The 46,349-nt window shown below is 64.1% G+C and carries 35 protein-coding genes and 1 other RNA gene (1 of these 36 only partly in view); 13 read left to right on the top strand and 23 right to left on the bottom strand.

All coding sequences use genetic code 11. The features are described 5' to 3' along the window. Window positions 1-183: 183 nt before the first annotated feature. The 3 genes from ACXAF3_RS06955 (at window position 184) to ACXAF3_RS06945 (ending at window position 3,107) form a co-directional block, all read left to right on the top strand. Window positions 184-630 (top strand): T6SS effector amidase Tae4 family protein, encoded by a 447-nt coding sequence (locus ACXAF3_RS06955; RefSeq protein WP_475111568.1) that lies wholly within the window; start codon window positions 184-186, stop codon window positions 628-630. Then, window positions 627-1,070: a hypothetical protein gene (locus ACXAF3_RS06950; protein ID WP_475111567.1), complete on the top strand. Its 444-nt coding sequence runs from the start codon at window positions 627-629 to the stop codon at window positions 1,068-1,070. Before ACXAF3_RS06955 ends, ACXAF3_RS06950 begins: the two co-directional genes overlap by 4 nt. 378 nt (window positions 1,071-1,448) lie before the next feature. Further along, window positions 1,449-3,107 carry an acyl-CoA dehydrogenase family protein gene (locus ACXAF3_RS06945; protein ID WP_475111566.1) on the top strand — a complete coding sequence of 553 codons (1,659 nt, stop codon included), beginning with the start codon at window positions 1,449-1,451 and terminating at the stop codon, window positions 3,105-3,107. Window positions 3,108-3,170: 63 nt separating this feature from the next. Here the strand turns inward: ACXAF3_RS06945 and ACXAF3_RS06940 are convergent, their stop codons facing one another. The 9 genes from ACXAF3_RS06940 to ACXAF3_RS06900 form a co-directional block, all read right to left on the bottom strand. Continuing rightward, window positions 3,171-5,213 (bottom strand): aminotransferase class I/II-fold pyridoxal phosphate-dependent enzyme, encoded by a 2,043-nt coding sequence (locus tag ACXAF3_RS06940; RefSeq protein ID WP_475111565.1) that lies wholly within the window; start codon window positions 5,211-5,213, stop codon window positions 3,171-3,173. A 234-nt stretch (window positions 5,214-5,447) separates the two neighbouring features. Then, entirely contained in the window at window positions 5,448-5,852 is a 405-nt protein-coding gene (locus ACXAF3_RS06935) for an NUDIX hydrolase (protein WP_475111564.1), read from the bottom strand. 47 nt (window positions 5,853-5,899) lie between these two features. Then, window positions 5,900-7,003 carry a phospholipase A gene (locus ACXAF3_RS06930; protein ID WP_475111563.1) on the bottom strand — a complete coding sequence of 368 codons (1,104 nt, stop codon included), beginning with the start codon at window positions 7,001-7,003 and terminating at the stop codon, window positions 5,900-5,902. A gap of 73 nt (window positions 7,004-7,076) precedes the next feature. After that, window positions 7,077-8,018: a phospholipase A gene (locus ACXAF3_RS06925; protein ID WP_475111562.1), complete on the bottom strand. Its 942-nt coding sequence runs from the start codon at window positions 8,016-8,018 to the stop codon at window positions 7,077-7,079. A gap of 82 nt (window positions 8,019-8,100) precedes the next feature. Continuing rightward, complete coding sequence (locus ACXAF3_RS06920) at window positions 8,101-8,826, bottom strand: hypothetical protein (RefSeq protein WP_475111561.1); 726 nt, start codon at window positions 8,824-8,826, stop codon at window positions 8,101-8,103. A gap of 214 nt (window positions 8,827-9,040) precedes the next feature. Then, window positions 9,041-10,351: a lysine N(6)-hydroxylase/L-ornithine N(5)-oxygenase family protein gene (locus ACXAF3_RS06915; RefSeq protein ID WP_475111560.1), complete on the bottom strand. Its 1,311-nt coding sequence runs from the start codon at window positions 10,349-10,351 to the stop codon at window positions 9,041-9,043. Continuing rightward, the gene (locus tag ACXAF3_RS06910) at window positions 10,348-12,198 is read right to left on the bottom strand and encodes an IucA/IucC family protein (RefSeq protein WP_475111559.1); all 1,851 of its coding nucleotides are present in this window, start codon (window positions 12,196-12,198) and stop codon (window positions 10,348-10,350) included. The genes ACXAF3_RS06915 and ACXAF3_RS06910 overlap by 4 nt, the downstream gene beginning before the upstream one ends. After that, on the bottom strand, window positions 12,195-13,073 hold the full coding sequence (locus ACXAF3_RS06905) for a GNAT family N-acetyltransferase (protein ID WP_475111558.1): 879 nt from the start codon (window positions 13,071-13,073) through the stop codon (window positions 12,195-12,197). The genes ACXAF3_RS06910 and ACXAF3_RS06905 overlap by 4 nt, the downstream gene beginning before the upstream one ends. Continuing rightward, window positions 13,070-14,893 (bottom strand): IucA/IucC family protein, encoded by a 1,824-nt coding sequence (locus ACXAF3_RS06900; protein ID WP_475111557.1) that lies wholly within the window; start codon window positions 14,891-14,893, stop codon window positions 13,070-13,072. Before ACXAF3_RS06900 ends, ACXAF3_RS06905 begins: the two co-directional genes overlap by 4 nt. Window positions 14,894-15,087: 194 nt before the next feature. Here ACXAF3_RS06900 and ACXAF3_RS06895 point away from each other — a divergent pair, with 194 nt between their 5' ends. Beyond that, window positions 15,088-16,284 carry an MFS transporter gene (locus ACXAF3_RS06895; RefSeq protein ID WP_475111556.1) on the top strand — a complete coding sequence of 399 codons (1,197 nt, stop codon included), beginning with the start codon at window positions 15,088-15,090 and terminating at the stop codon, window positions 16,282-16,284. A gap of 235 nt (window positions 16,285-16,519) precedes the next feature. Here ACXAF3_RS06895 and ACXAF3_RS06890 read toward each other — a convergent pair whose 3' ends face one another. After that, window positions 16,520-17,017, bottom strand: coding sequence for a GNAT family N-acetyltransferase (locus tag ACXAF3_RS06890; RefSeq protein WP_475111555.1), 498 nt, complete (start codon window positions 17,015-17,017; stop codon window positions 16,520-16,522). A gap of 41 nt (window positions 17,018-17,058) precedes the next feature. Continuing rightward, window positions 17,059-17,232: a hypothetical protein gene (locus ACXAF3_RS06885; RefSeq protein ID WP_475111554.1), complete on the bottom strand. Its 174-nt coding sequence runs from the start codon at window positions 17,230-17,232 to the stop codon at window positions 17,059-17,061. A 393-nt stretch (window positions 17,233-17,625) separates the two neighbouring features. Here ACXAF3_RS06885 and can point away from each other — a divergent pair, with 393 nt between their 5' ends. From can to ACXAF3_RS06865, 4 genes are all read left to right on the top strand, one after another. Further along, entirely contained in the window at window positions 17,626-18,282 is a 657-nt protein-coding gene (can, locus tag ACXAF3_RS06880; protein ID WP_475111553.1) for a carbonate dehydratase, read from the top strand. 92 nt (window positions 18,283-18,374) lie between these two features. Next, a complete protein-coding gene (locus ACXAF3_RS06875; protein WP_475111552.1) occupies window positions 18,375-20,024 on the top strand; it encodes an FAD-dependent oxidoreductase in 1,650 nt (549 codons plus the stop codon). 139 nt (window positions 20,025-20,163) lie between these two features. Then, window positions 20,164-20,718 (top strand): flavin reductase family protein, encoded by a 555-nt coding sequence (locus ACXAF3_RS06870; protein WP_475111551.1) that lies wholly within the window; start codon window positions 20,164-20,166, stop codon window positions 20,716-20,718. 237 nt (window positions 20,719-20,955) lie between these two features. Beyond that, window positions 20,956-21,732, top strand: coding sequence for a glycerophosphodiester phosphodiesterase (locus ACXAF3_RS06865; protein ID WP_475111550.1), 777 nt, complete (start codon window positions 20,956-20,958; stop codon window positions 21,730-21,732). A 134-nt stretch (window positions 21,733-21,866) separates the two neighbouring features. Here the strand turns inward: ACXAF3_RS06865 and ACXAF3_RS06860 are convergent, their stop codons facing one another. The 5 genes from ACXAF3_RS06860 to ACXAF3_RS06840 form a co-directional block, all read right to left on the bottom strand. Further along, window positions 21,867-24,479, bottom strand: coding sequence for a TonB-dependent receptor plug domain-containing protein (locus tag ACXAF3_RS06860; protein ID WP_475111549.1), 2,613 nt, complete (start codon window positions 24,477-24,479; stop codon window positions 21,867-21,869). A gap of 348 nt (window positions 24,480-24,827) precedes the next feature. Next, window positions 24,828-24,905: non-coding RNA, sX9 sRNA (locus tag ACXAF3_RS06855), on the bottom strand. A gap of 269 nt (window positions 24,906-25,174) precedes the next feature. Then, window positions 25,175-26,116 carry a DUF4340 domain-containing protein gene (locus ACXAF3_RS06850; RefSeq protein ID WP_475111548.1) on the bottom strand — a complete coding sequence of 314 codons (942 nt, stop codon included), beginning with the start codon at window positions 26,114-26,116 and terminating at the stop codon, window positions 25,175-25,177. A gap of 13 nt (window positions 26,117-26,129) precedes the next feature. Next, entirely contained in the window at window positions 26,130-29,042 is a 2,913-nt protein-coding gene (locus ACXAF3_RS06845; RefSeq protein ID WP_475111547.1) for a Gldg family protein, read from the bottom strand. Beyond that, entirely contained in the window at window positions 29,032-29,979 is a 948-nt protein-coding gene (locus tag ACXAF3_RS06840; RefSeq protein WP_475111546.1) for an ABC transporter ATP-binding protein, read from the bottom strand. Before ACXAF3_RS06840 ends, ACXAF3_RS06845 begins: the two co-directional genes overlap by 11 nt. Before the next feature lie 614 nt (window positions 29,980-30,593). Between ACXAF3_RS06840 and ACXAF3_RS06835 the strand changes: the two genes are divergently transcribed. Further along, on the top strand, window positions 30,594-31,583 hold the full coding sequence (locus ACXAF3_RS06835; protein ID WP_475111545.1) for a transposase: 990 nt from the start codon (window positions 30,594-30,596) through the stop codon (window positions 31,581-31,583). Between the two features lie 511 nt (window positions 31,584-32,094). Here the strand turns inward: ACXAF3_RS06835 and ACXAF3_RS06830 are convergent. The 3 genes from ACXAF3_RS06830 to ACXAF3_RS06820 all read right to left on the bottom strand — a co-directional run bounded on the left by ACXAF3_RS06830 (window position 32,095) and on the right by ACXAF3_RS06820 (window position 37,292). Next, the gene (locus tag ACXAF3_RS06830) at window positions 32,095-34,584 is read right to left on the bottom strand and encodes a Lon protease family protein (RefSeq protein ID WP_475111544.1); all 2,490 of its coding nucleotides are present in this window, start codon (window positions 34,582-34,584) and stop codon (window positions 32,095-32,097) included. Between the two features lie 75 nt (window positions 34,585-34,659). Then, window positions 34,660-35,859 carry a pyridoxal phosphate-dependent aminotransferase gene (locus tag ACXAF3_RS06825; protein ID WP_475111543.1) on the bottom strand — a complete coding sequence of 400 codons (1,200 nt, stop codon included), beginning with the start codon at window positions 35,857-35,859 and terminating at the stop codon, window positions 34,660-34,662. Next, window positions 35,856-37,292, bottom strand: coding sequence for an amidase (locus ACXAF3_RS06820; protein ID WP_475111542.1), 1,437 nt, complete (start codon window positions 37,290-37,292; stop codon window positions 35,856-35,858). The genes ACXAF3_RS06825 and ACXAF3_RS06820 overlap by 4 nt, the downstream gene beginning before the upstream one ends. A gap of 222 nt (window positions 37,293-37,514) precedes the next feature. On the opposite strand from ACXAF3_RS06820, the gene ACXAF3_RS06815 reads away from it, so the two are divergent. Beyond that, window positions 37,515-38,141: a DUF2799 domain-containing protein gene (locus ACXAF3_RS06815; RefSeq protein WP_475111541.1), complete on the top strand. Its 627-nt coding sequence runs from the start codon at window positions 37,515-37,517 to the stop codon at window positions 38,139-38,141. A gap of 121 nt (window positions 38,142-38,262) precedes the next feature. Here ACXAF3_RS06815 and ACXAF3_RS06810 read toward each other — a convergent pair whose 3' ends face one another. The 3 genes from ACXAF3_RS06810 to arfB all read right to left on the bottom strand — a co-directional run bounded on the left by ACXAF3_RS06810 (window position 38,263) and on the right by arfB (window position 40,532). Next, window positions 38,263-38,841, bottom strand: coding sequence for an HD domain-containing protein (locus ACXAF3_RS06810; RefSeq protein WP_475111540.1), 579 nt, complete (start codon window positions 38,839-38,841; stop codon window positions 38,263-38,265). Window positions 38,842-38,942: 101 nt separating this feature from the next. Beyond that, the gene (locus ACXAF3_RS06805; protein WP_475111539.1) at window positions 38,943-40,013 is read right to left on the bottom strand and encodes an Ldh family oxidoreductase; all 1,071 of its coding nucleotides are present in this window, start codon (window positions 40,011-40,013) and stop codon (window positions 38,943-38,945) included. A 105-nt stretch (window positions 40,014-40,118) separates the two neighbouring features. After that, window positions 40,119-40,532: an alternative ribosome rescue aminoacyl-tRNA hydrolase ArfB gene (gene arfB / locus ACXAF3_RS06800; RefSeq protein WP_475111538.1), complete on the bottom strand. Its 414-nt coding sequence runs from the start codon at window positions 40,530-40,532 to the stop codon at window positions 40,119-40,121. 122 nt (window positions 40,533-40,654) lie between these two features. On the opposite strand from arfB, the gene ACXAF3_RS06795 reads away from it, so the two are divergent. From ACXAF3_RS06795 to ACXAF3_RS06785, 3 genes are all read left to right on the top strand, one after another. Next, on the top strand, window positions 40,655-42,637 hold the full coding sequence (locus ACXAF3_RS06795) for a BCCT family transporter (RefSeq protein ID WP_475111537.1): 1,983 nt from the start codon (window positions 40,655-40,657) through the stop codon (window positions 42,635-42,637). Between the two features lie 281 nt (window positions 42,638-42,918). Continuing rightward, entirely contained in the window at window positions 42,919-45,282 is a 2,364-nt protein-coding gene (locus tag ACXAF3_RS06790) for an autotransporter outer membrane beta-barrel domain-containing protein (protein ID WP_475111536.1), read from the top strand. A 118-nt stretch (window positions 45,283-45,400) separates the two neighbouring features. Continuing rightward, a complete protein-coding gene (locus ACXAF3_RS06785) occupies window positions 45,401-45,928 on the top strand; it encodes a GNAT family N-acetyltransferase (protein ID WP_475111535.1) in 528 nt (175 codons plus the stop codon). A 107-nt stretch (window positions 45,929-46,035) separates the two neighbouring features. Here ACXAF3_RS06785 and ACXAF3_RS06780 read toward each other — a convergent pair whose 3' ends face one another. Then, on the bottom strand, window positions 46,036-46,349 hold the end of the coding sequence (locus tag ACXAF3_RS06780; RefSeq protein WP_475111534.1) for a sodium:solute symporter family protein. It continues 1,393 nt past the right edge of the window; only the last 314 of its 1,707 coding nucleotides appear in the window; its start codon lies beyond the right edge, outside the window; its stop codon occupies window positions 46,036-46,038.

The raw sequence follows: 46,349 nt of genomic DNA, 5'->3' as shown, positions 1-46,349 counted from the left end.
CCCCCTGACGGATGGTCTCGTGGAGCGGGTCCAGGCCCTTTGACTCTGGTTGTGAAAGAACATGCAAGGTAGACTTGTTCATGGCGTACTCCTTTTGTTGGTTGTGATCGTGGTGGTGATCAACCAACAGGGTACGCCATCTTTTTAGCCTACTGCCATACACCAGAAATCAGCATAACTCAGATGGCGATAACGAATTTCCAAACACTGTGGGATAACCACCCCGGGCCGAACAGCTATCCCTGCGACGAAAGCGCCTTTAGAAACCAGTGCGCGATCAGAATGGGGGTGGCGCTGGAGGTGTCAGACTACGATACATCCTCATTCGATCTTCTGTATAAAAACCGGCGCTGCTGGTTTCACCGCAACTCTCCACACATCCTCGCCGCACATGAATTAGCCTCTTGGATGAAGGCGAACAAGCATATTTTTGGCAATCCAGTGATATTCCAAAGCACTAATATTGCCGAAAGATATGCAATTAAAGGGAAAAAAGGCATTGTATATATCAACAACGGCTGGGGCCCAACCGATCATATAGACCTTTGGAATGGGAAGAAGATGAAAGCGGGTTCCGTCAGTTATCTGGACCGGGGAAATCAATTATGGTTTTGGGAGGCAACAAGATGACAAACTATTTCAAGGCCTCTGCATTACTCCTGACACTTCCCGCAGCAGCATGCGGAACCACAGTGGAAGACGATCTGGCAATTGATAATGACGGGGATCACTGCGTGATCAAATATGCCGGAGAAACTGTCCAGACCAAACTGGCAACCCCGTGCCAGTTTGTCAAAGATCGGCATGGAAAAATTCGTTCCCACACCTATCACAACGCCAGAGCAACAGTTTTTATTATCATGGGCAGGCCCAGTGACTCCAATCCGGACTGTTCCGAACAGTCTCAGTGGTTTGTGCTAGGAGATGATTTATTGGTCCCGGATCATATCCGGGACATAGAAGTATGCTCCACCAGCGGCGGAGATGAAATCGCATATCGAGATGCATTTCACTATATCCCCAATGGGAAAGCGCTATTGGAATCAATTCCGGCGGGAGAGTACGACTGAAATCATTCATCAGCGCAGCTACATAGCCGGGCGATACCGCCGATGTCGCCCCGCCCATCCCGGTAGAATAGGCGCCGGGACACCCGCTGAGAGCAGCCAGGGGAAATGGCGTCACAGTATTCATTCCTTTTACGCCCCCTATGTTCGGTCACCAGCAATGTCCGGCCGGCACAGTGCGATAACGCTGTCACAACTGACCGCCATTCACAGCACGCCAAACTACCCCCCCCCCCCACGCCGCTGAACGACGCGGCAAATAAAGCCGTCACAAATGGACAAGACCCGCGACATCTATGCCACTAGGATGGTCGGCAGAACCGGCGCAGCGAACTAACCTTTCCACACCGGAGCCGCGTGAAGAAGCCAGAGACAAGATCTATGAATAAACCACCCTACCCGTCCGAATTGTCCAGCACCCACGAAGTCTTCAACCAGGTACCGCCGCTTACCGGCCACAACCTATACGCCGGCGATGCGGCGCTGCGCGAGGCGGTGGCCCGCAACGGCGGCCATTGGGCCGAGGATGACCTGCAGCGCTACGGCGAGGTCTGCGGCCGCCCGGAGATGATCCAGCGCGGTTTCGACGCCAATGAGTTCAAACCCATCTTCGAAAGTCACGACCGCACCGGCAACCGCATCGATCTGGTGCGCTACCACCCGGCCTACCACCAGCTGATGCAGTTGGCGCTGTCCGAGGGCCTGCACAGCAGCCCCTGGACGGATCCGAAACCCGGCGCCCATGTGGTGCGTGCCGCCAAGTACTACCTGCACAGCCAGTTGGAAGCGGGCCACGGCTGCCCGATTACCATGACCTTCGCCTCGGTGCCCTCCATTCGCCTCAATCCGAAACTGGCCGGGGAGTGGCTGCCGAAGGTCACCGCGCTCGGCTACGATGCGAGCAACCGCCCCTATACGCAGAAATCTGCCCTGACCATCGGTATGGGCATGACCGAAAAACAGGGCGGTTCCGATGTGCGTGCCAATACCAGCACCGCCACGCCGATCGGCGACGGCGCCTACGAGCTGGTGGGTCACAAGTGGTTTATGTCCGCACCCATGTGCGACGCCTTCCTGATGCTGGCGCAAACCGACGCCGGCCTGTCCTGCTTCCTGGTACCGCGCTGGCGCCCCGACGGCAGCAAGAATCCTATCCAGGTACAGCGCCTGAAAAACAAATCCGGCAATGTCTCCAACGCGTCTTCCGAGGTGGAGATGCGCGGCGCGCTGGGCTGGCTGATCGGCGAAGAGGGCCGCGGCGTCAACGCGATTATCGAGATGGTGTCCACCACCCGCTTCGACTGCATGATCGGCTCGTCTGCCGGCCAGCGCCAAGCGGTGCTGCAGGCCATCTACCACACATCAAACCGCAGCGCCTTCGGCAAGAAACTGGTCGAGCAGCCGCTGATGCGCAATGTGCTCGCCGACCTGCAGCTGGAAGTCGAGGGCTCGGTGGCCATGACCCTGCGCATGGCGCGGGCAATGGACTATCCCGACAGCGAGCACGAAAAACTGCTGATGCGCCTCGGCACCGCGGTGGGCAAATACTGGATCTGCAAACGCACCCCGCACCACACCTACGAGGCGATGGAATGCCTGGGCGGCAACGGCGTGATCGAGAATTTCATCACCGCGCGCCTGTACCGCGACGCGCCCATCAATGCGATCTGGGAGGGCTCCGGCAATATCCAGGCGCTGGACGTGCTGCGCGCCATCGCCAAGACACCGGCGGTGCTCACCCACTGGTTCGACGAGCTGAAAGACAGCACCGGTGCCGATCCACGCCTGGACAGCGCCGTCGAACAGCTGAAAAACCAGCTGGCGGATATGGATCAGGTGGAGTACCGCGCGCGCCATCTGGTGGACCAGATGGCGCTGGTGATGCAGGCGCACCTGCTGGTACAGGGCAACAACAGCGCGGTGGCGGAGGCCTTTATCGCCTCGCGCCTCGGGGCCCGGGGCGCGCACAATACCGGCTGTCTGCCGACCGGGCTCGGTATAGACACGCTGATCGAGCGGGGCGATCCGCTGGCCGTCTAGGGCCTGCGGCTCCGCGCAACAAAAACCCCGGCGCGGGCCGGGGTTTACAGTCACCGGGCGGAGTTATTTCGCCGCGGCCTTCCTGCCCGCCGGCTTCCTGCCGCTCTCCTTGACCACGCGCAGCATCGGCTCGTCGGAGCGGAAGATCAGGCCGTGGATCTCGGTGGTGTTCTGCCCCTGCAGCAGCTGCTGCAGAAACTGCACTATCTGCGCGGAGATCTCCTGCCCCGGCACCAGCACCGGGATGCCCGGCGGATAGGGCACTATCTCGTCGGCGCAGGTGCGGCCAACCAGCTTTTCGGTCGCGGCCACACCGTTGTCCATCAGCGGCAGCTCCTCGGTCTCGGCGAAGTAGGCGTCCGCCGGCAGGCAGTTGAAGTGGGTGAATTCCGGCAGCCGCCGCGAGCTGGCCGCGTGGGTGCGCTTGCGCGGGTTGCGGGCCAGCTGCTTGAGGGCGTGGATCAGACGCAGCAGCTTGCTCTCGGTGCTGCCCAGGGTCACCAGCACGGTCACCGTGTTGTAGGTGGTCTTCTCCACCTGGATGCCGTACTGGTCGAACAGCTTGATCTGCATCTCCTTGCCGGAGTAGCCGCTGGCGGAGATGTCGATGGTGACCTTGGTCGGGTCCAGGCGGATATTGTCGTTGGCGAGCGGTTCGGCGATCAGGTCGTCGCGGGTCAGCGCGCGGAAGACGCCGGTCTCGTCCACGGCGCGGCGCAGTGTCTCCACCATCTGCAGGCACTGCTTCAGGCGGCCGTGGCCCTCCATCGCCATCTGTTTGCGCGCCACGTCCAGGCTCGCAATCATCGCGTACTGGGGGCTGGTGGAGGCGTGCATGTTCAGGTTTTCGCGGAAGCGGTGGTCGTCGAAATCCGGGTCCTGCACGTGGATCATGCTCGCCTGGGAGAAGGCGGACAGCATCTTGTGGGTGCTCTGGGTCACATAGTCGGCGCCGCACTCGAGCGCGGTCGGGCGCAGCTCCGGGTGGAAGTAGCCGTGGGCGTACCAGGCCTCGTCCACCAGCACCTTGACGCCGCGCTCGTGGGCGTAGTCGATGATCGGCTTCAGGTCGTAGCGCAGGCCGTCGTAGGTGCAGGAGGTGATCACCAGCAGGCGCGCGTCGCCGTGCTCGTCCAGGGCCGCCTCGATATCGGCGCGCTTGACCGGACCGTAGATGCCGAACTCCGGGTGCAGCACCGACTTCAGGTACACCGGCTCGCAGCGGTTCATCACGATCGCGTGGTGCACCGACTTGTGGCAGGCCTGGTCGACGATGATCTTGCCGCCGCCGCCGAGGATCTGCTGGATCACCACCTTGTTGGCGGTGGAGGTGCCGTTGGTCAGGAAAAAGCTGTGGCGCGCGCCGAAGGCCTGGGCCGCCAGGTCCTGGGCCTCCTGGATCACGGAGTGGGGTTCGAGCAGGCTGTCGAGTACCTGCACCGAGACCGACAGGTCGGTGTTGAATACATGCTCGCCCATAAAGCGGTAGAAGTCCCCGACCCAGGGGCTGTTGCGCAGGCTGTCGCCGCCGGAGTGGCCCGGGGTGTGCCAGGCGTCGCGGGCGGAGAACACATAGTCCTTCAGGGTATCGGCGAAGGGGGTCGAGGCGCGGCGGGCGATAAACGCCTGCACCAGGCGGAACATATGGTTGAAGTTGCCCTCGCGGCGGTCGAACAGCTCGTCGAAACGCTGGCGCAGCGTCGCCAGCGACTGCGGGCTGGGGGACTGGGGCTCGGTGCCGGCGCCGGCGAAGGCCCCGTGTGCGACCAGGAAGATATTCAGCTGCGAGCGCAGGCCGTGCACCAAATCCGCGATTTCGTCCGCGGCCGCCAGGCCCTGGGCGTCGGCGCCGCCGTCGACGATCAGCGCCTGCAGGCTGTCCTCTTCCCGCACCAGGCGTTCGACACCGGCGGGCGTGACCGCCTCGAAACGCAGGCCGTAGGGATTTTCGTGTTGTGCGGCGGTGGCGTTCAGCGCGTTGACCCACTCGCCGGCGAGTGCGCGGTCGGCGCTGACCAGGGCCACACGGCACTCCAGCGGCGGCGCGCTCTCACTCAGGTTGCCCAGATCAGGCATCTTCAGTTCCAAACCCATAGTCTTATCCATCAGCATAGCCCGAAAGATCCCACGGGCTGCTGTCTCGTCCTATTAACTTTTTGATTTTATTTGCTTTTTCGTTCCACCCCAGCCTGCGCGGCAGCGCCGGGGAAAAGTGACTCACAAGCCAGGCGGCAAAGTCTAAAGGAGGCGGCGGGGGAATTCCGCGAGACGGAGGGATTTAGCGTTATTTGCCAAAAGGCAGCACGAACACAAGATCCAATGCCAACAAAGGTCGGGAAGTTAGAACTTTGCGCTGCGGACCCGCCCGTCGAATTCGAGGCAGTCCCTGACCCGCTGCAGCTGCACCGGGGACAGCCGCTCCAGCGGAAAATAGGCCATTTCCGAGTGCTCGTCGGACAGGGTGATCGGCGCCGAATCGGCGAAGTGCGCGCGGAAGATGAACACGTGCGAGCCGTAGGCGCGGTGGTAGTAGATACCGCTCAGGTAGTCTATGCCGACCTCGCGCCCGAGCTCCTCGCGGCACTCGCGCAGCAGCGCCTCGTGGACTGTCTCGCCCGGGTCCAGGGCGCCGCCGGGCAGGCCCCAGCTCCGCTCCGCATAGGTGGCGCGCAGCTGCAGCACCTCGCCCCGGTCGTTGGTGATAACGGCGTGGGCGCTGAGGCGGTAGGTGTCTTCAAATCCCATAAGTCAGTTCGCTGGACGCGCTGCGCTTGTCCGCATTTGTCATTGCATCAGAATCCCTGCGCCAGTTCGAAGCCGAAACCCAGCGTCTGTACCGACTCATCGTAGTCGATCAGGCTCTCGCCGTAGCCGTTGAAATACTTCACATAGCCGCGCACCCGCTTGCCGAGCGGGAAGCCCCAGGCGATCTCCACCGCGCCGTGATTGTCCGAGCGCAGATTGTTGCGCAACATCAGCGATACGCTGTGGCCGCCCTCGCGGTAGCGGCCGTGCAGTTCGAAATGGCCGAGGAAGTGCTCGATATCCGGGTTGTCATCGTCGTCGCGCTTTTCCGGAATCCGGTACCAGGGCTTGAAGCCGATGGAATAGCTGCCCCGCTCGAACACCAGGGTGGCGTAGATGCGGTTCCAGCTGCGCGACAGCGGCTCGCTGCGGCCGTTCGACTGGTGGTTGAGCGCCAGTTGGTTGGCCACGTTCTGCCAGCCGAACAGACTCCAGTCGTTGAGCCAGGTCATGATCAGCTCCGGCTCGTGGTTGGTCTCGCGGAAGGGCGACGAGTCGTCGGAATTGTAGGCCTGCCAGAAGCTGCGGTTGGTGTAGGCGACACTCATAAAGGACGCCTTGCCGAGAAAGCCGCGCCACACCGGCACCTGCACGGAAAGCTGGAACTGCACTTCCACATTGTCCAGATCCACCGGCTCGCCGTCGCTGTTGAAATCCTCCAGGCCGGCCTTGTTCGGCGACGGGTTGTAGACCACCGGCAGCAGGTAGTTGGTCTTGTGGGAGGCGAGGGTGAAAGGGTTGTTGGCCGCGTCGCGGATGGCCTGGGCGCGCTCGCTCACCCGCGGCTCATCGACCGGCAGCTGCTCCTGCGGCGGCTCCGACACGGTGCCGAACAGCGGGCGCTCCTCCCGCTGCATCGGGTCGCCGTACACCTGTGCGGCACAGAAGCGGCGTATCTCTTCCAGGGTGATACTGGCCGGAGCCACCAGCAGCTGTTCGCGCAGGCAGGACTCCTCGCGCTGTTCCGGGGTGGTGGCGATGGCCTCCTCGACCACCGCCTGCACAGAATCCGCTGCCGCCCGCAGCTCCTCCCGTAACGCCAAATCGGCCGCATCGGCGGCACTGGTAGCGTGAGCGAGTGTTCCAAGCACCAAAAACAACGTGCGATGCAGCAAAATTCCATCTCCGTGAAAAACGCTGATTAAACCAGAATTTTTCCACGGTCTAAAACCCTTCCGCCAGCTCTATACCGAGCCCCAGGGACTCCTGGGCGCGGTCGTAGTTCGCGAGCCCCTCGCCATAGCCGTTGAAGTAGCGCACGAATCCCCGCAGTCGCGGTCCCACCGGAAAGTTCCAGCGCAACTCCACCGCGCCGCGGTTGTCGGATCTCAGGTTGTTGCGCACCAGTATCGAGGCGCCGTAGCTGTCGCCGCGATAGCCTCCGCTCAACTCGAAATTCCCCAAAAAGAAATCGATATCCGGGTTGTCATCCCCAATCCTGTCCTCCGGGATGCGGTACCAGGGCCGGAACGCGAGAAAATAGGCATCCCGCTCGAAAATGAATTTGGCATAGACGCGATTCCAACCCCGGGACTGGTCGCCATCGCGACCATTGGACTGGTGACTGAACGCCAGCTGCGAGGCCACGCACTCGAGTCCGAAGAGCCGCCAGTCACTCAGCCAGGTCAGAATAAGCTCCGGTTCGTGCACCGTCTCCCGCAGCGGTGCGGAGGGGGTGTACGCCTGCCAGAAACTGCGATTGGTATATGCGGCGCTGACAAAGGAGGACGGCCCCAGAACACCGCTCCAGAGCGGCACCTGTACCGAAAGCTGAAATTCGATTTCCAGGGATTTGAAATCCCTGCCCTCGCCGCCGTCATAGCCGGGATTGTCACTGGTACCGCTGTAGGCGGCGGGCAACAGATAGCTGGACTTGTGCGAAGCGAGGGAAAAGCGGTTGCTGGCCGCATCCTGCACCGCCTGCACACGCTCGCTGGGCCGGGAGCCGCGCGCGACCGGTACCTGGACCAGGTCATCTGCCGCCGGATTTTCGCCGGGACTGATCTGCTCCGCCGCCGGGAGCGGCGCTTCGGCAACCGCCAGCCCCGGCAGGCACAGCAGCGACACCAGCCAGGCAAAACTTCCCTGTCGACGGGTGGCGTACACGGTGGCAGCTCCTTGCCATTGATCCACTATTAACCCGGCAACCAAAGAGGTGATCCTTCACCGATTGGATTGCCGCCCCGAATCAGGCGTTGATACCCGCCAGCTGCGGCGACCACTCCAGGTCGCGCAGCCGCACCTGCCACAGGCGGCCGGTGCTGGAGGGCCAGTCGTAGCCCACCAACAGGCCGCGCCTGTCCACATAGCAGTGGGCATCCCGCTCGGCCTCGTCGCCCTGGTAGATGAAAGCGCTGATATCGGGCCCCAGCTCCTGGGTCCTCTGGGTGGCGGCGTCGCCGGCCATGGGCCTGGCGCTGCGGTGGCTGACCCTCGGCGCCAGCAGCTTGCCCCGCTGGGAGGGATCGACGATATCCGGAGTGACCACTTCCAGACCCTCCCGGAACTGCTCCAGCTTCAGCAGCAGCGGCCCCATGAAGATGCGCATCAGCGGGAACAGCAGGCGGCCCCGCCCTTCGACCAGCGTGCGCTGCGGGCCGTTGGGTCCGCTCCAGTTTGCCTCAATGGTGTCGCCCAGCTGCGGCGCCGCGCCCTCGGCGCTGCACAGGCGGTAGTGGGCGCTGACCTCGTCCACCTCGTCGCGCCAGTGGATCCGGCACTCGCTGACCAGGCCCGCGCACAGGAAGGCGCTCACCTCGATACCGAAGCCGCGCTCGCCCACCAGGCGCTGGCTGACCAGGGTGCGGCGCCCCTCGTCATCCTCGCCCAGCTGCCAGCGGTCCTGGACCGGCATCTCGCGGCCGTCGCAGCTGTACTGATAGCGTCCCTGCGCCAGTGTTGAGTTCAATCGCATTGCAGACTTCCTCCCTGTTCACTGCGCGCACCAACTTGATGCATTGCCCGATACATTTCCCGATGTATCGACAGCTGGTACGTAACACCGAACTCGCTTGCTGCAAAAAGTATTGCACAGGGCGGCGCACTGCGCCGGGCCGAATCGCCGCTGGGGAGTGGAAAGTTACGCTATATCCCCGCCGGGCACCGGCCCCTCAATACCGGTCACCAATTCAGGCCACCGCGACCCCAAGTGCCGGTGCCGTTTCCCATTGCATGACACCGGCTGCCTGGCGGGTATCGTAGAGCTCGCGCCCGAGCAGATCGTTAACCACCTGCGCGGCGCGCCAGGCCGACAGGCTCAATTGCGGCTCCGCGATGCCGTGGCTGTAACGGCCGGCGCCGAGAAAATACAAACGGCGCCCCGCGGCCCCCGGCAGTTGCGCTGCGAAGGCGTCGTCCAGCAGCAGCCGCCCGTCGGAATCCCGCGGCAGGCGCTCCCGCAGCGGCGCCAGGCACGGGGGCAGCGCCTCGCGCAAACCGGTGCACAGGATGACCAGGTCCGCGCGCCGGGATTCCGTTTCCCCGCGCCGGTCCGGGAAGCGGTTTTGCAGAAGCAGCTCATAACTGCTGAGCCGGCTCAGGCCGCACAGTTCGCGGTTCGGCAGCAGCGTCACGCGCTCGCGCTCCCGGTCCAGGTGCACCAGCTGGTAGAGACGCCGGTACAGCGCCTTGAGGGTATGCGGGGAAATGCCGTCGGAAGCGAGCTTCTGCTCCGCGACAATTTCCTCGCGGCGCCGCTGCGGCAGCCGGCGGAAGGCATCCACATAGGCCGGCGTAAACCAGTCGTTGGTGAAGGGGGTCTCGTCGAGGGGTAAAAAATTACTGCGGCGCGAAACCCAGATCACCTGCTGCGGCCGCCCCCAGTGTTCGTCCAGCAGGTTCAGCACCACCTCTGCACCTGTCTGGCCGCCGCCGATCACCGCCACTTTCCTTCCGCTCAGATCCGGGTTGCGCAGGGCAATCTCCAGCGCGTGGAAACAGTGCTCCGACAACAACGGTCGGCAGCAGTCGGGCACATGGGGCTTTTTGCCCGCCGCCACGCACAGGTTCCTGGCCCGCACCCGCTCCCCGCCGCCGGCCCTTTGGACTTCGAGTTCGAAATAGTCGCCGCGCTCCTGAACGCTCCGCACCCGGCTGCCCATCTGCACAGAGTCCAGCTGCGCCGCCACCCAGGCCAGGTAGTCGGCGAACTCGCGGCGGCTGATCGCCGGCTGCTCGGCGTGCAGGAAATCGTAGAAGCGCCGTTTGGCCACCAGATAGGCGAGAAAGCTGTACGGATTGGTCGGGTCCACCGGTGTGACCAGGTCTTTTAAATAGGAGGTCTGCAGTGCGGCGCCCGGCAGCATCAGGCCCGGGTGCCAGGAGTAGGCCGTTTTGGCCTCGAAGAAGCGGCAGTTTGTCGATTGCCCTCGCAGCAGAGCGGCAACGGCGAGATTAAACGGGCCGGCGCCTATGCCGGCCAGATCCAGTGGAGCTGTCATGATATGACCTCGAATCGGGAGTCGGTTGTCGATCGGGAATTGCTGGATTGGTTCCGCGCTTCCGCCTGTGCGAGTTCCCGCTCGGCCAACCAGAGTGGATTCTGCAGCTCGCCGCCGACGATGGGCAGCGGGCGCTCGGCGCGATCCTCATAGCCCTGGCGCAGGCGCACGCGGTTGATACACACCCGCTCCACGCCCCGGCGGAAAATGTCGAAGCGTTTGAAACGCGCGGCCAGCTGCGGCCACTGCCGCCGCGCGTCCGCTTGGTAGGCGCGCAGTACCCGGGCCAGCACGCCGTAGAAACGCAGCTCGTCGAGCCCGGTTTCCCGTTGCAGCTGCGCGGACAGGTAGCGCAACACGGTGACGAAATGCCCGGTAAACAGGTCGTGAAGAATATGCTCTGGCGGCAACCGGGCGATGGCCCCGGCGGCGGACTGCGGCAGGTCGGCGCGCTCGGGGAAATCCCCTTCCGCCAGGCGCAGGTCACCCTGGAAATCTTTCAGCAGCAGGCGCCCGACGACGGCGCCGCGCAGCACCAGCGTCAGGTTCTGCCCGTGGGCCACCAGGCCCACCCCGTAACGGCACATCAGTTGGTAGAGGGGCACCACCGTGGCTTCGAACAAATACCGCAGCCAGGCCTCCGCCTCCAGGCCGGACGCTTCGATCAGCGCGCCGGCCACCGAGCGGCCGTCGCCGTCGGTCTGCAGCAGCGCCGCCATCAGCAGGTGGCGCTCGCCCGCGGCGCAGTGGACGGCCGGACTCTGCCGCCAGGTGACGCCGAGCATTTCCCGGTAGCGGTAGGGGGTGCCGGCGATTTGCTCGTGGTGCCGGTGCGGCACATGTACGCCGGCCAGTTCCTGCAATACGCCGGTGCCGCGCGCACGCAGTAGCGGATCCGTTTCGCACAGCCGCTGCATCCACGCGGAGACTGCCGGGCCGCAGCGCATATACCGGCCGGGAATGCCGCGATAGCAGGAGGTGTTCAACACCGTCAGCGGCAGTTTGATATGCAGCGCGTGCGGGCGCTTGAGATTGGACAGGGTGCGCAGGGACACCTGCGGCAGGTATCGATCGCCGAACTCGCCGAGGCACACGATCCACCCGCACAGGATTTCCCCCGCGTAGTGGTGGCGGATATGCCGCTGCCATTGCCAGGGGTGCACCGGCAGCGGCAGAAAGTCATCCAGGTTGACGCCGCGCCGCCGGCAGGTTTTTTCAAACCGCGCCAGCTCCGCTTCATCCAGACTCTGCGCGAGCAGCCGCGACCAGCACCAGCCGTCGCCCCGGCCGCAGACGGCCGCCTCCCGCGCCACCGCCAGCCACAACAGCCGCACGCCGCGAGCGGATTCGGTGCCGAAACTGGCGAACTCCGCCGCGCCCCAGCCGATGCGCCCCTTGTTCAGCATCGCCTTCGGATGGCCGTCGAGCAGACACTGCAGCTGCTCATCGGGCAATTGTGCCAGCGCCCGGGCGTCCAGCCCGCGCCTCTTTTCGAGCAGCGCCATATCCGCCGCCAGGGTATTGGCGAGCTCGTGCAGCAGGTTGCCGAGGGTGCACGAATCCAGTTCGAGATCCGCGGCCGCGTCGATAAAAAACTGGGCCGCGTCGTCCGCCCGCCGACCCGGGCCGGACGCCTCGCGCCGAATGGTTTCCGGATCTATATGCAGCCAGTCCCAGATGGTGAGGCACGCGCGGAACTGATAGCGCACGCCGCTTTGCAGGGAGACACGGAAGTCCTGTGCGGACTGCGGATGTGCGCGCAGCGCCTGCTCATAGCAGAGTTCCGCCAGGGACTTCGCAATCAGCGCGCGGTTGGCGCGGCACCAGTCGTCGTATTTCCGCTTCACAACACCCCCCCCATACCGCGGAAAAACGCCTCCCGCTCACACATCACCAGCGCGGCGCGTTTGTGCGGGAAGTCGAACTCCTTGACCTTGCGCCAGCCGGGCGTGCGCCGGATGTATTTGAGGATCGCCGCATTGTCGGCGCGGGGCTCACCGACCAGGCGCCGGGTGCGGCTGTCGTCGAGCCACATAAAATGACAGATACAGGTCAGCCAGGCGTCGCCGAAGCGGCGGCCGAGAAAGGCCTCCTCCCCGACCAGCAGATGCATGCCGCGGTCGAAAGGATCCGCGTCATAGTGGGGCCCGAGCCGGTCTTCCAAGGCCCAGTAGAGTTCGAAATAGGCAAAGGGCCTGTCGTCGAAGCAGGCGATCAGCGGATCCTTGTGCGGATCGGCGAGCACCGCCTCGATATAGCGGCGCTGCTTGTCGCTATCGCCCTGCTCTTCCCAGAATTCCGCCACCCGCGGCCGGTTCATCCAGGCGGTAAAGCGCTGCAGATCCTGCGCCGGATCCAGGCGGCGCAGGCTGAAGTCCATGCCCAGGGAAAAGATGCGGCGCCGGTAGACCTCCCCCGCCGGCACGCGCGGGCGCAGCGGATGGCGCGGGCCGCGCTCCGCCTGCACCCAGCGCAGTGGAAAGCGGCCGGCGTTGCCGCCGCAATACCAGGGGTCCGTGCGCTGGTAGAAGTCGGCGCGGTACAGTTGCGAATCGTCGGGGAAAATTATTTTTTGCAGCGACGGATTCAGTTGGAACAGCCGGTCCAGCTGGAGATCTTCCGGTCGGCCAGAACGGATGCGGGCGCAATCGCGCTCCGGCAAAAACTCGAATTGCAGACGGTGGTCGGCTTCCGCGTCGGCCGGAATTGCAAGGCTGGTCATTGTCGTCTCCCCATAGCCCGCAGCGGGTTTGGCATCTTGTGATAGATCGACAGCGGGTCGTCGCTGGTGGTCTCGTTCATGCCGATGACCGCGCAGTGGAAATTGCCCTTGGCCCAGAGCACTTCCGACTGCAGCAGGTATTGCAGGCAGCTGCGGTCGCGGCGTGGACCGTCGTGCAGCTGCTGCAGCCGCTCGCGCAGCTGTTGCAGCAGTGCGCTCTCCAGCACTCCGGCGGCGCCGAGGGCGCCGATCAGACCGAAACAGCTGTTGACGATCAGGTAGTAGGCAAACAGCCGGTTGGCCATTTCCTCCCCGATTACGTTGTCGCCGTGCGCGGCCAGGTCCGGCAGATAGGGTTTCAGCAGCGACTCGCCGAGGCGGCTGTAACCGCTGCCCTGGCAATCGCGAAAATAACCGGCCGCGGGCATCTCGCCGTCGAAGGCAATAATCAGGTTCTGCTGGTGGGCGCCGAACAACAGGCCGTAGTCGGCCTGGGCAATCAGCAGCGGTTCTATGACCGCGTCGAGGAAGCGGGAGAACCACTGCCTGGCAGCGGCGTCGGTGGCGATATTCATTCTCCGCGCGAAGCGGGCGATCAGCTGCGCCGCCCTGCAGGGCTCCCCCTGCGGATGGTCCTGGGTCAGTGTCGCGAGCAGGCAGGTGTTTTCCGCCGCGCGCCCGAGAAAGGGGTTTTCCCGGAACATGACCAGGCTCTCGGTAATCTGTTCACCGGCGCTGTCGGTCAACAGCAGGTAGGCGGGCTCCGCCAGTACGCGGAATTGCGGGTAGCGCCCGGCGAACTCCCTGCCCGGCGGCGTGTTGCGCACCCCCGACACCTCCAGGCCCCGGGCCATCTCTTTGGGCAGCAGCGTGCGCAGCGAATTGGTCAGTCGCAGGCTGAGGGAAAACTTCAGCATATAGGGGCTGTGTGCGGCGTAGACGGTGCGCAGCGACGAGGAGGCCCGCCACAGGCCGCCGCTCTCGCCCAACTCGACGATATCCCCGAGCCGCAGCAGCTCCGCCACCCGCGCATCGCCGCGCAGGCGCTGCCACTGCCAGGGGTGCGCCGGCACCGGCACGAAGCCCCGCGGCAGCTCGCCCGCGACGCACTCGCTGCTCCACAGCAGGCGCGCGAACTCCCACGCCATCATTTCGCAGCCACTGGCGCCGTGCAGCCGCTGCGGCGCGACCGCCAGCCACATCAGCTCGAAGGCGTTGCCGAACTCCGGGGCGTAGCGCAGTGCCTCCTTATCGGTCAACGGCTCGCGACTCTTCGGCGTCGGATGCATCGCGTGGCCGCACAAGAGCGCCTGTTCGGCGCGGACGAAATCCAGCGGCTCGCCGAACAGAGCCCCGCAATCGCCGAGGCGGGCGCGCAGCGCCAGGGCCATATTGCGGACGCTGGCTTCCGTGCGCGCGGCAAACTGGCGGCGCTGCGCGGCCTGCGCCTGCGGGAAAAATCCCGACTCCTCCGCCACCAGGCGCGCAGCCTCGGCAAACTCTATCGCCCGCGTGCGGCCGTCGCCGCCCTGCTCGACGATCGGCAACCCGAACTGGTGCCGCCCGCACAGGCTGCGGTAGCGCACCGGCAACCACAGGGCCGCGCCCCGCTCCGGCAGCGCGATGCGCAGCGCCGGCGCTCCGACCCCCTCGGGAGTCGGCGCATCCGCCGCCTGCAACCACTCGCCGGCGCCGGTCTCGCGCAACAGCGCGTTGAAGAAACAGTTGGCCGATAGTCGCTCGGCCGCCTTCGCCACACCGCCGCCGGTATCGGCGGCGGGAGAGTCACTGGCGGATATAGTTTCGGGCAGTGCGTCCATGAAATTGAAACTCCGTCTCCATCGATCTTCTAATAAATCTAAATAATAATTATTTGCATTAAAAATATCATGTGGGTATTTTGGTCCCAGTTCAAGACCGGAGATAGAAAAAATATCCGGCTGTGAATCGCTGCACAGAATGGGGGGCGGGTTTTCCGCTGTGCAGATTCCCGACACCAGTTGCGGAGCCACGGATGCACAGAGCGATTTACCTGAGGCGGATCAACGGGGTGGTCGCAGCCCAGGGGGCAGCGCAGGTTGTGCTGCTGACACAGATACCGCTGATCGGCGAATACTGCGACCTCGGCCTCGCCGCCATCGCCGGTCTGGTGGCCCTCGGCACCCTGTGCCTGATGCTGGCCGGCCCCCTGTGGGGGGAGCTGGGGGACCGTTTCGGCCGCAGGCCGGTGCTGCTTGCGGGGCTGGCCGGTACCCTGCTGGCACAGGGGCTGTTTGTCGCACTGTTGCTGCTGAGTGCGGCGGGGCTGTTGGACGGCGATCAGGCGCTGCTGGCGCTGGGCGCCAGCCGGATCATCTACGGTCTGAGCGCCGCGGCCATCTATCCCTGCTGCCAGGCCTGGACGGCGGATGCGGCGGGCGGGGAGCGCCTGGCGGCGCTGTCGCGACTCAGCGCCGCGGCCAATCTGGGGCGGGGGCTGGGGCCCCTGCTCGCGCTGCCGACACTCGCCGCCGGCGGCCTCTGGCCGCTGCTCTGGCTGATACTGCTGCCGCTGTGCGCCCTGCTACTGGCGCTGGGCATTCCCGCGCGCGGCGCAGGGCGCGGCGCTGAGGCTGTCGCCGCGCGCCCGAATCCGTGGCAGGTCACGCTGTTTGCGCTGGCCCTGTTCGGGACTGCGAGTATCGGCCAGCTGCAGCTGCTGATGGGGCCGGCAATACGCGATATCTACGACATGAGCGCGGAGCGCGCCTCGCTGGCGACGGCGCTTGTGCTGGCAGCGGCGGCGGCGTGGGGCTTCCTGGTGCAGCGGGGCCTGGTACAGAGGCTGCGCGCGCCGCAACTCTGTCTTGCAGTCGGCGCCCTGCTCGTCTGCGGCGGCACCCTGCTGCTGGCACTGGCGCCGGGCGGCGCGGCGGCGCCGCTGGGGCTGCTGGTGTTCGTCACCGGCTCTGCCTTGCTGGTGCCCGGCTACAGCGCGCTGCTCAGTGCCGGCGCCGGGCGGCGCAACGGGCGCCTGTTCGGGCGCCTGTCACTGATGCACACCGGGGGCTATACCCTCGGTTTCGCATTGGGGGGATGGATTTACACGCGGATACCGGCGCACCCGCTGCTGGGGATGCAGCTGTGCGCGGGGCTGATCGCCGCCGGCACTCTTTTGGCGCTCGCACAGCGCCGCCGGGAAAGCGCAGAGACGCGGCCACTGTGCCACTGAAGCGTCCAGAACCTGTTGGCGAATTCGATCGCCGCTGGACACACCGCGGCCGCGACAACTATTAACCTGACAATAAAATATATGAATCCTCATATCTTTTATTGTCGCCCGCGAAATACTGGCGCAGATACGCGAATCTGCTGGTATTTCGCGGGCTCGCGCCGGCCGATGGCCGGCGGCGGCACATCCCTGTGCCGCATTAACCCGTTAACCTATTCGGTTGTCGGATCAATCACTATAAGTAGCGCTGCCAGAAGTGCGCCTGCCCCATGGTCTCATCCAGCGTATAGGGCCTGAAGCCCGACTTGCGGTAGGCGATCTGCGCCGGCAGGTTTTTCTCCAGTACCTCCAGAGTCAGTTTGCAGCATCCGCGGCTCTTCGCCTCGCGCGCGACCAGTTCCAGCATCTCCGCGCAAACACCGCTGCCGCGCGCGCTTTCGCTGACAATCACATCGTGAATATTCACCAGCGGTTTGCAGGCGAAGGTGGAAAAACCCGTAAAGCAGTTGACCAGGCCCTGCGCCCTGCCGTCGCGGTAGGCCAGCACGCTGAAGGCGCCGGGAAACTCCGCCAGCCTTTGCACCAGCTGCGCGCGGCAGGAGTCAGACAGCGGCTCGCCACCGCCGAAAGGGTCGCGCGCATACTCGTCCATCAACGCGAGAATATCCCGCGCGTGCCTTGCATTTCGGTAGTCCGCGATCAGCGTATTTACCGCAGTCTCTGTAGATTCCATCGCGTCTTTTTACACCTTTTATACGAATAATGGCCGGGCCTTCAGTCAGCGCCGCCGTCGGCCTCACCGGCATCGGCGAAGCGGCGCAGGTAGCTGCACAGGCGGGTGCGCTGCGCCAGCAGCCAGCGCACCCGCAGGCGGTGGCGACACAGCGGGCTGGAGCGGTAGGCGGTGCGCCGACGCCTGGCCACTGCGCGAGTTCGTCTTCTTCCCACAATTCCCTCCGTTGCTAATACCGCCGCTTCCGCTCTGCGGCGTCACGTCTGTGCATATTTTAACCCGGCGATAAATATTGCCGGGTTAATCGCGGCACAAGGATGTGCCGCCGCCAGCCGCAGGCTGGCGCGAGCCCGCTAAATACCAGCAGATTCACACATCTGCGCCAGTATTTAGCGGGCGACGGTTAAATAGATCAGGGCCGAAGGCGCCGCGGGAGCGGCTGGACCGAACTATTTAACCGCCGGGTTAATAGTAAACCGATAATCTGTTTCGCTCGCCCGCTGCACAACAGATAGCAGAGCCCGACATCCGGGGCAACGCCCTTGGCCGGCGCCGGCAAAGCCGTTATCCTGCCAACCAATGAACCTTTAGTCACTCTGGAAAGCCCCTTGCCCCCTATCAAACACCTGTTACAGAACAACCGCCAGTGGTCTCTCGCCACCCGCGAACAGAAACCGGACTTCTTTCTCAAACTGTCCGAACAGCAGTCCCCCGAGTACCTGTGGATCGGCTGCGCCGACAGCCGCGTGCCCGCCAACGAGATCGTCGGCCTGTTGCCCGGGGAGCTGTTCGTCCACCGCAACGTGGCCAATGTGGTGGTGCATACGGACCTGAACTGCCTGTCGGTGTTGCAGTACGCGGTGGAGATTCTGAAAGTCAAGCACATCATCGTGTGCGGCCACTACGGTTGCGGCGGCGTGCAGGCGGCGCTGCACAACCAGCAGCTGGGGCTGATCGACAACTGGCTGCGGCATATCCAGGATGTGCGCGACAAGCACCACACACTGATCGACCTGTTCCAACAGCAGGAGCGCACCGACCTGCTGTGCGAACTGAACGTGCTGGAGCAGGTGATCCACGTGTGCCAGACGACGATAGTGCGCGACGCCTGGCGCTCGGGGCAGAAGCTGACCGTCAACGGCTGGGTATACGGCCTCAAGGACGGGCTGGTGCACGACCTCGGAATCTCCATCACCCACCCGGGGGAGATCGCGGAAATCTACCACAGCGCGCTGACCAATATCGCCCAGCGGGACAAGGAGTAGCGACTTCAACGGCGATTTTCCTTAATATCTTCCGTCCACTAATTCCAAAGACCCGGCCGCAGCCGGGTTTTCTGTAGATGACCGGGGGAACAATGGCCGAATACCGTGTTTGGGAATGTCAGATCTGTGGCTGGATTTACGATGAAGCCAAGGGTTGGCCCGAGGACGGTATAGGGCCCGGCACCCGCTGGGAGGATATCCCCGACGACTGGTGCTGCCCGGAGTGCGGCGCGGCCAAGGAAGACTTTGCGATGGTCGAGGTGGCGGCGCCGCAGTCCCAGGCAGCGCCCCCGCGCGCCCCCGCCCCGGCCGAAAGCGCCGCGCCCACCGCTTCCGCCAAGCCGGCCAGCTACCGCATCTGGGAGTGTATGGTGTGCGGCTGGACCTACGACGAGTCCAAGGGCTGGCCGGAGGACGGCATTGCCCCCGGCACCCGCTGGGAGGATATCCCCGACGACTGGTGCTGCCCCCAGTGCGGCGTGGGCAAGGAGGAATTCGACATGGTGCTGGTGGCCGAGGTCGAAGCCCCGGCCGAACCGGCGCCGGCGCCGGCACCGGCCGCCGCGCCGCAGGGCGACCCGCTGGTAATCGTCGGCACCGGCCTCGCCGGCTACAACCTGGCGCGCGAATTCCGCAAACTGGACAAGCGCACCCCGCTGCTGCTGATCACCGGCGACGACGGCACCTTCTACTCCAAACCGCTGCTGTCCGCCTCCCTGGCCCACGGCAAGACGCCGCAGCAACTCGCCAGCGCCTCCGCCGAGGAGATGGCCCGGGAGCTGGGCGCGGAGATACTGGTGCACACCCAGGTGACCGATATCGACGCCCAGTCCAGGACCCTGACCCTGGTACCGGACAACGGCAGCCACAGCGCCGAACTGCGCTACCACAAGCTGGTGCTGGCCACTGGCGCCGGCTGCCGCCCGCTGCCGGCGATCGACGGCGACGGCCACGCGCGCCTGTTCCGCATCAACAGCCTCGGCGACTACCACCGCTTCCGCACCGCCCTGGTGGGCCGCCGGCGCGTGCTGCTGCTCGGCGCCGGCCTGATCGGCTGTGAATTCGCCAACGACCTGATCCAGGCCGGCTTCGAGGTGGAGATGGTGGATCCGCTGGACTGGCCCCTGGCCACCCTGCTGCCGGAGGCCGCCGGCCGCGACCTCCAGCGCGCCCTCGAAAGCCGGGGAGTGCGCTTCCACGGCAACGCCCGCGTTGCGTGCCTGCAGCGCCGCGGAACCGGCCTCAGCGCGCAGCTGGACAACGGCGAACGACTGGACGCGGATGTCGCGCTGGCGGCCCTGGGCCTGCAGGCCAATACCGGCCTCGCCGAGGCCGCCGGCCTCGAGATAGGCCGCGGCATAGCGGTGAACCGCCAGCTGCAGACCAGCGACAGCAACATCTACGCCCTCGGAGACTGCGCCGAGGTGGACGGCCACCAGCTCTACTTCGTGGCCCCGCTGATGGCCTGTGCCCGCGCACTGGCCCAGACCCTGAGCGGCACACCGACGCCGGTGTACTACGGCGCCATTCCGGTCGCGGTGAAGACCACGCTGCGCCCCACCACCGTCTGCCCGCCGCCGGCGGGGGCCGACGGCGGCTGGCATATCGGCAGCAACGAGGGGGGCGTACAGGCGGAGTTCCGCACCGGCGACGGCCGCCTGCTCGGCTTCGCCCTGACCGGCTCTGCGATCGCCGCGCGGGACAAGCTCGCCGCCGAGTGCGCGCCGCTGATGGACGACTGACCCGCAATTCCGATTGTCACGTAGGAGCGGCCCATGGCCGCGATCGGACCATCGGGTTGCCCCGAAAATCGGTCGCGGCCAAAGGCCGCTCCTGGCCCCGCCGGGGCAAAACGCGCAATAGCGGCACTTTTACCGTAGAATGGCCGCCAGCATCGCAACTGCACAAAAATCCATCGACGGTATGAGCACAGAGAGCAATCAAGCCATTGTCCCCTCCGCCCAGCAGAGCCGCGCCCTGCGCGACACCCTGGGCCACTTCGCCACCGGTGTCACCGTAGTCACCACCCGCGACGCGGAGGACAAGCCCGTGGGCATGACCGTCAACAGCTTCAACTCCGTCTCCCTGGACCCGGCCCTGGTGCTGTGGAGCATCGACAAGCAGGCTCTCGGCTACGAGGCCTTCACCCAGCGGGAGCACTTCGCGGTGCATGTGCTGAAGGCCGACCAGCAGCATATCTCCAATCTCTTCGCCGGCCGCGGCGCCGACAAGTTCGGCCAGGTGCACTGGCACCCGGGCCCCTGTGGAATACCGCGACTCGACGACTGCGCCGCCTATTTCCACTGCCGCCGCGTCCAGTGCATCGACGGCGGCGACCACACGATACTGCTCGGCGAAGTGCTGGAGTTCTCGGCCACCGGCGGCGAGCCGCTGGTCTTCCACCGCGGCCGCTATCGCGCCCTGGCCGGAGACTGAGCCGGATAGGATTTCCACCTGTAGGATGGGCAAAGGGGCGCGGCGACCTGCCCGTTGTCGGGCAGCCGTGATGGCACGCTTCGCTTTGCCCACCCTGCGCGACCGAGTCCGACTATCAACTGAGTCATTTTTAGCGCCAAATGATCTAAAAATGACCGATTTGCATGGTGGCGCTGTAACCCTAGCGTCATACTTCATAGGCAGGCTGACACTGACGAAGCCACCAGGTCGGTAATCATGCAGACACCCGGCACCCTCTTCTGTTTCGCCCACCGCGGCTACCGCCAGCGGGCCACCGAGAACACCCTGCAGGCCATAGCCCACGCGCTGGAGTTCGACGTGGACGGCATAGAGGTGGATATCTGGAATGTGGGCGGCCAGCTGCTGGTCAAACACGACCGCCGCCTGGGCCGCCTGATCGCCGGCAGTGAACTGCTCACCGACATGTGCCCGGAAGCGCTGCGCGAGATGCTGCTGCCCTGCGGCGGCCGCGTGCCCACACTGCGCGAGGTGCTGGAAGCAGTCGGCAACAACGCGCAGCTGAATATCGAACTCAAGGGCCCCAACTGCGCCGCGCTGGTGGCCAGCGAACTGGAATCCTATGTCTGCGACAGCGGCGCCTGCTTCGAGCAGTACCTGATCTCGTCTTTCGACCACCGCCAGATTTACGAGAGCCTGCAGCTGCTGCCGGAAGTGCGCCGCGGTGTACTGATCGATGGCATCCCGCTGGATCTGGCCGCCTGCGCCGAACCGCTGAAGGCCTACTCCATGCACCTGAGCCTGGACTTCGCCGATCCGGAAATGATCGCCGACGCCAAGCGGCGCGGCCTGAAGAGCTATGTGTTCACCGTCAACAACCCCGAAGACCTGGCCCTGGTCGCGTCCATGGGCGCAGACGGCGTCTTTACCGACGAACCGCAGATGGTGATGGACTACAACGCGCGGGCGACCGCGGAGATGCTGTTGCAGCAACAGAGGCTGACCGGCGACAGCGATCTGCCGCAGGTGCCGTAACCGGATCGGTCGGCAGGAGCCTGCTCGCAGCGAATATTCCGCGCCTTGGTTCCTGTCATTCGCCTGCGAGCAGACTTCTACAAAAAAGCCGGCACAAAGTGCCGGCTTTTCTGCGATTGGAGTCAACGAAAGGCTTAGAAATCCGCACTCGCGCGCAGATACCAGAAGCCGCCGTTAAAGCCAAACGGGGAGGTGAGGGACTGGCGAACACCTAGGATTCGCAGAATAGGATCTGCCTCATCATCCGGTTGCACGTCGAAAATGTTCTCTCCGCCAACGGAAACCTTGTAGTTATCGGCTATGTTGAAAGTTGCCTCCAGATCCACCAGTACCTCTCCACTGTAGGTCGCCGGGGCAGAGCCAAAAAGACCGCCGGTGGATTCCCAATCACTATAGCGATTAAAGCGCAGGTAACCGTTAAACAGATCACCGGTATCATAGTCAAACGTCAACGTGGTGCGATCGCTCGGCACTTGATTTTCCAGGTCATACACGCGCAACTCGTTGATCGTGTTTTCCGCGACGCGGGTAACCTCCTGCTGGTTGTGGTTGTGGCGCAGGTCCACGGTTAACAGATTTCCCGCGATTTCGAAGTCACTGGTAATGGCCAAGTCTATACCGCTTACCTCAGAGTCGTATGCGTTCACAAAGTAGTTGACATTGCCTTCGAAAAACTGAGCGGCGTTTGTAACCCCTGCAGCTGTTAATAGATCCAGCTCATTGACACCATCGGTATCATCACCCTCGCCGTTGCCAATCGTGTGGTTGCGCAGTGCCAAGCGGTTCTCGATATCGATGTTGTAATAGTCGATGGTGATACTGGTGTTATCGAATGGCGTGATCACTGCGCCAAGCGTAAAGCTGGTGGACTCCTCCGGTACCAGCGGTACTGAGCCAAAAGCCTGTGCTACCGGATGATCGACGGGATAGGTACCGTTCGGAACAAGGTTGCCCTGCGAATTCGCCGTTGTGGTCACGTTCAGCGTATTAACCTGACCCGGCGTCGGCGCGCGGAATCCGGTGTTAGCCGTTGCGCGCAGCGCAAAGCGCTCATTGAAGTCATAGCGAGCGGATAGTTTCCAGTCGGAAGTGGAGCCGAACTGATCGAAGTCCTCATAGCGCAGTGCTGCTCCCAGAGTCAGCTGATCGGTCACATCCGCTTCCAGGTCCACATAGGCCGCGGCGCTATCGCTGTCGTAGCTTCCTGCAGCCTCCACGGGGAAGCCCTGAAAGCCGTCGGAGCCTTCACCGAAGTAGTTCGCAGTAGGTGTGCTGGCGCGAGAGGCCTCGTCACCGGCAGCGATTTTATAGGTTTCCCGCCGCCACTCGGCACCGAACGCCAGGTTCAGCGGCGACGCAAACATCGCCATATCGATCGGCTTGACGAAATCGGCATTCAGGCTCGTTTCTTCCTGAGTCAGGGTTCCCGGGTTGAAGGAGGTTGGAGATAGAGCACCCAGGCTCGGGTTGATAGAGCCCTCCAGCACGTACTCCACTTCGTTTTCAGCAGTGCGCGCGCGTATATCCCAGCTCAGCCCGTTGTCCAGTTCACCGCGGGCACCAAACACGACGGAAATGTCACTGATATTCGCACCGAACTGTGGGTTGTAGCCGCCCGGGAACATCGTGTAGATCGGGTTGCGCAGTACATAACCACTGGGACTCGAAGCATCGGCAACCAGTAAATCGGACGGACTCATGCCTTGAGCCACAATGCTATCAATCAACGACTGTGGGGCCGGGTCAGGCAGAAAATCGCCGTCGGCATCTTTCTGCAAGGTGGGGCGGGCTTCGATTCCATATTGCGGATCCACCACCGGATTACGATAGAAAAAATCCGAGATAGTCTCGTTGTCGGAGTAGCCGAAGTTGCCGTACAGCTCGACGCTGTCACCGATGTCGTAGCCAGCGTTAACAAAAAGCTTGGTCGTCTCCACCTCCGGATCGCCCCAGCGCTGGCCGAGGCCGTCAAGCGGCACCTGATCCACCCCAACTGCGGCACCGACAGCCGCAGCGCCGGCATGAGCCTCACCGCGGGAGGTTTTGTCCGCAGTTGAGTGCTCTATAGTGGCGTTGACGAATCCGTTCTCGCCGAGGCCGAATCCGGCGTTGGCCGCCAGGCTGGTGCGGGTACCGTCGCCCTCGAAGTACTCACCGGTCTGCGCGGACACGCTGATACCCTCGGCGTCGTCTTTCAGCACCACGTTGACCACACCGGCGATCGCATCGGAGCCGTACTGGGCCGAGGCGCCGTCGCGCAATACCTCCACCCGCTCGATGGCCATGGACGGGAGTGCGGCGAAGTCCACCGCCTGCGCACCCTGGTTGACGGTGCCCAGCGGCGCCAGCTGCAGGTTCACCAGCGCCGAGCGGTGGCGGCGGGTGCCGTTGACCAGTACCAGCGTCTGGTCCGGGGACAGGTTGCGCAGGGTCACAGGGCGGATAAAGGCGGTGCCGTCGGCGATCGGGAAGCGCTGGGTGTTGAACGACGGCGCTATCTTGGCCAGCGACTCGGTCAGGTCGAAACTGGCCTGGTCCGCCAGATCGGCGCCGCCGACCAGATCCACCGGCGACAGGGTCTCTGTAGGAGAAACCCCCTCCTTTCGCGTACCAACGGTTACAACTTCCTCCATCACACCATGATCGGCTGATGGTGTTTGCTCCTCCTGTGCCAGCGCAGCGGAGGCGGGAATGGCGAGTGCAGCGGCAATTGCCAGAGAGAGTGGTTTAAAGGAATAAGTGTGCATTTATGCTCGTCCTCATCTGATTATCGTTATGTCATCGAGCATCGCCCTGTACCCAAAGGCGAAAGCATCTGATGTGCTTTATGTTCTTATTACACAAAAGTGTCGAGGCAGAATATTTCAATCGGAAAGTAGCTTCAATCCATCATTGCTCGACACGCAGAAATGGCAAATATGTCACACTGGAATGGTGCGCCACACAACGTCTGGCGCGGAATTAAACTGCGCGCAACAGCGCTATCAGCCGATCTCCCGCTCAAATTGGATGCGGTTCTACGTCAATCGCAGGGTCCGCGCGGCTGGAACTGCGTCGGCGGAGGTCTGCGGACACCGGCCGGCAACCACACTAGAGGCTGTTTCATAACGTAGCGAGCGGGTGACTGGTGGTGGCCGCCGGAGCGGAGGCACCGCAGTGTACAAGTAGTACATGAGGATGCCGAGCACCGCCGGACGCCGCCAGGTGCCCGTGTAGTAGTTATGAAACAGCTTCTAGTTGAATTTTCGGCGAACCGCGCCAAACACTTCAGTGAAACGGCATTGCGAAAACCAGGAAACTTAGAAAAATTTTTTGATACCTTCGGCAGAATTGAGTCCGACAGTACAGAACCAGCGCGCGGGCAAGGGTCTTTATTCGCCTGCGGGCGGGCTCCCACAAAAAAGCCGGCGCATTTGCGCCGGCTTTTTGCTGCGGAGCCTCGCTAGCTCTTCGCGGCGGAGTCCTCCTCTGTTTTTTCCTCTGCGGTCTGCTCCGGCTCCTCTTTTACCTGCAGCACCAGCGCTTCGTTGCGCAGGTCGGCGATGCGTTCGTAGTCGTAGCGGCTCAACTCGAACAGCTGCTCCCGATCGCCGCGGCGCACGAAGAAGCGGTCGTCCGCCTGCAGGAACTCATAGTCGAGTTCGCCGCTGTCGGTGGCGACCTTCAGTGCTACGGCTTCCGCTTCGGGCGCCTCTTCGACGGGTTTGGTGATGCGCAGGTTTTTCAGCGCAGTGACCAGTTGGCGGGCCTTGTTTTCGTCGAGCGGACTGTCGCCCTCGGCGAAGTGCCACTTGCCGTCGCGCTTTTCGAGCCGGTAGTCGGGGCCGGTGATGGCCTCGACCTCGCCCGCGGCGAGCAGCTTCTTGTCCAGCCAGCTGCCCGCCTGGGCGGGCAGCTCGTAGCTGTTCAGCTCGACGGCGTAGATGGCGTCGTCACCGGCGCGCCGCAGGTGCACCTTGCGGAATCCGGGAGAGGTACCGATAAACAGTTCCGCCAGCGGCTCCTCGCCGTCACCGTAGAGGCGCAGGCGCTTCTGGAATTTGTCCTCGGCCACCTCGAAACGCGCGTGGCTGGCGCCGCTGGTGGCCACCGGCCAGCCGGTTTTCAGCGCGCCCAGTTTGCCGAGTAGGGATTCCAGTTTGGCGCCGTCCGCCGGCAGGTCGTGGAGTGCCGGCAGCTGCCACTGATCACCGCTTTTCTGCAGCGTGACGCTGTCGTCGCCGCTGCCGATTTCCAGGCGCTGCAGCTGGCTCTGTTCCACGGCCAGCAGCGGCTCGCGCTGCTGCTGCATTTCCTGCTGGCGCTGCTCGCGCCAGAAAATGCCCGCGGCCAGCACCAGTTGCAGGGCGAGAAATCCACTCAGATAGAATTGCAGTTTCTTCATATCTCCTTCCTCCTCAGCCCGCGAGCAGTTCGCGGTATTTGCTCTGCCGCGCGCGCTTGCGCAACTGCTGTACCAGGGCCACCAGTCCCAGCGCCAACAGGGCGCAGATATAGTTCAGGTACTCCCAGAACAGCTGGGTGCCGTGCTCCATCGGCGGCAGGGTGCGGTTGAAGTGACTGCGGGAGCGGATGGACAACAGGCCCGCGTCCTCCAGCGCCCAGTCGACGCTGTTGGCCAGCAGCTGCAGCGTGTTCAGGTATTCGCTGCCGGCGGCGGAGCCGCTCATGCGCAGCACCTGGTCGCGCAGGAAGTCGTTGGAGGAGAAGAGAATGATGCGCGCGGATTCCGGCGAGCGGCTGATCTGCGCCGGCAGGGCTTCCAGTTTCGCCTCGCCCTCGGCCTTTTCCTCTCCGTCCTCGGCAGCCTCCTCCCGCTCCGCCAGCTGCTCGGCCAACAGCGGCGACTGCTTGTCGGCGAAGTAGGAGTCGAAGCGGCCGGCGCTGATTACGCCGAGCAACTGCGCGCCCGTCTCTCCCTCGGGCCTGAAGACACTGACGGCGCCGTCCACCAGCCGCGGCATCACGTCGGTGGAGCTGGACAGCCAGGCGCCCTCGGAGCTCTTCAGCAGCTCGGTGATCTGCCGCCCGGCGGACCTGTCCGCGTCAACGCTGATCGGCGAGGCCCAGCTCATGGTCGCCTGGGGCAGGTTGGCGGTGATCGGGTTGTCGCGGTTCAGGCCGTCGCCGCGCACGTCGACGAAATAGGGGTAGTCGAGCATGCGCAGCTCCTGCAGCTGGAAGCCGCCGATATTGCGTGTGACCGGCACCGGGAAGGCGCTGTTCTGCGGATCCAGCACCAGCTTGTCCTCTATCTTGAGGCCCATGTGTTCGAGCCACTTGTCGAGGCCGCTGTCCACCTTCGCCAGGCTCAGGTTGCGGTTGCTGAGGCTGGCGCTGTAGGGCGAGGTGGCCGCGATCACTGTGCCGCCCTGCATCAGGAACTGGTCCACCGCGTAGAGCTGCTTCTGATCCAGGTTGCGCGGCGACAGCAGCAGCAGGATATCCGCCTCGCCGGATACGCGGCCGTCGCTCAGGTCCTCGCGCTCGATATTCAGCTCGGCGCCAAGCAGCGTCTCCAGCTGTGTAAAGCGCGCGCCGCCGAAGCCGCCGTGGGCGAAGTCCCGCTCCGGCGCCACCAGCGCCACCGTCTTGGTGAAGCCGCTGGCGAAGCGCTTGATACCGGCCTCGAAGTTGCGCTCCAGGCTGTCTTTCTGCAGATCGTCGAGGGGTATCTGCACCACTTGGTCGCCTTTGGCCAGCGTCAGGTAGAAGTAGAAGGGTTCGCCGAACAGGCCGGCCGCCATCGGCTGGAAGCCGTAGTCGGCGGCTATCTGCTTGGCCACGGCGCCGCCGTCCGCATCGGGATCGACGAATTCGACCGACAGGCGCTCGCCGGCCTGCTGCTGCAGCGCCTCGGCCACCTCGCGCACCGACTGCTTGAAGCCTTGGAGCTGCTGCGGCAGGCGCTGGTCCGCGGAGACATAGGCGGTGAACTGCAGTTCGCCCTTGACCGTGTCGAACAGGTTGCCACCGGCCTGATAGCTCTGCAGCACCTTCTTGATCGCGCGGGTCAGGTCGTGTTCCGGGTTGCGCAGCTGTACGTCCACGTCCGTCTCGCTGTCGGCCTTGATCTCGATCAGGTCGCGGAAGCCGAGCACTTCGTGCTCATCGCCGTACTGCACCAGCACGTCGAAGTAGGAGCTGACGATGGAAGCCTGGTAGCGGTCCGCCACCTGGAAGGGTACCGGCGCTATGCCGTACTTCTGGTTGGCCTCCTCTTCCAGCTCCGGCTCCCGCACCGGGTCCACGAACTCGACGCGCACGCGGCCGTCGCCGGCCACCTCGTATTCCCTCAGCAGGTCGCGCAGCTGCGGCACCAGCGGCGCCAGCAGCGGGTGCGTCTTGGAACTGAAATAGCCGCGGATCAGCAGCGGCTCCTGCAACTGCGCCAGGTAGCCGCGGGTGGCCGGGGAGATGGAATAGAGGCGGCCCTCGGTCACATCCAGGCGCAGGCTGTGGATCTGCCCCAGCCACAGGTTGGCCCCCAGGGCGTTGGCCACCAGCAGCGCGGTCACCGTGCGCCAGCGGTTGCGGTTGGCGGCGTCGCCGCCGGCGGCCCAGCGCTCCCGCTCCAGCACCAGGGTGTTCAGGGCCAGGAAGACGGCCACCAGGCTCAGGTAATAGTAGAGATCGCGCAGATCGATCACGCCGCGGGTGATGGCGTCGAAGCGCGACCCGGTGCCGAGCGCGCGCAGCCACTCGGCGACGCCGCCGCCGAACAGATCCGTCAGTACCGGCGCGCCGAGCAGGTAGAAGAAGCCGCACAGGGCGCTGGCGACAATCAGGCTCACTATCTGGTTGCCGGCCTGGGCCGACACAAACAGGCCGATACTCAGGTAGGCGGCGCCGAGCAGGAAGGTGGCCAGGTAACCGGCCAGCACCGGCCCCCAGTCCAGCTCGCCGATCATCGCCACGGTCACCGGCAGCGGCAGGGTGATCGCCAGGGCGATGGCCAAGAGCGCCAGGCAGGCGAGGAACTTGCCGGCCACGAAGTGCCACAGGGGCGCGGGCATGGTCAGCACATGCTCCAGGGTGCCGCTGCGGCGCTCCTCGCTCCACAGGCGCATGGTCAGGGTGCTGCACAGGAAGATCAGCAGCAGCGGCATCCACTCGAACAGCGGCCGCACGTCGGCGATATTGCGCGCGAAGAAGGACTCGCCCCAGAAGAACACGAACAGGCTCACCGCCGCGAAACAGGCCAGGAACAGATAGGCCACCGGGGAGGCGAAGAACAGGGTGATCTCCTTGCCGGCGACGCGTGCAATCAGGCTCTTGTTGGACTTTTTGTCGAAATCGTCAGGCCGCATGGCTCAGTTCCTCCTTCGCTATCGCACCGGATTCGCTCACCTGGCGGAACAGGCTCTCCAGATCCCGCTGCTCCGGCTGCAGCCGGTAGAGCTGATCGCCGCCTTCGATCACGGTTTTGGCCACAGCCGCGCTGACTTTGCGCAGGGCCGCCTCGCCTTTCAGCACCAGGCGGTAGCCGCCCTTCTCCCGCAGCCCCTCCACCGACGCGATGCCGTCGACGGACTGCAGCTTGTTGGCTATGTCTGTGGCGGAAGTCTCCAGCAACAGGGCGTTGCTGGAACGCAGTTGATCCAGCTTCTCGTCCACCACCAGGCGACCGGAATTAATGATCAGCACCCGGTCGCACAGCGCGTCCACCTCCTGCAGGATATGGGTGGACAGGATCACCGTGGCCTCGCGGGATATCTCGCGGATCAGTGCGCGCATCTGCTGGGTCTGGGTCGGGTCCAGGCCGTTGGTGGGCTCGTCCAGGATCAGCAGTTTGGGCCGACCCAGAATCGCCTGGGCCACACCGACCCGCTGCTTGAAGCCGCGCGACAGGGTATTGATGGGCGCATCCAGCTTCGCCGTCAGCTCGGTGGCGCGCACCGCGCGGCGTATCTCTTCGCGCTTCTCATCGCCGGCCAGGCCCTTTAGCTCCGCCGCGTAGTCCAGGTAATCCGCAACCGTCATCTCCCCGTAGAGGGGCAGGTTCTCCGGCAGGTAACCCAGGCCGCGCTGAATCTTCTTCGCGTGCCGGGCCAGGTCCAGGCCGCCGATACGCACGCTGCCCGCGTCCGGCTCCAGGTAGCCCGACAGCATCTTCATGATGGTGGTCTTGCCGGCGCCATTGTGCCCCAACAGGCCGACGATCTCGCCTTTACCGATGGCGAAACTGACATTGTCTACGGCCTTGAAAGCGCCATAGCAGCGGCTCAGATGGCTGACTTCAAGCACCTTTTCCTCCTTATTTTCAGGTTTCTTCTGAGGTTGTTTCTGTGGACTTAGTGAGAACAGCAATCAGGGCGGCGGGCGCGCCGCCGGGGTGCGCTGGCACCGGATGGGAAAGAGAAACAGGGCAAGGCCCGCCCGCTGGGTGCGGCGAACCGGGCCAGAGCAACTGGCCTTGTGCGGGAAACTATCGCCGGCGCCGGCCACACGGCGCCCATCAGTCGCAAAAATCATTGTTCGCGGCGGACAGGCGGGGGATGCCCGTTAAAAACAAGGTTCAAACGATTGATTGGCGGTTAGATAGGGGCGTTTGGGGAAAGTTCAAGGAGGGGCGATGGCGGCTGGGGAGCCCCACAAAAAGAAATATCAACCAGATTGAAAATCCTGATTGATCCAATCAATAGCACCTCGAAATCTTGCTTCCCCAAATCAGGACTCCCCAAATCAGGACAGCCATCTAATAAGAGCCCTTTAGCAAATCATACAAATCAGGGACAGCCATCTTAAACCTCCAAATCAGGACAGCCACCAAATAAGAGCCCTTTCGCGCCAGAATGTTGCATTTCCGATTGCCTCGCCCAAAATACTGGTTATTCATACACATGGATGGATGAACAGATATGACACTCCCGCGCAAGTCACTGATTTCTCTGGAGACAACCCCCTACTACCACTGTGTCTCCCGCTGCGTGCGTCGCGCCTTTCTGTGCGGACGGGACGAACGTACCGGACAGTGCTTTGAACACCGGCGCCAGTGGATCGAGGATCGGCTGCTGGAACTGGCTCAGGTATTCGCGCTGGACATCTGCGCCTACGCAGTGATGAGCAACCATTACCATGTGGTACTGCATGTCAATAAGGCACAAGCAACCGGCTGGGATTTGCGCGAAGTGGTGGAGCGCTGGCACCGGCTCTGCAAGGGCAGCCTGCTCTCCCAGCGCTTTGCCCGCAACGAGGTCCTGAACAAGGCTGAGCTGGCACGGCTTGAGGAGGTGGCGGAAGTGTGGCGGGAGCGGCTGATGGATATCAGCTGGTTCATGCGCATGCTGAATGAGTCCATCGCCCGCGAGGCCAACCGGGAGGACGGCTGTTCCGGCCGTTTTTGGGAAGGCCGTTTCAAATCCCAGGCACTGCTCGATGAAAGGGCTCTGGCTGCCTGCCTGGCCTATGTGGATCTGAACCCGATCCGCGCGAAAATAGCGGACACACCGGAAGCATCGGACCACACCTCTATCCAGCGGCGCATCTCTGCGGCTAAAGGCGGCAAGCAGCCGGACCAACTCTTCCCTTTCGCCGGCAATCCTAGGAAACCCATGCCGGCGGGGCTGCCTTTCCGGTTGCAAGACTATCTGGAACTGGTGGACTGGAGCGGGCGCTGCCTGCGTGAGGACAAGCGCGGAGCCATCGAAAACACGCTGCTACCGATTCTCGACCGACTGCAGATAGACCCTCGGCACTGGCTCTACCTGAACCGCAACTTCCAAAGCCGCTTCAAGTCTCTGGTAGGCGCCGCTCACTCGGTGCGCAGTGCCTGTGAGCAGCTCGGCAAACGCTGGGTCCATGGAATTCTCGACTGCGAACGCTATCTATCTCCGCCGACCACTTCCTAGAGTTTTATCTTTCTTTTAAAAAAGCCATCGCGGGCTTCTGCGAGGGCTGTTACATCCCAATAAAACTGTTTGGCGCAATTACACACAGGACCTCGGGTCTACTTACCTGAATAGACAGCTCCGGCAACAGAGCGGAAGTCTACCTACCGTTTTTTTAATTTATGGGTGTCCAGTTTTGGGGTTTTCCAGTTTTGGGGCTTTGGTGGGTGTCCAGTTTTGGGGGTCCAGTTTTGGGATTTATGGATGTCCAGTTTTGGGGAGATTGGTGGGTGTCCAGTTTTACCGTTTTGGGGCTTTACCGTTGGGGAGATTGGTGGGTATCCAGTTTTGGGGCTTTTAATTTATGGGTGTCCAGTTTTGGGGTCCATGGGTGTCCAGTTTTGGGGTTGGGGAGATTGGTGGGTGTCCAGTTTTGGGGAGGGGTGTCCAGTTTTGGGGAGTGGGGCTCTTTGGGGCTCCCGGAAAGTACCTCGCTGAACTGCTGAGGATGTCCCGGCAGCGCAGTCCGCACTCAATAGGTATCCCGCCCGGGTTTATCGTCCCCCTCCCCTTTAACCGGCGGCGAGTCCGGCGGCTTGTCCTCCCGCCTGTTCAACTCCCTATCCAGCAGTTTTTCACGGGTCTCCTCCAGCTCCCGTAACCGCTGCTGCACCCGGCCGTTGAAGGACTGCGGCGGGTATTCGCCCCGCTCGTCCAGGTCGCCGGCCTCGAGGCCGGTGAGCAGGGCCTGGGCCTGGTCCACGTCCGTCACCGCGTAGACGGCGAATTTTTGCGCGCGCACCGCCTCGACCACTGCATCTTTCAGCATCAGGTGCTGCACATTGGACGCGGGAATAATCACGCCCTGCTTTCCGTCCAGGCCGCGCGCTTTGCAGATATCGAAGAAGCCCTCGATTTTTTCGTTCACGCCGCCCACCGCCTGCACTTTTCCCAGTTGGTTGACGGAGCCGGTCACTGCCAGGCTCTGGCGCAGCGGTACCCGCGCGACGGCGGACAGAAGCGCGCAGAGTTCCGCCAGCGAGGCGCTGTCGCCGTCGACGGGGCCGTAGGACTGTTCGAACACCAGGCTCGCGGACAGAGACAGCGGCTGCGAGGCGGCGTAGCGGTTGGCGAGGAAGGACTGCAGTATCAGCACGCCCTTGGAGTGCAGGGGGCCGCCCAGTTCCGACTCGCGCTCTATGTCGACCATCTTACCGCTGCCGAGACGGGCGGTGGCGGTGATGCGCGAGGGGCGGCCGAAGGCCATATCGCCGAGCTGCACCACGGAGAGGCCGTTGATCTGGGCCACCTGTTCCCCGCCGGTATCGATCATCAGTATGTCGCGCTCGATGGCCTCCTGCATGCGCTCCTGCCACTGGCGCTGGCGGTGCTCGCGTCGCTCTACGGCCTTCTGCACATGGGAGGCCTCCACCTGTGTGGCCTCCTCGCGCCGGCACCAGTAATCCGCCTCGCGCAACAGGTCTGCCAGACGCTCGCCGTGCAGCGACAGTTTTTTCGCATCCCCCGCCTGGCGCGCGGCCTGTTCCACCAGCCGCGCCGCGGCCGCCTGCGAGACCGGATTGAGTTTTTCCCGCTTGGCGAAGGCGTGAATGCGCCGCGCGTAGGCGGCCACGCTGTCGCGTTCGCGCGCTATGTCTTCGGCGAAATCCGCGTAGACCTTGAACAGCTGTTCGGCCTCGGGGTCATGGGCTTTCAGCAGGTAGTAGAGCCAGCGCTCGCCGATCAGCACCACGTTCACGTTCAGCGGTATCGGTTCCGGCTCTAGAGTGGTGGTGGAAAGCAGCCCCAGCTGCAATTCCAGCGGTTGGATTTTCAGTTCGCGTGAGCGCAGTGCGCGCTTCAGGGTCTCCCACATAAAGGGCGTCATCAGCAACCTGCGGGCATCGAGTACCAGGCAGCCGCCGTTGGCGCGATGCAGAGATCCACCCTTGATCAGCTTGAAGTTGGTGCTCAGGGTGCCCATCTGCGACTCGTGTTCAATGCGCCCCAGCAGATTGGTATAGGTGGGGTTTTCCTCGTAGACCACCGGCGCGCCCCCGGCATCGGCGTTGTCCACCAGGATATTCACGCGGAAGCAGTTGAACTCCCGCGCGCGGATCAGTTTGCGCGGCGCTATGCCCTCCTTCTGCCCCTGTTCGCCGGCGTTGCGGAAGTCGTCGGCATTTTCGATCACGCCGCGCTTGATGTCCTCGATAAACGCCTGCACCTCGTCCAGATTCTGGTAGCGCCGGCGCAGCCAGTCGATGCGCTCGTCCAGAGTCAGGTGCAGGAACTCGCGATTCAGGCGCTTCAGGTCCCGGGCCAGCTTTTCGTGCCAGCGCAGCGCGCGGCCCAGGGTTTCCTTCAGGTCGACATTGACTTTTTCGATCTTTTCCTTGAGCCGCTGCTGCTCCTCTTCCGGCAGGTCGCCGAACTCCTTCGGGCTGAGGAATTCCCCATCCCGCAGTGGCCCTATGGTGTAACCGGAGGGGGTGCGCAGTACGCCGATGCCGATAGCCCTGGCGCGCTCCACCAGGTCCGAGAAGGCCTGCTCCTCGCGCTCTTCCAGTTGCTGTTTGAGCTCATCCTTGCGCGCGCGGTATTCGTCGCTCTTGAAGATGTCGGGAATGGCAACGAGCAGATGTTCGAGCAGTTCGTCGGTATCGCGGCGCAGCTGCCGCGCGGTGCCGGTGGGCAACACCAGTGCCCGCGGCCTGTGTTCGGCATGGAAGTTGTGGATATAGCAGAGGTCGGGGGCGGGCTCCTGTTTTTTCGCCCAGGCGCCTATGCGCTTTTTTACCAGCGCGTGCTTGCCCAGGCCGACGGAACCGGCCACATAGAGGTTGAAGCCGTTGCCGGACATGTCCAGCGCAAACTCCAGCGCCTCCAGGGCGCGGTCCTGGCCGAAGGGAGGGCTGTCGGCGTCTTCGCTCTTTGCGGGCTCGCCCTCTTCTCGCTGTTCCAACCACTCCAGCGGGCACCGCTGGTAGAGCTGTTCCGGTTTCAGGGGAGCTGGGTTCATGGGTGCGCCTGGAATTGGGATATTCTGCCGCAGGGGGCACGCTGCCCCGCGCCCACCCTACGGACAATCATAGACTCAGCCGAAATCCTGCTTCTCCATCCACGGAATTATCCGCTCGAAGGCCCGCTCGATATTCTCGATCGAAGTGGCGTAGCTGATGCGCAGCGCGTTGCGGCAGGACTCGCCAAAGGTGTCGCCGGCGATGGTGCAGACGCCGGTCTGCCGCAGCAGGCGCAGCGCCACATTGTTGCCGTTGACGCCCTCCGGCAGCGACGGAAAAAGGTAGAAGGCCCCCTCCGGCATATAGCCCTCCAGGTGCGGCGTCTGTTCCACCAGTTGCACCAGGCGGTCGCGCCTGCGCCTGTAGGTCTCGATAATGTCGTCGATAAAGCCGCGCTGGCCGCGCAGTGCGGCGACGCCGGCCCACTGACAGGGGGTGTTGGCGACAGTGGTGGTGAACATATGGTAGCGGCGCAGTTTCTTGATCGCGCCCTGGCTGGCGATCATCCAGCCGATGCGCATGCCGGCCATGCTGAATGTCTTGGAGAAGCTGCTGATGACCATCACGTGGTCGAGATCCGAGCAGCAGGAAAGCACACCGGCGTATTCCCGGTTGTCGTAGATCAGATGGTCGTAGACCTCGTCGCTGATCACATAGAGGCCGCGGTAGGCCGCCTCCTGCACGATTGTCTCTATGGTCTCGCGCGGGTAGACGGTGCCGGTGGGATTGCTGGGCGAATTCAGTACTATCGCGTGGGTCTTCTTGTCGATCGCGTCTATGACTTCCTGCGGGTCCAGCTGGTGGTTGTTCTCCGCGCGGGTGGGGATGTATTTGACCTCGCCGCCGTTCATACGGATCAGCGGCGCGTAGAGCATGAAGGACGGATCCGGCACGATAAATTCGCGCCCCGGGGCGGACATCGCAGTCAGCGCCAGGTAGATGGCCTCGGTGGCGCCGGTGGTCACGAGAATATTCTCCGGGGACAGCGCGCGGCCGTAGCGCTCGCCGTTGTACTCCGCCAGCGCGTCGAGCAGCTCCGGCAGGCCGGCGTCCATGGTGTAGCCGGTCTGCCCCGCCTGCAGCGCGTCCACCGTGGCCTGGATCACATGGGGCGGCGCCGGGGCATCCGGCTGACCGATGGACAGATGGATAACATCGTCCATGGTCGCGGCCAGGTTGACCATCTTGCGGATGCCCGGCACGGGTATCGTCAGCAGCGCCGGGTTCCAGACCGGGTCTTCGGACTCGTAGAAGTCGAAATCCAGCCGGCTCACGCCCTCTCCTCCGCCCCGGCGGCGCACAGCTGCGGGCGCCGGTCTGTCAGCGGCGCGGCCATCTGATAGGCCTGACCGGCGCGCAGCACGGCGGCGTCCTCGAAGCGGCGGCCGACAAACTGCACGCCGATGGGCAGGCCGTCGGCGGAGAAGCCACAGGGCACCGACAGCGCCGGTTGACCGGTGAGATTGAACGGATAGGTAAAGGGCGTCCACGAGGGCCAGCGGGTGCTGGGCCAGTCTTCGGGCACCTCGCGCCCGGCCTTGAAGGCGGTGATCGGCAGTGTCGGCGTCAGCAGCAGGTCGTAATTGCGGTGGAAGCTGGCCATGCGCTCGCACAGGGCCGCGCGTTCATTGCACGCCGCCAGGTAGTCGAGCATCGACAGCTGCGCCGCCTTGTCCGCCACCGCGACCAGCTGCGGATCCATCATCTCCCGCTGGCGCCTGCCCAGGTCGCGCAGCGCGTTGGCGGCGCCACCGTAAAACAGGTGGCCGAAGGGCGCCAGCGGATCGTCGAACCCCGGATCCACCTCGCTGACCTCGGCGCCGAGGGACTGCATCAGTCTCGCCGCCGCCTGCACCGCCGCCTCCACCTCGCGGTCCACCTGCACATAGCCGAGGGCCGGGCTGAAGGCGATGCGCACACCTTGGAGCAGTTCGCGCGGCTCGCCCTGGATCTCCGCCAGATAGTCGATACCGCGCCTGGGTATCGCCTGGGTGTCGCGGATATCGGCCTCTGTGAGCACATTCATCATCAGCGCGCAGTCGGCCACCGTCCAGGTCATGGGGCCGGCGTGGGCCAGGGTGCCGAAGGGGCTCGGCGGCCAGTGCGGTACCTCGCCGAAGCTGGGCTTGAGGCCGACGACGCCGCAGAAACCGGCGGGAATGCGGATGGATCCGCCGGCATCGGTGCCGAGCGCCAGCGGGCCCATACCCAGCGGTATCGCCGCCGCGCTGCCGCCGCTGGAGCCGCCGGCGGTCTTGTCGGTATTCCAGGGGTTGCGGGTCACGCCGTCGATCGGGTTGTCGGTGACCCCCTTCCAGCCGAACTCGGGCGTGGTGGTCTTGCCCAGGGGCACAGCGCCGTGGCGGTTCAGGGCCGCGACCGCCGGCGCCTCCTTGCCCAGGGTCGACTCGGGATCTATGGTGCGGGAGCCCTTGACCGTGGGCCACATGGGCGTCAAAAAGACATCCTTGATCGCCACCGGCACCCCGTCCAGTATCCCCTGCGGCTCACCGCGCTGGTAGCGTTGTTCGGATTCCCGCGCGAAGGCCAGACTGGTGTCGCCGTCCACCAGGCAGTAGGCGTTGACCGACGGATTGCAGCGCTCTATCCGGCGCAGCAGCGCCTCGGTGACCTCGACCGGGGAAAATGCCTTGTCTCGATACCCCGCGAGCAACCCCACCGCGCTCATGTGGACAAAATCACTCATGGGTATTCCCTCTTCTTTATTCGCTTCACTCCCCATCCTAGTACGCGGTGGCGCAGAATCTACGGATTGGCGTAGACTCAACCGCCCCGATCGCAGCACATAAAAATCGCGACACAGATCCCACACTCTGTGATGGCTTCAGGCTGCAGTCAGGTTCAGAACGATAAAGTGCGTGTCTAAACGCCCAGTGACGGGAAAACAACAGTGAACTCAAAGAGAAAAATGCTTCGAATCGCCGCCCTGACCCCGGCCGTGGCGGTGCTATTGTCGGCCGGTGGCTGCGCCACCATGAGTGAAGAGGAGTGCCTGGTCGCGGACTGGCGCGCGATCGGCTATGAGGACGGCGCCGCGGGCCTGCAGGTCACCCAGTTGGGCAAGCGCCGCGAGGCCTGTGCCGAGTACGGCGTGCGGCCGGACACCGCGGCCTACCGCGCCGGCCGCGACGAGGGCCTGCAGCTCTACTGCACCGAGCACCGCGGCTTCCGCCTCGGCCGCGCCGGTGGCAGCTACAACGGCGTCTGCCCGGCGGACCTGGAGGGACTCTTCCTGCACGGCTATCAGGCCGGGCGCGATATCTACCTGGCCTGGAGCGTGGTAAACCAGGTCTCCAACGCCATCGGCGAGCGCGAGCAGGAACGCGAACACATCCTCGACGATATCACCGAGATGAGCGCGCGCCTGATCAGCGACGAGGCCACCAAGGACGAGCGCGTGACCCTGCTGGCGGATATCGCCCGCCTGAAGGGCCGGCACACGGAACTGGGGCTGGAGATAGACGACCTGGAGCACGAGTTGGCGCTGCGCGAGGCGGAGTACCAGGAGGTGCAGGCGCGCTCGCCCTATCCGTAAGTCGGAACCCGGAGTGCCCTGTAGGAGCGGCCCTTGGCCGCGATCATCGGTCGGGCAAAGCGCAGGATCGACCGCGGCCAAGGGCCGCTCCTACCAGGGTGCGCCGGTATGGCTGCACCGCTCACTTCAGGATGCCGCTGGCCACCGCGCCCTGCAGCCTCTCCTCGATCACCCGCCAGAGCTCGCGGCTGCCATCGCCGATACGGCGGTTGATGTCGAGGACCTTTTCCTTCGGGATATTGTTTTCCCGCCACGCGTGGCCCCCGCCGAGCAGATTGTGCAGCAGCGGCGGCACCCGGTCGATGGCGCGGGCATAGCGGGATTCCGCGCTCTCCCCGGCCTCGAACTCGCACCACAGATCGAAATACGCGTCGCCCATGCCATCCGGCAGCAGTGCGAGCAGGCGCCGCACACCGGCCGCCTCGGCCTCTTTCCGCCGCGCCGTTTCGCTCGCATAAACGATGGTGTCGCCGGTATCTATCTCGCCCAGATCGTGGATCAGCAGCATCTTGATGACCCTGTCGATATCCACCGGTTCGTTGGCGAAATCCTTTAGCATCAGCGCGGCCAGGCAGACATGCCAGCTGTGCTCGGCGGAATTCTCCCGCCGCTCGAGACCGACCGGCTTGGTCTTGCGCAGCACCGCTTTCAGTTTTTCGATCTCGACGATGAAATCCAGGATCTGCTCGATTTCTTTCACACCTAGGGAACCTCTGAATAATTCCCCGACTGTAGGAGCCTGCTTGCAGGCGAATGCCGGGGAGCCTTCGGAGCTGAAAACATTCGCCTGCAAGCAGGCTCCTACAAGCTCTTTTCATCGAACAGCGGTTGCGGCATGGCGACGCCGAGTTTTTCCGCCCAGGGCGCCAGGTCCTGCATGATCGTCGGGTACAGCTCGACACCATCGCGCAGCTGTTTTTCCCGCAGGCTCCAGGCGCGCTGGCCGGGCACACGCACCGGGGCCTCGCCATCGCTGCGGTTCCGCTGCCAAAGATCGCAGAGCGCGCTTGTCTGGCGCAGGAAATCCGCGTGCGCGCCGAAGGCGCGCGGATCTATGACCTGTAGAAATACCGAGTTGGCCTCGTCGTCGCCCTGCGCCGATTCGTCGGCGCGGCCGTAGCCGCCGAGTGCCATCGACAGCACTTCCAGCATCGCCGACAGGGCCGCGCCCTTGTAGCCGTGATCGGCGCCGCCCACAGGCAGAATACTGCCGCCGTTGTCGAAGTCCGCCGGGTCGTCGGAGAGGTTGCCGTCGCGGTCCTTCAGGCAGCGGCTCGGCATCTTCCTGCCCTCGCGCGCGGCGCGCGCCACATAGCCGCCGGCGGTCACCGACATGCTGATATCGAACAGCAGCGGGTAGTCGCCGGCCGGCGCGGCGAAAGCGAGGGGATTGGCGGAGAAGAGCGGATCGCGGCCGCCCTGGGGGGAGACTGTGTTCTCCGCCGGCGTGGAACAGGTCAGCATCGCGACACAGCCCGCCTCGACGACCGGCGGCAGATAGGCGGCCAGGCAGGCGATATGCTGGCTGCGGCGGATGGTCGCAGTGACCACCCCCTGCTCCGGCACGCGCGCCAGGGCCTGGGCCAGGGCCCGGGTCAGCACCCAGGGGCCGGGCAGGAATTCCGCATCCCAGTTGAAGCAGTTGCCGCGGTCGGCCAGCACCCGCACCTCCCCGTCGCGCCGCGACTCGCCGTCTCGCAGCCAGCGCAGGTTGCTCGCCACCCGGTTCAGGCCGTGGGTGGTGAAGCCGAGCAGATCCGCCTGCAAAAACACTTCCGCCATGACCCGGGCGCGCTCTGCGGCCAGGCCGGCGCGCTGAAAAAGCCTGCTGGCGAATTGTTCGAGTTCGTTTGCGTCGTAGCGATGGTGCATGGATTTTCCCCGGTGAATTTGCTGGTAGCCTATTTGCGCGCGCATACGAGTTTTGCTCCGGCGCCGCACATCTTCGCGGTGCCCTCGGCCCCTACAACCCCGCCGCTAGTCGCGCACTTTTCCGCGCAGCGCCTTTATCTGACCGCGCCGGGTCTTGCTCTGCAAACGCCGCTCCTTCGCGCCGCGGCTCGGCTTGGTGGGAATGCGCTTCTTGAAGCCCACATTCGCCTTTTCTATTAGCAGGCGCAAGCGCTCCAGCGCATCCGCGCGGTTCTTTTCCTGGGTGCGGAAGCGCTGCGCCTTGATCACGACGATACCGTCGGAGGAAATGCGCCGGTCGCGCAACTGTAGCAGCCGCTGCTTCAGCGCCTCCGGCAGCGACGAGGCGCGGATATCGAAACGCAGGTGGACGGCGCTCGCCACCTTGTTGACATTCTGGCCGCCGGCGCCCTGGGCGCGCACCGCGCTCAATTCTATTTCGCCGTCGGCGATCTGCAGTCTTCCAGAAATTTCAATCATGAAAAAAAGTGCGTATATTCGCCCACCTTCTAAAATGCGCCTTTGACTATGCTGAGGGAATCTCCAAGTCTAACAGGCGCAAATACAAACCTCGATCCGCCGCGCCCCACAGGAAATCGCGAATGACGCCACAGCCGCCCGCAGAAAAAGCCCATTTCAATCCTCCGGTGTTCTACACGGCCACCGGCATACTGCTTCTGCTGGTCACCTACGCGGTGCTCTTCGCCGCCGACGCCACCGCGCGCTTCCAGTCGCTGCAGGCGGCGATAGTGGCCAACCTCAGCTGGTACTACGTGCTGCTGGTGGCGGTGATACTGATCAGCGTGACGGTGATCGGATTCTCCAAGTTCGGCGACATCAAGCTGGGGCCTGAGCACGCCGAGCCGGACTACAGCTACGGCTCCTGGTTCGCGATGCTGTTTTCCGCCGGCATGGGCATAGGCCTGCTGTTTTTCGGCGTGGCCGAGCCGGTGATGCACTACCTGTCGCCACCGGCCGGCGAGACGGGCACGGTGCAGGCGGCGCGCGAGGCGATGGTGTTGACCTTTTTCCACTGGGGGCTGCACGCCTGGGCCATCTACGCGATAGTCGCACTGATACTGGCCTATTTCAGCTACCGGCACAAACTGCCGCTGACCCTGCGCTCGGCGCTCTACCCGCTGATCGGCGAGCGCATCCACGGCCCCATCGGCCACGCGGTGGACGTGTTCGCGATTGTCGGCACCGTGTGCGGCGTGGCCACTACCCTCGGCTACGGCGTGCTGCAGATCAACTCCGGCCTCAACCACCTGTTCGATATCCCCATGGGCACAGGCCCGCAGGTGGTGTTGATCGTCGTCACCACGATTCTCGCCACCGTCTCCGTGGTTATGGGGCTGGATGTGGGCATCAAGCGGCTGTCGCAACTGAACATGACCCTGGCCGCGCTGCTGTTGCTGATGGTGCTGCTGCTCGGCAGCACCGTCTATCTGCTGCAGACCTTCGTGCAGAATATCGGCAGCTATCTGTCGGTGCTGGTCGGGCGCACCTTCAACCTCTACGCCTACGAGCCCACCGACTGGCTCGGCGGCTGGACCATTCTGTACTGGGGCTGGTGGATGTCCTGGTCGCCGTTTGTGGGGCTGTTTATCGCGCGTATATCCCGCGGGCGTACCATCCGCGAGTTTATCGTCGGCGCCATGCTGGTGCCCGCCGGCGTCACCCTGCTGTGGATGACGGTGTTCGGCAACTCCGCCATCCATATGATCCTGAACGAGGGGCTGACCTCCCTCGGCGAGGTGGTGAGCAGGGACCAGTCGCTGGCGCTGTTTCAGTTTCTGGAACAGTTCCCGATGTCCGGTTTTTTTTCCTTTGTCGCGATACTGATGGTGGTGGTCTTCTTCGTGACCTCGGCGGACTCTGGGGCCATGGTGGTCAATATGCTCGCCTCCCACGGCCGCGACGACACGCCGCTGTGGCAGCGGGTCTTCTGGTGCGGGCTGATCGGCGCCGTGGCGATCGCGCTGCTGCTGGCCGGCGGTCTCAGCTCGCTGCAGACGGCGGTAATCGCCAGCGCCCTGCCCTTTTCCATCATCCTGGTGGCGGCCACCTACGGGCTGATCACCGCGCTGCGCACCGACACCGCAAAGCGCGATGCACAGAGTGCGCCGGTAGCGCCGATCACTGTCCGCAACCCGGTGTCCTGGCAGCGGCGCCTGAAGAATCTGGTCAGCCTGCCCTCGCTGGACGAAGTGCGCGAGTATATTCGCGAAGTGGGCGAGCCGGCGCTGCGGGAATTTGCCGGCGAAATGGAAAAAAACGGCTTCTCCGCAAAAGTCAACCGCAACAAACACTCGGTATACCTGGAGGTCTTCCAGGGCGAGGAGGTGGATTTCGTCTACGGCATACACCCCAAGGCACACCTGAAACCCAACGCCCTCAACCCGGACGCGGAACTGGACGACGATGTGGACGACGGATCGCCGGAAAAATATTTCCGCGCCGAGGTGCACCTGCAGGAGGGCGGCCAGGACTACGACGTGATGGGCTGGACCGGTGACCAGCTGCTGGCGGATATCCTCGCCCAGTACGAGCGGCACCTGCAGTTTCTGCACACGGTGCGCTAGGGTTTTCACAAATCAAATTTTTTTCATTAACCCGCCGATTCCCGGGGCGATCCCGCCGGCGCGAAGTGGATGACCGGCCGGGCGCAGAAAAAACCAGTGACCACTTCTAATATCTGAGTCAGATCCGCTAGTATGGTGCGGTTCCTGGCGCCCCGGGTTGAAACCACCAGCCGGTTTCGCCCCGGGGCGCGAGAGGTACGGGAATAACAACAATAACGAAGCGCGCTCTCCGCGAATTCCCTCCTCGCCGGCGGGCGCGCATCCGCGACAAGGAGAAGACCATGTCCAACGCGAAGCGCAGCCTCGCTGCCGCCATTGCACTCGCATCCATCAGTTCACTCGCATCCGCCGACGAGGCGCCCTTTTCCCAGGTGATCGCCTTCGGTGACAGTCTGACCGATGTCGGCAATGCCGGTATCTTTACCAGTGGCGACAACAAACAGGCCGCCATCAGCCTGATGTCGCAACAGCTGGGCCTGGGCCCGGTCACGCCCTCCTGCGCCGGCCTCTACCTGTGCCTGCCGGAGGTGGACCCAACCCTGAGCGAGGCCGAACTGCTGGCATCCGCCGAGGCGCAGGTCCGCGCAGCGCTGCCCAACGTCGGCGGCGGTTGGGCCGTGGGCGGCCACCGCGCCGCAGACGTGCTGCTGAACCTACTCGGCACCCGCGGTTACCTCGACTACCTGAGCGAGCGCGGCCTGACACTGGACGTCAACGCACACAGCTTTGCCAGCGCACTGCTGCCGGATGCCACCCGCGACACCAGCACCGGCCTCTACGCCGATCTCGAACTGCTCGGCCTGCTGTTGCAGGGCCCGGCCAAGGTGGCCGAACTGCGCGCGGCGGCGGAACAGCACCGCGCGATGGGCGACGACACCACCGCCGACGCCTACGACGCTCAGGCCGACGGACTGCAGGCGCAGATAGACGCCGCGCCGGCGGCGATCGTCGCCGACTCAGGCGTGACCGGCAACCCGCACCCGGCGGGCCGCGGCTATCTGGAAGTGAGCGGCGGCACGGCCGACGCCAACGCCCTCTACTGGGTCAACGGCGGTGGCAACGACCTGCTCAGCGGTTTCTCCGCGGTGCTTTCCGGCGCCATCGACACAGACCAGTTCGCAGCCAATGTGGGCCTCGCGGCCACGATGCTGGCGGACAGTACCCGGGCCCTGTCCGACGCCGGCGCCAACTATATACTGCTGTCCAATGTGCCCGACGTGAGCAAGACTCCGGGCATGTACGCCGCCGCCAGCCAAGCGGTGTACGCCAGCCCCGAAGCCGCGCAGCTGGCCGACGCCGTCGCCGCCGGCCTGATGACCCAGGAAGACGCAGACGCGCAGCTGCAGGCGGCCATCGACAGCACCCTTGCCCAGGGCGCCGCCGCCGCGGACGCGTTCAATAGCACCCTGCTCGCGACCGCCGGGGATATCGACGGCGTGCTGATGGTGGATATGGCCGGCGTGCTCAAGGTGTCCCTCGACAACGCTGCAACGCTCGGCTTCTCCGCCGAGTTCGATCAGACCAACTTCTGCTACGACGGCAGCGGCGGCTGTATCGAACACCCGGTCTACGGCATCAACGGCAGCTCCGCGGACGACAGCAAGCTGATCTTCAACGATGCCGTGCACCCGACCCAGGCGGCGCAGCAGATGCTGGCCGACTACTACACCGCAGTGGTGAATGCGGCGCAGGTCGCGGGCCAGCTGCCGGATATCGGCGTCCAGGCGGCGCGCACCCACACCAACACCCTGGATGAGAGCCTCGCCGGCGCCCGCTACCGCGAAGCGCAAAGCGCTGTCTTCGCCGGCACAGTGTTCGGCAACACCGATTTCGACAGCGCCCTGGCCCCCGGCAGCAGCGGCGACAGCGACGCCAACCTGATCGGTGCCACCTATGCGCTGCGCAACAACCTGGAACTGGGTTTTGCCCTCAGCCGCGCCGACATCAATCTGGACAACGAGCGGGCCGCGATGGAATCCACGGCCACCAACTACAGCCTGTTCGGCCGCTTCCACCGGGATGTTTTCTTCGTCGACGCCAGCGCGACCCTGACCGACGTCGACTACGACAAGGTCAGCCGCGCCTTCCGCCTCGGGGACAGCTTCGACGGCAGCCTGAACGCCAGCACCGCCGGCGAAAACCTGTCGCTGAGTGTGACCGCGGGCATCAACATCTCCAGCGGCGCGGCCCAGTTCGGCCCCTTCGCCAATGTCACCCGCGCGACGGTGGAAGTGGACGGCTACACCGAGGACGCTATCGACGGCTTTACCTATGTGGATGCCGGCGGTGTGGAGCGCGACCCATTCGGCATGCACTTCGCGAGTCAAGAGCGCCGCTACACCACCATGCGCATCGGCGCCTTCGCCAGCCGCACCTGGCAGGGCGTCAGCGCCTACGGCCAGATCTGGTACGAAGACACCACCGGCACCGACGACGACACGCTCGAGGTCGGCGTCAAGTCCATGCAGGGCAATATGAACGCGATGCCGAGCTATGCCAGCGAGGGCGTCGGCCTGTTCGAGGACGGCGCCGGCGCTATCGTCGGCCTGCGCTGGCAGGCGGCGGACGCCATCGCCGTCAACGCCAACCTGGCCGCGCGCCCGACCTCGGAATCCGGTTCCGTCAGCGTGAGCTACCGCTTCTAAGCGCCCCCCTTGCGCCCCCGCCCGGGGGCGCAGCCCCTCCCCTTCCTGTACCTGCGGCGCTCGCCTGCGAGCCACTCCCGATGCACAATATCCTGTGTTTTTTTTCGGGCAGGATGCGATGTTTAAACTGGAAACCCAAAGACTGATACTACGCCAACTCGGCGAAGACGATGCGCCGCTGATGCGCGCGGTGCTGAACGACCCGGATTTCCTGCGCAATGTCGGCGACCGCGGCGTGCGCAGCATCGACGACGCGCGCCGCTATATCGTCGACGGCCCCATGGCTATGTACCGGCGATACGGCTATGGCATGTACAAGGTGGAACTGAGGGGCGGCACCGCCATCGGCCTGTGCGGGCTGGTCAGGCGCGACGGCCTCGACGACGCGGATATCGGCTTCGCCTTCCTGCCGGACTATCGCGGCCGGGGTTACGCGCTGGAGGCTGCCGCAGCGGTGATGCAGGACGCCCGCGAACGGGTGGCCCTTAAGCGTATTGTCGCCATCACCCTACCGGATAACACCCCCTCCGTACGCCTGCTGGAAAAGATCGGCCTGCAGGCGGAAAGACGTATCACGCTGCCGAACGACAACGAGGAGCTGCTGTTGCTGGCCTGGAACGCGGCGGCCAAAGAAAATTTGCAGTAGCCGACCATAAAAAAGCGAGCGCACTCCTGAGGGGACGAGTGGCTCGCCAAGGGTGGAAAAGGTGAAAAAGCGCCTGCGGGGCGTGCCCGCCCCGCAGGCGCGAAGACTCAGTGCGCGCTGGCCTCGCCGGCCCCTTTCGGGAAGCGGATATGGGCCACCATCTCCTGCACATCCTTCGGCGCATCGGCAGTGAAGCGCGCCACCGCGATCGCCACGGCAAAGTTCACAATCATGCCCAGGGTACCGATACCCTCCGGCGAGATGCCGAACCACCAGTTGTCCGGGGTATTGGCCGCCGGGTTGATGAACTTGAAGTAGACGATATACAGCGCGGTAAAGGTGATACCGGAGATCATACCGGCGATGGCCCCCTCCTTGTTCATGCGCTTGCTGAAGATGCCGAGGATGATCGCCGGGAAGA

The organism is Microbulbifer sp. ABF4_143 (assembly GCF_056160225.1).
Note: the sequence above shows the minus strand (reverse complement) of the source record. Positions and strands in the feature narration are given on the sequence as shown.

Coding starts and splice junctions, on each gene's coding strand:
- ACXAF3_RS06815 (WP_475111541.1), top strand. CDS start 37,515: ATGCTTCGAATCGCCGCCCTGACCCCGGCCGTGGCGGTGCTATTGTCG.
- ACXAF3_RS06875 (WP_475111552.1), top strand. CDS start 18,375: ATGGCCGAATACCGTGTTTGGGAATGTCAGATCTGTGGCTGGATTTAC.
- ACXAF3_RS06805 (WP_475111539.1), bottom strand. CDS start 40,013: ATGCACCATCGCTACGACGCAAACGAACTCGAACAATTCGCCAGCAGG.
- ACXAF3_RS06890 (WP_475111555.1), bottom strand. CDS start 17,017: ATGGAATCTACAGAGACTGCGGTAAATACGCTGATCGCGGACTACCGA.
- ACXAF3_RS06870 (WP_475111551.1), top strand. CDS start 20,164: ATGGCCGCCAGCATCGCAACTGCACAAAAATCCATCGACGGTATGAGC.
- ACXAF3_RS06915 (WP_475111560.1), bottom strand. CDS start 10,351: ATGACAGCTCCACTGGATCTGGCCGGCATAGGCGCCGGCCCGTTTAAT.
- ACXAF3_RS06940 (WP_475111565.1), bottom strand. CDS start 5,213: ATGGATAAGACTATGGGTTTGGAACTGAAGATGCCTGATCTGGGCAAC.
- ACXAF3_RS06895 (WP_475111556.1), top strand. CDS start 15,088: ATGCACAGAGCGATTTACCTGAGGCGGATCAACGGGGTGGTCGCAGCC.
- ACXAF3_RS06935 (WP_475111564.1), bottom strand. CDS start 5,852: ATGGGATTTGAAGACACCTACCGCCTCAGCGCCCACGCCGTTATCACC.
- ACXAF3_RS06860 (WP_475111549.1), bottom strand. CDS start 24,479: ATGCACACTTATTCCTTTAAACCACTCTCTCTGGCAATTGCCGCTGCA.
- ACXAF3_RS06835 (WP_475111545.1), top strand. CDS start 30,594: ATGACACTCCCGCGCAAGTCACTGATTTCTCTGGAGACAACCCCCTAC.
- ACXAF3_RS06955 (WP_475111568.1), top strand. CDS start 184: ATGGCGATAACGAATTTCCAAACACTGTGGGATAACCACCCCGGGCCG.
- arfB (WP_475111538.1), bottom strand. CDS start 40,532: ATGATTGAAATTTCTGGAAGACTGCAGATCGCCGACGGCGAAATAGAA.
- ACXAF3_RS06785 (WP_475111535.1), top strand. CDS start 45,401: ATGTTTAAACTGGAAACCCAAAGACTGATACTACGCCAACTCGGCGAA.
- ACXAF3_RS06945 (WP_475111566.1), top strand. CDS start 1,449: ATGAATAAACCACCCTACCCGTCCGAATTGTCCAGCACCCACGAAGTC.
- ACXAF3_RS06795 (WP_475111537.1), top strand. CDS start 40,655: ATGACGCCACAGCCGCCCGCAGAAAAAGCCCATTTCAATCCTCCGGTG.
- ACXAF3_RS06900 (WP_475111557.1), bottom strand. CDS start 14,893: ATGGACGCACTGCCCGAAACTATATCCGCCAGTGACTCTCCCGCCGCC.
- ACXAF3_RS06845 (WP_475111547.1), bottom strand. CDS start 29,042: ATGCGGCCTGACGATTTCGACAAAAAGTCCAACAAGAGCCTGATTGCA.
- ACXAF3_RS06830 (WP_475111544.1), bottom strand. CDS start 34,584: ATGAACCCAGCTCCCCTGAAACCGGAACAGCTCTACCAGCGGTGCCCG.
- ACXAF3_RS06905 (WP_475111558.1), bottom strand. CDS start 13,073: ATGACCAGCCTTGCAATTCCGGCCGACGCGGAAGCCGACCACCGTCTG.
- ACXAF3_RS06850 (WP_475111548.1), bottom strand. CDS start 26,116: ATGAAGAAACTGCAATTCTATCTGAGTGGATTTCTCGCCCTGCAACTG.
- ACXAF3_RS06865 (WP_475111550.1), top strand. CDS start 20,956: ATGCAGACACCCGGCACCCTCTTCTGTTTCGCCCACCGCGGCTACCGC.
- ACXAF3_RS06920 (WP_475111561.1), bottom strand. CDS start 8,826: ATGCGATTGAACTCAACACTGGCGCAGGGACGCTATCAGTACAGCTGC.
- ACXAF3_RS06820 (WP_475111542.1), bottom strand. CDS start 37,292: ATGAGTGATTTTGTCCACATGAGCGCGGTGGGGTTGCTCGCGGGGTAT.
- ACXAF3_RS06950 (WP_475111567.1), top strand. CDS start 627: ATGACAAACTATTTCAAGGCCTCTGCATTACTCCTGACACTTCCCGCA.
- ACXAF3_RS06790 (WP_475111536.1), top strand. CDS start 42,919: ATGTCCAACGCGAAGCGCAGCCTCGCTGCCGCCATTGCACTCGCATCC.